This window comes from Glycomyces terrestris (assembly GCF_003933745.1).
GTDB classification, from domain to species: domain Bacteria; phylum Actinomycetota; class Actinomycetes; order Mycobacteriales; family Micromonosporaceae; genus Glycomyces; species Glycomyces terrestris.
In genome coordinates, this window is the sequence record NZ_RSEB01000003.1 from 850,341 (window position 1) to 896,242 (window position 45,902).

The following is a 45,902-nucleotide window of genomic DNA, read 5'->3' on the forward strand; positions in this document are numbered from 1 at the left end:
TACCGCGGCATCCACACTCGACGCCGGGCCCGCGCGCCTTCACGCGCCCCCGGGGGCCGCGACGCGCCGCAGCCAGTTGGCGAGGAGGGCGCTGCCGTCCTCGGTGAGGATCGACTCGGGGTGGAACTGGACGCCCTCGACGTCGACGCCGCGGTGCCGCAGCCCCATGACGGTCCCGTCGTCGCTGGTCGCGGTCACCCGCAGCGGGTCGCGGACGCTGTCGGGTTCGACGGCCAGCGAGTGGTACCTGGTGGCGGTGAACGGGTTCGCGAGCCCGGCGAAGACGCCCGCGCCGTCGTGGCGGATCGGGGAGGTCTCGCCGTGCCGCAGTTCGGCGGCCCGCGAGACGACCGCGCCCCAGTGCTCGGCGATCACCTGGTGCCCCAGGCACACCCCGAGGATCGGGACCTCGCCCGCGAACCGGTCGAGGAGGTCGTGGCCGAGCTTGGCCTCGTCAGGCCGGCCGGGCCCGGGCGAGAGCAGCAGCCCGGCGGGCCGGAGCCGCTCGGCCTCGGCCACGTCGGTGCGGTCGGAGCGGCGCACGTCGACGCGGGCCCCGAGGGCCCGCAGGTAGGAGACGATGGTGTGGACGAACGAGTCGCGGAAGTCCACCACCAGGACGCCCCCGGTCACGGCGCGGCCCCGCGGGTCACCCCTCGTCCTCCGCGGTCGGAGACTCGGCGGTCTCCCACTGGTCGGGGTCGAACTGGGTGTCGTGGCAGTCGACGCCGGGCGTGCACGTCGGCGAGGCGCCGTCGCCCTCGGGCTGCTCGACGTTCACGCCGCCGGCAGGGTCGACGTTGCTCCACGGCATGTGCGGGCGCACCGCCGGGAACAGCACGAACCACAGCAGCGCGAACGCGCCGGCGCCGAGCGCGAGCGAGCCGATGATCTTGCCGGGCAGGCCGAACGGGAGCTTGCTCCAGATCCACGAGTACACGTCAGGCCTCCGCGTCGATCGCCGCGGCCGGCAGGTCGCCGGCGGGGTCGCGTTCGATGGTCTCCACCAGCTGGCTGTACACGACGTACCGCTCGTAGTTGTCCCACAGGGGATGGCAGGTGAACAGCGTCAGCCAGTAGTCCTCGTCGCCGGGCTCGGCGCCGGGCTCGCCGGGGACGGGCGCGGTGATCTCGACCTGGGTCTCGTCGACGACGACGTGCTCCTGCACCTCGTACACGTAGAAGTAGTCCTTGGTCTCGATGACGACCTTGTCGCCGGGCTGGAGGTCGCGGATCTTCTGGAAGATCGCGGGCACGTTGTGGCCGGCGAGCGTGAAGTTGCCCTGCTCGCCCGGCATCGCGCCGTCCAGGTAGCGGCCGGGCGCGTACTCGATGTCGGCCGGCTCGGTGCCCTCGACGAGCGTCCACGACTCGGCCCGGATGTCCGGGGCCCACATGCGCGCGAACGCGTCGCCGAGCTCGGGGACCGGGTTGCCGTCGTCGCCCTCCTCCTCGGCCTCCCACATGGTGTCGAGGTCGGTGGAGAGGGTCTGCTGCTCGTTGTTGATCTCACCGGAGACGCCGAAGACCTCGTACCCCGCGTACAGGAGCACGACCGCGCCGAGCGTGATGAGCGCTTCCCCGAGGCCGCGCACGGTGGCGCGCACGCCGCCCTCGCCGCGGTGGCGCTTCACGGTGCGCTTCTTGCGGACCTCGCTCTCGGCGCCGGGCGGGGCCGGGACGTCGTCGGCGGGGATCACCGGGAGGATCGCGGTGCCGTCCGGCTCGGGCACGAGCGGGGCCTTGGCGAGCTTCGGGGGGCGCAGCGCGGTCGTGGCGTCGAAGTCGGGCTCGGCCGGCTCGGCGGGCGGCATGCCCGCGCCGTACGGGGCGGACCCGGGCACCTTCGCCGTGCCGTTCGGGACGCTCGCGCGGCCCGGACCCGGCGGGCGGGGCGGGCTCGGCTGCGTCGGCGGGCCGGCGGGGCCCTGCGGTGCGCGCGCCTGCGGGGGCGGTCCCGGGTGCGGCCGGCGGCCGGCGGCGGGAGCGCCCTGAGGACTGGAAGGCGGCCCCTGCGGCGGGTGCGGGCGAGCCGGCGGCTCGTCCGCAAAGGGGGACCAGTCCTGATCGCTCACCTGGAAATTCCCCTCGATCGTGCCCGTGTGCTGAACATGCGGGCGCTGTTGTAACCATAACGCGCGAGGCCATCCTAGGGTTGTCCCGCGAGGGCGAGTATCGCCCGAACGGGCAGCCCAGCGCCCCGGCCCGGAGCCCGGGCGGGACGGGGCCCGGAGCCGCGGCCCCGGATCGCCCGATACCCCTTACACGCCGTGGCGGCCCCGGATCATGCAGTCCGGCCCCGGTGTGTGAGCTACGCGATGCCGCGCGGACGGCGCGTCACCGGCGGACGGTACCCTGGGGGCCGGACATGTCCCTCAGTTGGAGAGTCGTCGATGCCGAAGTCACGCATGCGCAAGAAGAAGGTCTACTCGAGCTCGGGCACCGGGAAGAGCACGACCTCGGGCGAGGCCTACGAGCCGAGCCCCACATGGGTCCCCGTCACCGCCGTCGCCCTCATCGTGATCGGCATCGGATGGCTCACGCTGTTCTACCTCTCCGGCATGGCGTACCCGGTGGCGGCCTGGGGCTACTGGAACCTCGCGGTCGGCTTCTCCTGCATGGTCGCGGCCCTGCTCGTCCTCTCGAAGTGGCGCTGACCCGCCCCTGAGCGCCCGCACGCGCCGCCCCGCGCGGCCGGAGCACGAGTCGGACCCCCGGCGCGCACGCGCCGCCAGGGGTCCCTCAAGGCGGATGCACCGGGACCGCTGCCGATCCGCCGGTCGACCCGGCCTCCGGTCCGCGCTCCCGGCACTCCGGACCGCCTTACAGCAGTTCGAACACGGTCGCGTTCGCCATGCCGCCGCCCTCGCACATCACCTGGAGGCCGCGCCGCAGCCCGGCCTCCCGCATGTGGTGGAGCATCGTCGCGGCCAGCCGCGCGCCCGAGGCGCCCAGCGGGTGCCCGAGGGCGATCGCGCCGCCGTTCGGGTTGAGCCGCTCCTCGTCCGCGCCGGTCTCGGCGAGCCACGCGAGCGGGATCGCCGAGAACGCCTCGTTCACCTCGAACACGTCGATCTCGTCGAGGTCGAGTCCGGTGCGCCGCAGGATCTTCGCGGTCGCCGGGATCGGCCCGTCGAGCATGAGCACCGGGTCCGACCCGACCGCGCACGCCGCCGCGATCCGCGCGATCGGCCGCGCCCCGAGCCGCCGCGCGTGCTCGTCGGTGGTGATGACCAGCGCGGCCGCCCCGTCCGAGATCTGCGACGACGACCCGGCCGTCACCGACCCGTCCGCGACGAACACCGGCTTGAGCCCGGCGAGTCGCTCCAGGCTCGTGTCCCGCCGGATGCCCTCGTCGACCTCGACGAGGCCGTCCGGGGTCCGGACGGGGGCGATCTCGGCCGCGAACGCGCCCTTGTCGGTCGCCGCGGCCGCCTTCTCGTGGCTGGCGAGCGCGAACGCGTCCATGGCCTCGCGCCCGATCCCGTACTTCGCGGCGACCCGCTCGGCCGCCACGCCCTGGTCGAACGGCATCGCCGCGGTCGTGTCGACCTGCGCCGCATAGCGTTCGCGCACCACCGGCCCGTACGGGACGCCGGCGTCGGCGCCGAGGCTCGACCCCATCGGGACGCGGCTCATCGACTCCACGCCTCCGGCGACGACCACGTCGGCGTGCCCGGCGAGGACCGCCGCGGCCGCGAACGCGACCGCCTGCTGGCTCGAACCGCACTGCCGGTCGACGGTGGTCCCGGGGATCGCGTCGGGCCAGCCCGCGGCGAGCACCGCGTTCCGGGCGGCGTTCCAGGACTGCTCGCCGACCTGCGAGACGCAGCCGAGGACGACGTCGTCGACGGCGTCGGGCCCGAGCCCGGACCGCTCGAGGGCCGCGTTCATCGCGTGCGCGGCCAGGTCGACGGGGTGGACGCCGGCGAGCGCGCCGCGGCGCCGCCCGAGCGGCGTGCGGGCGGCGGCGAGGACGACGGCCTCAGGCATTGCGGTACACCGGGGCGATGACGGCGCGGGCGATCGCGTTGAACGTCAAGTGGAACGCCCCGATCGCCATCGACGACGCCGGGTCGACCGCGACCTGGTCCTTCAAGGCGTGCACGGCGAACAGGTACCGGTGCTCGGGGTCGCCGGGCGGCGGCGCGGCGCCGGCGTAGCCGACCCCGCCGGAGTCGTTGCGCAGCTGGATCGTGCCGAGCGGCGGCGCGGCGGACGCGCCCGTCGCCAGTTCCGTGACCGACGCGTCCAGGCCCAGCAGCATCCAGTGCCACCAGCCCGAACCGGTCGGCGCGTCCGGGTCGAAGCAGGTCACCGCGAACGCGGCGGTCTCCGCGGGGAACCCGGACCACGCCAGGTGCGGGGACACGTCCTGCCCGGCGACCTGCGCGGCCGGGAGGGTCTCGCCGTCGGCGACGTCGTCCGAGACGACCGTGAACGACGGGAGCGGGGGAAGGAAATCGTAGGGCCAGGGGGCCCGCTTGCGGTCGAGCGACGTCATTCGTCCTCCTCCTACCCCGGCCCGCGCGGGGAGCGGCGGGCCGCAGGTGCTGTGCTGTCTCAGCCTTCCCCTGCACCGTATCGCGCGCGGCGCGCCCGGCGGCGCGGACCGCGCCGCCGCCCGCCCCTGCCGCGCCCTGCCCGGCCCTGACCGGCACTCCCTCCCGGTGCCGCCGGGTGGGACGCGCCGCGACCGGGGCCAATGCCGCTCGACGTCCGCCCCGCGGGCCGCTTACGCTGGTGGCATGCCGAACACCGACGTCATCTCTTTCTCCCGGGGCGCCCCGTCGCTCGACATCGTCGACACCGAGGGCCTCAAGGCCGCGGCCGTGGCCGCCCTCGACGCCGACCCGGCCGGGACCACCGGCTACGGCACGTCCGTGGGCTACCCCGCGCTGCGCGAGTGGATCGCCGCGAAGCACGGCGTGAACCCCGAGAACGTGCTGGTCACCAACGGCTCGATGCAGGCCGACGCGTTCCTGTTCGACGCGCTCGTGCGGCCCGACTCGCCGGTGATCGTCGAACGGCCCACCTACGACCGGACGCTCCTGGGCCTGCGCGAGCGCCGCGGCCGGCTGCACCCGGTGCGCCTCCACGCCGACGGCATCGACGTCGACGAGCTCGAAGCCCTGCTCAAGGGCGGCGTGCGGCCCACGCTCGCGCACATCATCCCGAACTTCCAGAACCCCGCGGGCGTCACGCTCTCGGGCGAGAAGCGCACCCGCCTGCTCCAGCTCGCCGGCGAGTACGACTTCACGATCTTCGAGGACGACCCGTACCTCGACATCCGCTTCCGCGGCGAGCAGTTCCCGACCATGCTCGAGCAGGACACCGAGGGCCGCGTCGTGTACGCGTCCTCGTTCTCCAAGACCGTCTGCCCGGGCCTGCGCACCGGCTACCTGGTCGGCCCCGCCGACCTGATCGCCCGCATCGCGGCCGCGGCCACCAACACGTACATCGCGCCGAACATGTTCGCGCAGGCCACGATCTACCAGTTCGCGGCCTCGGGCGCGCTGGACCGCTCGATCGCGACCGTGAAGGCCGCCTTGGAGGAGCGCGTCGACCAGCTCGCCGCGTCCCTGCGCGCGCACCTGCCGAACGCCGAGTTCGTCGTCCCCGACGGCGGCTACTTCCTGTGGGTCGACCTCGGCGCGGGCGTCGACTGCGCGAAGGTCGCCGCCGCGGCCGCCGACGAGGGCGTCCAGGTCGTCAAGGGCACCGACTTCGTGCTCGAGGGCGGCGAGTCCTGCCTGCGCCTGGCGTACTCCGCGGTGAAGGCCGACCGGATCGACGAGGGCGTGCGCCGCCTCGCGAAGGCCGTGGAGTCCGCCCGCGCCTAGCCGCCGCACGTTCCGTGACGATCATCTGACGTTCCGTCGAGAGTGGATGGCGGTTATACGCCATGGCGCATAACCGCCACCGCACCGCTCTTCCCAGAACGCGAGGCGGGAGCCACAATCGGTTGCGTGGCCGCGGCCCTGCCGCGGCGGTAGCCGTTATCCCGCCCCCTGACGCCGGATCGGTGGACTCGCCCACTCCCCCCCGAGGGCGAGGCACCGGTCCGGCGTTGCCCTTTCCCAGGCGTCTTTCCCCTGGAACGGGTGCGGGGACCCGTGCCCGCACGGATCCCCGATCACCCGGCCGCCGGTCCCGCCCGGCGGCTGTGGCGCCACCGGCCGGCGTCCGGCCGGATTCTTCACTTGTGCTCCTTCGCCGGAGCGGCGTCCCCCCGGATCGCCGCGCTAGCGGCTGACGCTGTCGACCAGCTCCTCCTGGAGCGCGCGATCGTCGAGCTCGGTGTCGTCGAGCAGTTCGTCGGCGAGGAGCTGCTCGCCGATCGACTCACTGCGCTGCCGGTACCACAGGTAGGCGACGGCCCCGCCGATCGCCAGTCCCGCGCCGATCGCGCCCGCGACCCACGGCCACTTCGGGGCCGGGGGCTTGCGGAGCCCTACCTTCGCGAGGACGACGTTGACCCGCGGCGCCGCGGCCTCCTTCGTACCCCGCGCCGCCGCGACCCCCGCGTCCTTGAACGAGGTCACACCGTGCTTGAAATGGTCCACTGCCTCCCGGGCGGGAGTCGTGGAACGTCGGCTGAAGCCCATCGTGAATGCCTCCTCTAGGTGCCTGTACAACTCATCGTGCACCGGGCTGTGACACCCGTCGAGGGAAACGGGGGAGAAAGTTGGACGAACCTCGGCCGTCTGGCACCATGGACGCCATGACCAAGGCGACGCTGAAGACCAATGCCGGCGACATCATCATCGAGCTCCTCGACAACCACGCGCCCAAGACGGTGGCGAACTTCGTGGGCCTGGCCGAGGGCACCAAGGAGTACACCGACCCGGAGACCGGCCAGCCCGGCTCGGGACCGTACTACGACGGTGTGATCTTCCACCGGGTCATCGACGGCTTCATGATCCAGGGCGGCGACCCGACCGGCACCGGCCGCGGCGGCCCCGGCTACAAGTTCGCCGACGAGTTCCACCCCGACCTCCACTTCGGCGAGCCCTACCTCCTCGCGATGGCGAACGCCGGGCCCGGCACCAACGGCTCGCAGTTCTTCATCACGCTGGGCCCCACCCCGCACCTGAACTTCCGCCACACCATCTTCGGCAAGGTGACCGACGAGGACTCCAAGGCCGTCGTCGACCGGATCGGCAAGACCCCGACCGGCCCGATGGACCGCCCCGTGAACGAGGTCGTCATCAACTCCGTCGTCATCGAGAAGTAACACCGCCTCGATGAGCGAAGAGCAGTCTGCCCCGGTCTGCTATCGCCACCGGAACCGCCAGACGTACCTGCGCTGCGTGCGCTGCGACAAGCCGATCTGCGCCGACTGCCGGATCGACGCGCCCGTGGGCTTCCAATGCCCCGACTGCGTGGCCGAGGGCCGCCGGACGATGCGCAAGACGCGCTCATCGTTCGGCGGCGGCGCCCGCGCGGGCGCCGCGGGGACCGTCACGAAGGTCCTCATCGGCGCGAACGTCGCCGTGTTCGTACTGGCGATCGTCTCAGAGCTCGTCGCGGGCGGCACCATCCAGGCCGTCACGGGCTCCGCGATGACGCCGCTGCACTGGCTCGGCGCCGAGATCGGGTTCCTCCCCGGGTACTCCACCGAGGTCACCGTGTCGGTCTTCGGCGCGTCGATCACCGCGCCGGTCGTGGCCGCGGGCGGGTACTTCCGCATGATCACGGCCATGTTCCTGCACTTCGGCGCCATCCACCTGCTGTTCAACATGGTGGTGCTGTGGATGCTCGGCCGCATCCTGGAGCGCGACCTGGGCCCCGCGCGGTTCCTCGCGGCCTACTTCCTCTCCGGCCTCGCCGGGTCGGTCGCGGTGTACCTGTTCTCCTACGACTCGTTCACGGCCGGCGCCTCCGGCGCCGTCTACGGCCTGTTCGGGCTCCTCATCATGGTGAACCGCAAGCTCCGGCGCGACAACCAGGGTATCTACGTGCTGCTCGGCCTCAACCTGGTGCTCACGATCTTCATGGGCTTCAGCCTCGCCGGCCACGTCGGCGGCCTCGTGGGCGGCCTGATCTGCGGCGCGATCCTCACGTTCGCGCCGCGCGAGCGGCGCCAGCTCCACTGGATCGGCTTCGCGGTCTTCCTGATCGCGCTTGCCGCGATCACGTTCTTCCAGACCGGCGCCCTCGACAACCGCTTCGACGTCGTCTAGACCCCGGGCCGCCGCCAGGCGGCCTGGGGTACCGTCCGCCGGGCTTCCGGGCTTCCGGGCTTCCGGGCTTCCGGGCTTCCGGGCTTCCGGGCTTCCGGGCTTCCGGGCTTCCGGGCTTCCGGGCTTCCGGGCTTCCGGGCTTCCGGGCTTCCGGGCTTCCGGGCTTCCGGGCTTCCGGGCTTCCGGGCTTCCGGGCTTCCGGGCTTCCGGGCTTCCGGGCTTCCGGGCTTCCGGGCTTCCGGGCTTCCGGGCTTCCGGGCTTCCGGGCTTCCGGGCTTCCGGGCTTCCGGGCTTCCGGGCTTCCGGGCTTCCGGGCTTCCGGGCTTCCGGGCTTCCGGGCTTCCGGGCTTCCGGGCTTCCGGGCTTCCGGGCTTCCGGGCTTCCGGGCTTCCGGGCTTCCGGGCTTCCGGGCTTCCGGGCTTCCGGGCTTCCGGGCTTCCGGGCTTCCGGGCTTCCGGGCTTGCGGGCTTCCGGGCTTCCGGGCTCGGTTCTCAGTTCTCAGTTCGACCCCGTCCGGCTTCCCCGGTTTCGAGGTCGAGGTGTTCGGGCTTGACTCGCGTCTTCGAAGGGCCCCTCCCCCCCCACCCCCCAGCCCCACCCGCCCGAAGTCGAATTGCCTGCATGGTCGTGAGGGCCGCCGCTTTGGCGGTGGCCGGCGGTCGTCGTTGACCGCCCTGGTTGCAGCGGGCGCCACTCGGCGATCGCGCGACGCGCATCCCGGATAGGCCAGGCGTCGCGGTTCGTCAGGTGGGCGTCGGTGCCGCTATTTCAGCTCCGCGGCCCAGGTGCGGGCCTGGTCGAGGTCTTCCGGGGTGTCGCAGTCGAACCATGGGGGCGGACTCGCGTCCTCCCAGGTCACGGTCTCGACCTCGATCCCGGTGAACAGGAGCCGCGCGGGGGCTCCCGGTTCGACCTCGGCCGCGTTGCGGCGCAGCCGGTCCGTCGGCCAGACGCCGCACAGCCACTGCCGGCGGCCGGCGTTGTCGCAGAAGACCGCTCCGGCCTCGGGCCCCGCCGCGTCCGCGGTGTCGACGAGGAGGCGCAGCGCCTCCGGCGACAGGAACGGGAGGTCCCCGGCCAGGACCGCCACGCGGGTGCAGTCCTCCGGAACCAGTTCCAGACCGGTCCTCACCGACCGCGCCGGGCCCGAACCCGGCGGGTCCTCGAGGACCTGGACCGCCCCTTCGGGTAGGGGCGCGGCGTCGGCGGGCCTCGTGCCCACGACCACGCGGGCGGCCGCGCCCGCGCAGGCCGCCAGGGCCCGTTCGAGGATCGTGGTGCCCGCGACGGACAGTTCGCTCTTCGCGCATCCGGCGAATCGCCGGGCCTTGCCGCCGACCAGGAGGATCGCGGCGAAATCGCTCGGGAGTTCACCCATGCACCCAGCCTAGCGACCAGGTCCGGCGCGCGGTGGCCGGTGGCCGGAGCGGTTCGGGCGCGTCTTCGGCGCGTTCGTGCGGTCATTCGGTTCCCTTCTGTTGGGTCGGTTGCGGTTGCGGTTGCGGTTGCGGTTCGGGCTCGGCCTGAACTGCGGAACCGGGTTCAGCCGCAGTCGGGGTCTGGGAGCCCGGTTCGGCGGCTTGGGCCGTGTGATCGGGCTCGGTGGCGGGGGAGGCCGGGCGTCGGCGTGCGGTCCTATTCCTCTCGTTCGGCGGCCTCCAGGTCGGCGGTGCCGATGTTCGTGAGGGCGGCCGGCGGGTAGCCGGCCTGGAGGGCGGCCCGGAGCAGTTGGGCGAGCCGGTAGTTCGGGCTCGCCCTCAGGGCCGTGTCGAAGGCTTCGAGCGCGAGGACGCCGTTGCCGAAGCGGTAGGCCGCGAAGCCCGCGACCGTGGCCGCCGGGGCCAGGAGGTCGTCGGCCATGTGGCGGGCCACCCAGAGCCACAGGTCGATCCGGTTCGCCTCGAACCGGCCGGTGCTGATGCGGCGCAGGGCGTAGTCGCGGATGTCCAAGTCGCCCAAGGCGAGTCCGATCGCGGCGATGTCGTCCGGGCCGGGGAGCGCGGTCGTGCCGAGCCAGTGGTCGATCGCGTGGAGGTCCTGGGACCGCTGGGCCGCCCAGTCGAGGTCGGCCTCGGCGGCGAGCACCGCCGCGACCGCCCGTTCGACCGCGGCGCGGCGGCCCGGCGGGGCCGGGGCGAGCTGGTCGGCGACCGCCGCGCGGTCGGCCGCGGCGTGGCAGCCCGCGACCGCGACTTCGCAGGAGGCCGGGGAGGACTCCGGGACCGGCAGGCCCTCGGCCGGGCAGCAGGGCTTGTCGCAGGTGAGGCTGAACCAGCGGCCCTCGAAAACGCGGAGCTTGTCGAGCGGCTTCACTCCGGCGTTGAAGAAGCGGGAGGCCGCGCGTTCGATCGACGCCTCGGCGACCTCCTGCTCGCCGTAGCCGATGACCACGCACTCGTCGCAGCCGTTGAGGCTGAGCTGCCCGGTGAGGTCCGGGAGGTGCTCGAGATGGTCGGCGGAGCCGGGGAGGTCGACCCGGAAGGTGCACTGGAGGCGGCGGTCGACGAGGCCGACCACCACGAGGCTGTGCTCCGGATGGAAGCCCAGGAGCAGCGGGACGGTGGTGAGGAGGTCGTTGGGGCCGCTGATGCTGATTCTCGCCTGTGTCATGTTCATACGTCAACTGTCCGTGAAGACGTCGATACAGGCAACAATTCTTTTTCGGGCTGTGGATAACTCAAATGTGAAGAAAATTGTGGATGTGGATGGTTTGGTGGGTTGCGGAAACATGTGATAGCCGGACTTGGGGGCGGCGCCTTCGCGCCGCCCCCTTGCCGTCCGGTGTGGTCAGAGGTGCTTCACGCCCGCGGCCTCCAGGACCGTGAACAGCGCGACCAGTGCCGCGCCGCCCAGCAGGACGATGTAGCCCGCGACCGTCAGGTCCACGAGGCCCGTGAAAGGCAGGACCGCGAGGGCGATCGCGGCCAGGGCGTTGTTGACCACGACGGCGACGACCTGGCCGCGCACCAGGTCCGGGTGGCCGGCGACGAGCGCCAGGACGGCTGCGCAGCCGAGCAGGTACACGCCGAACGGCACCGCCCAGGCCGGGCCGAGGCCCAGGAGCGAGTCGACCAGGGCGAACCCGGCGGTCATGAGGAGGCCGAAGCCGGCGCAGGCGAGGGCGTCCTGGCGCAGGACCGAGCGCAGCCGGGTCCGGGCGGCGGTGGCGGTGGGGGCGGTCGTGCTCATGGGTTCCTCCACAAGGGGGTCCGGCGGGACTCGGGTCGTCCCGGTTCGACGCCAATGCTGGACCCGGCGGGTCCGGCCCGCAATGACCTCTGAGGTCATGGCCGGGCGCCGCGGGCGCGGCTACGGTTGCGCCGTGACCGTCCAGACCCTCCCCGCGTTCGGCGGGCTGCTGCGCCAGTGGCGCGAGCGCCGCCGCCTCAGCCAGTTCGACCTGTCGGTGCAGACCGGGGTGTCCGCGAGGCACCTCTCGCGCATCGAGACCGGCCGCGCCGAGCCCAGCCGCCAGATGGTGCTGCGCCTCGCCGAAGCGCTCGACGTGCCGCTGCGCGAACGGAACGCGCTCCTGGTCGCGGCCGGGTTCGCACCCGCGTGGGCCGAGACCGACTACTGGGACGAGCGGCTCGCGGTGGCGCGGGAGGCGGTCGGATGGATCCTGGAGCACCACGACCCGCTGCCGGCGGTGGTGGTCGACCGGTTCGGGACCCTCCTCGACTTCAACGGCGGGGCCGGCCTCCTCATGGAGGACGTCGACCCGGAGCTGCTGAGCGGCCGCGTGAACCTCGCGCGGGTCGCGCTGCACCCGCGGGGGCTCGCGCCGCGGCTGCGGAACTTCGGGGAGGTGCGGCAGTACTTCCTCGACCGGCTGCGGGCGCAGCTCGCCGTCGACGACCACCCGGCGGTGGCCGGGCTCATCGAAGAAGTGCTCGGATACGAGCCGGTCGCGCCCGACGACGGCGGCTGGGACGGGACCTCGCCGAGCCCGATCGCGCTGCCGCTGCGGGTGCGCAGTCGGCACGGGGACCTGTCGATGTTCACCACGATCGCGACGTTCGGCGCGCCGCGCGACGTGACCGTGTCCGAACTCGCCGTGGAGCTGTTCTTCCCGCTCGACAAGGCCACCAGGGCGGCCTTCGCCGCGGCCGCCGGGGCCTGAGCGACGGCCCCCGTCGGGGGTGGGACGGACCCCATCGGGGCCGCGGAGGCGGCGCGGCCGGGCCCGGAGGGAGGCTAGGCTAGAGGGTCTGGGGCGGGCCGTCCGCGGGGGCGCGCGGCCGGCGGCCACGAGGACAAAACCACAGGTCAAGCGGGAGCGAAGCGTGTCGAACCAGTACGTCCACCTGCACGTGCACAGCGAGTACTCGATGCTCGACGGGGCCGCGAAACTCAAACCCCTGTTCGCGGAGGCGGAGCGGCTCGGGCAGCCCGCGATCGCGCTCACCGACCACGGCAACATGTACGGCGGGTACGCGTTCTACCAGCAGGCGAAGAAGTCCGGGATCAAGCCGATCCTCGGCATCGAGGCGTACCTGGCCCCGCACGACCGGTTCCACAAGAAGCCCGTGTTCTGGGGCGAGCCGGGCCAGCGGCCCGACGACATCTCCGGCGGCGGCGCGTACACGCACATGACGATGCTCGCGAAGGACTCCGCGGGCCTGCGGAACCTGTTCCGCCTCTCCAGCCTCGCGTCGTTCGAGGGCTACTACTACAAACCGCGCATGGACCGGGAACTCATCGCGCAGCACGCGGCCGGGATCGTCGCCACCACCGGCTGCCCCTCCGGCGAGGTCCAGACCCGGCTGCGGCTCGGCCAGATCGACGAGGCGATGCAGGCCGCCGCCGACTACCGCGACATCTTCGGCGCCGAGAACTACTTCCTGGAGGTCATGGACCACGGGATCGGCATCGAGCAGCGCGTCAAGGACGAGCTGTACGACCTCGCGAAGCGCCTCAACCTGCCGCCGCTGGTCACGAACGACTCCCACATCGTCACCGCCGACCAGAAGGACACGCACGAGGCGCTCCTGTGCGTCCAGTCCGGCACCACCCTCGACGACCCGAAGCGGTTCAAGCTCGACGGCGACGGCTACTTCCTGCGCTCGGCCGACCAGATGTACGGGCTGCGCAGCGACGACCTGTGGCAGGAGGGCTGCGCGAACACGCTCCTCGTCGCCGACATGGTGTCGTCCTACGACGAGATCTTCGCCGTCCAGGACCGGATGCCGGTCATCCAGGTCCCCGAGGGCCACGACCAGGGGACGTGGCTGCGCGAGCAGGTCGCGGTCGGCCTCAAGGAGCGGTTCCCGGGCCAGGACGTGCCCGCGGAGTACCTGGAGCGGGCCGAGCTCGAGCTGAACGTCATCATCAACGCCGGCTACCCCTCGTACTTCCTCGTCGTCGCCGACCTCATCGCGCACGCCCGCTCCATCGGGATCTACGTCGGCCCCGGCCGCGGCTCGGCCGCCGGCTCGCTCGTCGCGTACGCCATGAAGATCACGAACATCGACCCGATCGAGCACGGCCTCCTGTTCGAGCGGTTCCTCAACCCCGAGCGCGTCTCGATGCCCGACATCGACATCGACTTCGACGACCGCCGCCGCGGCGAGATGATCACCTACGCCACCGAGAAGTACGGCAAGGAGTTCGTCGCCCAGGTCATCACGTTCGGCACCATCAAGACCAAGGCCGCGATCAAGGACGCCGCGCGCATCCACCACGGCCAGCCCGGCTTCTCGATCGCCGAGCGCATCACCAAGGCGCTCCCGCCGCCCGTCGCCGCCACCGACATCCCCCTCTCGGGGATCATGGACCCCGAGCACCCGCGGTACAAGGAGGCCGGCGAGGTCCGCAGCCTCATCGAGAACGACACCGAGGTCCGCACGATCTTCGACACGGCGCTCGGCCTGGAGGGCCTGATCCGCAATGCGGGCGTGCACGCCTGCGCGGTCATCCTCTCCTCGCAGCCCCTCGTCGACTGCATCCCCATGTGGGCCAGGCCCGACGGGTCGATCATCACCGGGTGGGACTACCCGTCCTGCGAGGACATCGGCCTGCTCAAGATGGACTTCCTGGGCCTGCGGAACCTCACCGTCATCGGCGACGCCATCGAGGCCATCAAGATCAACCGGGGCATCGACCTCGACCTCGACACGCTCGCCACCGACGACGCCAAGACGTACGAGCTCCTCTCCCGCGGCGACAGCCTCGGCGTGTTCCAGCTCGACGGCGGCGCCATGCGCGAGCTCCTCAAGCGCATGCAGCCCACCGAGTTCAACGACATCATCGCCGTCAACGCCCTCTACCGGCCCGGCCCGATGGCCGCGAACTCGCACAACAACTACGCCGACCGCAAGAACAAGCGCCAGGACGTCGTCCCGCTCCACCCCGAGCTCGCCGACGCCCTCGAGGAGATCCTCGCCGAGACGTACGGCCTCATCGTCTACCAGGAGCAGATCATGCGCATCGCGCAGAAGCTCGCCGGGTTCACGATGGGCCAGGCGGACATGCTCCGCAAGGCCATGGGCAAGAAGAAGCTCGACGTCCTGGAGAAGCAGTTCGCGGCGTTCGAGGCCGGCATGCAGTCGAACGGGTTCTCCAAGGAGTCCATCAAGACCCTGTGGGACATCATGCTCCCCTTCGCCGGCTACGCGTTCAACAAGTCGCACGCCGCCGGGTACGCCCTCGTCGGGTACTGGACCGCGTACCTGAAGGCGAACTACCCCGCCGAGTACATGGCCGCGCTCCTCACCTCCGTCGGCGACTCCAAGGACAAGGCCGCCGTGTACCTCTCCGAGTGCCGCCGCATGGGCATCACCGTCATGCCCCCGGACGTCAACGAGTCCCGGCACATGTTCCACCCGGTCGGCAAGGACATCAGGTACGGGCTCGGGGCCGTCCGCAACGTCGGCGCGAACGTCGTCGCCGGCATCATCGAGGCCCGCGAGGAGAAGGGCGCCTACGCCGACTTCAAGGACTTTCTCCAGAAGGTCCCCGCGGCCGTGTGCAACAAGCGGACCGTGGAGTCGCTCATCAAGGCCGGCGCGTTCGACTCCCTCGGGCACGCCCGCCGCGGTCTCGCCGAAGTCCACGAGAAGGCCATCGACGCCATGGTCTCCATCAAGAAGGAGGAGGCCCGCGGCCAGTTCGACCTGTTCGGCGGCATGATGGCCGAGACCACCGACACGCTCGGCGTCGACCTCACCATCGCCGACGACGAATGGGACCGGCGCGACAAGCTCGCGTTCGAGCGCGAGATGCTCGGCCTGTACGTCTCCGACCACCCGCTCAACGGGTTCGAGCGGCTCCTGTCCTCCAACGCCGACCGGCCCATCGCGGCCCTCCACGGCGAGGACGTCCCCGACGGCGCGAACGTGCGCGTCGCCGGCATCCTCCAGAACGTCGCCAAGCGCGTCACCAAGCAGGGCAAGCTGTGGGCCTCGGCCACCCTGGAGGACCTCGCCGGCTCGATCGAGGTGCGGTTCTTCCCGAACACGTACGAGCTCGTCTCCGAATCGCTCGCCGACGACCTCGTCTGCTGCGTCAAGGGCAAGCTCGACCGCCGCGACGGCACCGCCCAGCTCATCGCCCAGGACCTCGCCGTCCTCGACACCTCGACCGGGCCCGAGTCGAACTCGGCGCCGATCACGCTCGCGCTCCGGGCCGCCTCGGTCAACCCCGCGCTCATCGAGAAGCTCTCCGACACGTTCAAGACCCACCGCGGCGAGGCCCAGGTGCGGGTCCAGCTCGCCAACGGGCCCAAGACGACCCTGTACGCGCTCGGCGACGCCTGGCGGGTGCGGCCCTCGATCGAGCTCTCCGCCGACCTGAAGGCGCTCCTCGGCGCCGGCGCCCTCATCGGATAGCGGCGGGACCGGGCCGGGCCCCGCGGCCGGCCCGGTCCTGCCCCGCCGGTGCAGCGGCTGCTAGCGGTCGAAGTCCGTCGCCCGCGACACGTGCTCCCACGCGTCGAGCTCCGCCTCCTGCTCCTTCAGCGACTCCCGGATCCGGTCGACCGCGGTCCCGCCGAGCGCGAGCCGCAGCGGGACCTCCTCGGCCGCGAGCGCCTCCAGGATCGCCGCGGCCGCCTTCGCCGGGTCGCCCGGCTGGTTCCCGTCCGACGCCGCGAACGACGCCCGGAACGGGCCCACCGTCTCCTCGTAGCCCGCGACCGGCGCCGACTCTGAGTGCACGCCCCCCGCGAAGCTCGTGCGGAACGCGCTCGGCTCGACGATGAGCACGTCGACGCCGTGCGGCCGCACCTCGGCCGCGAGCGCGACGCTCAAGCCCTCCAGGGCGAACTTCGTCGCCGAGTACGCGCCCACCCCGGGGAACGAGGTGCGCCCGCCCATGCTGGAGAGCTGCACGATCGCGCCCGAGCGGCGGGCCCGCATGTGCGGGAGGGCCGCCCGGACCAGGTTCGCGGGCCCGAACACGTGCAGGTCCATGAGGGAGCGGAGCTCGGCGTCGGTGGTCTCCTCGACCGCGCCGAGGTGGCCGCGGCCGGCGTTGTTCACCAGGACGTCGATGCGGCCGTACCAGAGGAGGGCCTCGGCGACGACCGCTTGGACGCGGTCCGGGTCGGTCACGTCCAGCTGGACCGGGACGACCCGGCCGGGGTGGGCCGCGGCGAGGTCGTCGAGGGCCTCGGGGCGGCGGGCGGTCGCCACGACCGTGTCGCCGGCGGCGACCGCGGCCTCGGTGATCGCGCGGCCGAAGCCGGCGCTGCTGCCGGTGACGAGCCAGACGCGGCCTGCGGCGGTGCGGGTGGGCTGGGTGCTCATGGGTTTCCTTCCGTCGGTGCTCCCTCATTTATCCCCTTGGGGCCCTTGGGCGTCCAATACCGGTCTTCGACCGCCCCATAAACGCGGCTTATGATCGCGGGATGGAGCTGCGGCAGCTGCGGTACCTGGCGGCGATCGCCGAGCACCGCAACCTCGGTCGGGCGGCGCGGGCGCTGTACGTCAGCCAGCCCGCGCTCTCCTACGCGCTCAAGCGCCTCGAGACCGAACTCGGGGTGCGCCTGTTCGACCGCACGCCCGCCGGCGTCGAGCCGACCGCGGCCGGGGCGGACGTCCTGCGCGCCGCCGCTGAGGCCCTCGCCGCCGCCGACCGGGTGGCCGCGGCCGCGGAGCGCCACCGCGCCGGCGGCGTCCTCCGCGTCGGGTTCGAGGCCAGCGGCGCCGGGGAGCTCACCACCCGCGCCCGCGCCGAGTTCGCGCGCCTGCGGCCCGCGGTCCGGGTGGTGCCCAAGCGGTTCGACTGGGGCGGCGAGGCCGCGGCCCTGCGCGAGGGGGCCGTGGACGCCGCGTTCGTGTGGCTCCCGGCCGACCTCGACGGCTGCGAGTCCCTGCTCGTCCACACCGAGCCGCGCGTCGTCGGCATGCCCGCCGGGCACCGCCTCGCCGCGAAGGACCGCGTCACCCTCGCCGACACCGCCGCCGAGCCGCTCATGTGGACGGACGCGGCGCCGCGCGCGTGGGTCGACTGGTGGGCCGTGAACCCCCGCCCCGACGGGTCCGAACCGGTGTGGGGGCCCAAGAACGACAACGTCGAGGAGATGCTCGACCAGGTCGCCGCCGGCGCCGCGGTGTGCTTCGCGCCCGCGTCCACGGCCGCCTACTACGCCCGGCCCGGCCTCGCGTGGGTGCCGCTCGCCGACGCCGAGCCCCTGCGCGTCGTCCTCGCCTGGCGGCCCGGGCACCCGCTCGCGGAGGACTTCGCGGCCGTCGTCCGCACCCTCCTGTGACGCGCATCGCAGGCACTGTGGTCACATCGGCGGCCCGGCGTCCGTCAGAGGGGTGCAAGCGAACCACACCGAAGGAGCACCGCCATGGGCATCACGCCCCGCATCGAGAACCCCGCCCAGTACCTGCCCGTCGTCAACGAGATCGCGGCCGCCGTCAACAAGGTGAACGCGGAGGGCGTCCTCCCCGGCACCCTCGTCAGCCTCGTCCTGCTGCGCGTCGGGCAGCTCCTCGGCAGCGCCTACTTCACCAGCCGCCAGCTGGAGGCCGCCGAGGACACCCCCGAACGGCTCGGCGCGGTCGCCACCTGGCGCACCTCGCCGCTGTTCACCGACGCCGAGCGGGCGGCGCTCGCGCTGGCCGAGGCCGTGCACACGCCGAACCCGACCGGGGAGCGCGTCAGCGACGAACTCGTCGACGAGGCCCGCAAGCACCTCTCCGAAAAGGAGATCGTCGTCCTCATCGGGGTGCTCGGGCAGATCGGGTTCTTCACCCCGCTGGCCCTCATCGGCAGCCCGAAGGTCGGCGTCTCCTTCGCGGAGCAGTGGACCCGGTAGGCCCGAACTGAAGGGAGACCGGAAGGGCCCGCGCCTCGCGCGGGCCCTTTCCCTCTGCGCCCCTGTGTTGGTCGCGCCCTAGGCGAGGAGGCCGAGGGTGAGCGCGGCCGCGGCCGGGACCAGGTACATGAGCGGCGCGAACAGGGTCCCGTACGAGCGGGCGCGGAGCACGGTGGCGACCGCGCCGAGGAAGTACAGGACCAGGCCGATCCCGGCGGCGGTCCCGATCGCGGGGACGGCGAGGCCGGCGAGGAGGCCCGCGGCGCCGGCGGCCTTGGCGAGGCCGAGCGCGAACCACCAGCGCTCGGGGACGCCGTAGTGGCGCAGCGGGTCGACGACGTAGGGGGCCTCGGCCCAGATCGAGTACGCCGAGAACCCGGTCCAGAGGGCGGCGATGATCGTGACGGTGACGTAGGCGATGGTCATGGGTCTGCTCCGGTTCTCTCGAGTGCTGTCGTCCGGGTGAACCGGCGGCCCCTCCCGACGTGACCGATCGTGACCAGGGTCACGTATGCATGGTGCGGGGCCCGGAGCGCTCGGCTCCGGGCCCCGCGCGGGCGGCTAGTAGCCGAGGCCCGCCCAGAACTCGAGGCGGTGCACCTCGGCGAAGTCGGTGCGGCGCACGCCCGCGTCCGTGAAGGCGCGGGCCGAGCACTCGCCAGCGGTCCAGCGGCCGCGGCCGTCCGGGTCGCCGGTGCGCGCGAACGTCGTCCACGCCTTCGCCATCGCGTCGGCCACGGCCTCCTGCCGCGGCGTGCGGGGCTCGTAGAAGTCCGGCTCGAAGAGGTAGGCCACGTCGACCATGTGGTACGAGTCGACCGCCCACTCGGGGCGCGCGAAGGTCCCGAACCAGGGCGTGTCCGTCGCCGCGAGCTCGTACACGAACGCGTCGGTGTGCTCGCCGAGCGCCGCGGCCGTCGCGGAGAGCGCGGTCGCCCAGTGCGCGTCGGTCTGCACCGCGGCCAGGGCCTTCGCCGGGTTCTCGTACTCGGCGACCGGGTACTCGGCGGCGACCGCGGCCGCGTCACCGCCGAAGGCCTCCAGGGCCGTGAGGTAGTCCGCCTCGGTGATCCGCTCGCCGGTGAGGACCTCCTGGCCGCCGGTCATGAGCTGCTCCTCGTCGCGGTTGATCCCGATGAGGACCGGCACGTCGGCGACGTCCCCGGCCGCGATCGCGTCGGCCGTGGCGACCGGCATGACCGGGCCGCCCTCGACCGGCTGCACCTCGAACAGGCCGGCGACCGCGTCGTTCAAGGCCTCCGGTGCGAGGCCGCGCAGGCAGGACTCGACCGCGGCGAGGTCCTCCAGGCCCGGGCACAGCGTCTCGGCGACGGCGGTGTCCCGCGCCCGGCCCTCCTCGCGCGAGGGCGCCCAGTCGGAGGAGCACGGCGCGGACTGCACGATCGCCTTGTCGAACAGGCCCGCCGAGGTCGGGGAGGTCAGGTGGGCGCAGACGTCGTAGCCGCCGCCCGACTCGCCGAAGACCGTGACGTTCCCGTCGTCGCCGCCGAACGCCGCGGCGTTCGCGCGCACCCAGCGGAGCGCGGCCTGCTGGTCCTCCAGGCCGTAGTTCCCGGAGGTCGCCTCCCCGCCCTCGTCGAGCGCGGGGTTGGCCATGCTCCCGAACAGGCCCTGCCGGTAGTTGACGGTGACGACCACGGTGCGGCCCTCGGCGACCAGCTGCGACGGGTCGTACTGGCTCCCGGCGCCGTAGGAGTTCCCGCCGCCGTGGAACCAGACCATGACCGGCAGGTCGTCCGCGCCGGTGTCGGGCGCGTACACGTTCAGGTAGAGGCAGTCCTCCTCCTCACTCGGGGCGGCCGGCATGTTCGCGACGCCCTGCGAGCAGGCGGCGCCGAACTCGACGGCCTCGCGCACGCCGTCCCACGCGGCGGCGGGCTGCGGCGACGCCCAGCGGAGGTCGCCTTCGGGCGGGGCGGCGTAGGGGACGCCGAGCCAGGAGCGGACCGCGCCGTCCGTGGCGCCTTGCAGCGCACCGAGGTCGGTCTCGACGAGGGTGGGGGCGGGCGCGGCGCTCGCGGTGCCGGCGCCGAACGCGACGGCGGCGGCGGCGAGGCCGGCCGCGGCGACGCCCGCGGCGATCGCCCTGGCGGTCTTGGGAAGTGGCATGGGGTGCTCGCTTTCGGTCTCCTGCGGAACGGGGTTCGTCCGCCGGGAAACCGTACCAAGGATTTGGGCAAACGCGCAATGCGATCGCCTCAGAATTCTGCGCAAGGCGTTCGTTCAAGGCGTATGCCCAGGCCACTGCTACGATGGCCCGCATGGGGAACCGCGAATCACTCCTCGAGGGCGCCAAGCAGTGCCTGCTCGAGAAGGGCTACGACCGGACGACCGTGCGCGACATCGCCACCGCGGCCGGCGTCAGCATGGCCGCGATCGGCTACCACTACGGCTCGCGCGAGGCGCTCCTCCAGGAGGCGCTGTTCAAGGCCCTCGAGGACTGGGACGCCGGGCTCCAGGCCCAGCTCTCGCGCCTCGACGAACCCAAGGGCCCCAAGCGGTTCGCGGCCGTCTGGCGCCTGCTGCACGAGCACGTCGAGCAGAACCGCACCATGTGGATGGCGAGCTTCGAGCTGTTCATGCAGGCCCAGCGCTCGCCCGAGCTCGCCGCGCTCTACGCGCAGGGCCAGCCCGGCGCGACCGCGGCCATGGCCGCGCTCGCCACCGGCGAGATCGAGGAGACCATCGACGCCGAGACGATCCGCACCGTCGGTGCCGTCCAGCTCGCCCTCGTCTCGGGCGTGGTCATGCAGTGGATGTCCTACCCCGGGGACGCCCCCGGGCCCGACGAGATCGCGGCCGGCCTGCGCGGCCTGGTCGCCGTCCTCGACGCCTAGGACCAGTTCGCGCGGCGCGCGGCCCGGCGCAGGACCCGCAGCAGCAGCGGGCCGGTGAGCACGAGCAGGACCGCGGTGGTCGCCGCCCGGCCGACGTCCCAGCCCAGCGAGGTCGCGACCGAGTACGCGACCAGGCGCGGCAGGTTCTCGTCCAGGCCGCCGCCGGGCACGTACGCGAGGCCGCCCTGCGTGAGCGCGAACGGCCAGAACGACAGGTTCATCAAGAGCCCGTAGGCGAGCGACGCGACGACGCCGTACCCGGCGAGGAGCGCGACCTCCCCGGCCCGGCCCGCCCGCGTGTCCGGCGTGCGCGGCAGCAGGCCCGCGCCCAGGCCCACGAAGGCGGCCGCGAACATCTGGTACGGCATCCACGGCCCCACGCCGCCCGTGAGCAGCGCCGACGCGAACAGGCCCGTGCAGCCCAGCAGGAACCCGAAGCCCGCGCCGAACACCCTGCCCGCCAGCACGATCAGGAAGAACACCGTCTCCACGCCGGCCGCGCCCGCCCCGAACGGCCGCACCGCCGCCACCACCGCCGACAGGACGCCGAGCATCGCCACCGCCCGCGCGTCCAGGCCCCCGGCGCTCAACTGGACCACCACGGTGGCCGTCACCAGCGGCAGCAGCAGCGCGAACAGCCAAGGGCCCGAAGTGGTCTCGGTGAGCGCCCCGCCGGGGGCCGCGAGCAGCGGCCACGACATCGCGACCAGTCCGAACCCGGCGGCGAGGACGAGCGCGAGCGCCGCGCGGCGGCGCACGGCCGGGCGCGCCTCAGCCATCGCCGGACTCCAGCGCCGCCGCGACCTCGGCCACCGTCGACCAGCCCGGCAGGATCTTCTCGACCTGCGGCGCGAACATCGGCGAGGCGGCCGTGATCTGCCGCGCCGGGCCGTCCGCCACGACCTCCCCGTCCGACAGGACGATCACGCGCGAGGCGAACTCGGCGCAGAACTCGACGTCGTGCGTGGACACGACCACGCAGTGGCCCGCCCCGGCGAGCGCCTTCAGGCGGGCGGCGAGCGCGGCCTTGCCGGGGTAGTCGAGGCCGCGCGTCGGCTCGTCGAGCAGCAGCAGCGGCGGTGCGGCCGTGAGGGTCACGGCGAGCGCGAGGGCGAGCCGCTGCCCTTCGGAGAGGTCCCGCGGGTGGGCGCGCGGGTCGACGTCGTCCACGAGGTCGTCGAGGATCTTCGCGCAGGCGCCCTTCGGGGCGCGGCCGTCCTCGTCGGCGCCGGCGCACTCGGCGGCGACGGTCTCGGCGTACAGGAGGTCGCCGGCCTCGGCCGGGACGAGCCCGGCGAGGGTGCGCCGCTCCCCGGGGCGGCGCGCGGCCGGGTCGGCGCCGCCGACGGCGACCGCGCCGCCCGAGCGCCTCCCGGTGCCCTGGAGCGCCCACAGGAGGCTCGACTTCCCGGAGCCGTTGCGGCCCATGAGGGCGATGCGCTCGCCGCGGGCGGCGACGAGGTCGATCCCGGCGACGGCGCGCACACCGGGGTAGTCGACGGTGACGCCGCGCGCTTCGAGGAGCGGCGGCCCGGCCTGCGGCGGCCGCGGATTGTCGGTGCCCGGAGCTACGGTTTCGGCACGCTCGGCGAGGCGTTCGCGGAGCGGGGCCGCGTGGCGGCGGGCCTCGCGGATCGTCACGGGCGGGCCGGGCCAGCCGGCGAGCCGTCCGAGCCCCACCACCGGGGGCGCGACCGGCGATCGGGCGAGGATCTCGCCGAGTGGACCGGCGGTGACCTTGCCGTCGTTGAGAAGGAGGGCGGAATCTGCGTATTGGACGACGCGTTCGAGCCGGTGCTCCGCGAGGAGGACGGTGATCCCGAGGTCGTGCACGAGCCGGTGCAGGGCCGAGAGGACCTCGTCGGCCGCGGTCGGGTCGAGCGCCGAGGTCGGCTCGTCGAGGACGAGCGCGGTCGGCCCGGCGACGAGGGCCGCGCCGATCGCGACCCGCTGCCGCTGCCCTGAGGACAGCTGCGCGAGGGCCCGGCCGCGCACGTCGGCGAGGCCGAGGAGGTCCACGATCTCGGTGACGCGCTTGCGCATCGCCGCGGGAGCGACTCCGAGCTGCTCGGCGGTGTATGCGAGTTCGAGCTCGACCTCGTCGGTCACGAACCCGGCGAGCGGGTCCTGGCCGACGTAACCGACGACCTCGGCGAGGTCGGCGGGGGTCGCGCCGCGCACGTCGCGGCCGGCGACGGTGATGCGCCCGCGCATGTCGCCGCCGGTGAAGCGGGGCACGAGCCCGTTGACGGCCTTGAGGAGCGTCGACTTGCCCGCGCCCGTGGGGCCGACGAGGAGGCAGAACTCGCCTTCGGGGAGCGCGAAGGTCACGTCGTCGAGGACGGGTGCGCCCTCGTAGGCGAAGGTGACGTGCTCGAACGCGATGGCGTCGCTGATCATCGGGTGCCCTCCCTTGCCGTGGTGTCGCTGCTGGTCATCGAGGCCCCTCCGGCGGGGCGTCCCCGTGCGGCGCAGCGCGGCCGCCCCGGGGCGGCGCGGGATGCCGGGTCGGCGGGGCGGCGCCGTCCGCTCGCGGGGTGCTGCGCGATCGCGTCGTGCCGTGCTCCTGCGGTGGCGTCGGTTCCGGGTGCGCGGGCGGCGCGGTGCCGTTCCGGTCTGCGGTGCCGCCCGGCGCCGAGGGGACGAGGACCGCGGGCGCGGCGGCGGCGAGGACGCCGGCCGCGGCGGTCAGCGGGAGCGGCGGCGCGTGGAGCGGCGAGGTCGCGGGCCACAGCGCCGCGGGTTCGAGCGCGAGGGCGGCGGCGGTGCCGGCGACCGCGGCCGCGCCGGAGGCGACGACGGCCCAGTCCTTGGGCCCGAACCGGTCCGGCCGGTACCTGGTGTGCGGGACCCGCTTGGACGCGTAGGCGATGCCGAAGACCGCGGCGGCGGCGCCGGCCGCGAGCACCGCCCACGCGAGCGGCGCGGGCGTGGTGGTGCCGAGGAGCGCGTACGCGCCCGCGCAGAGGCCGAACAGGCCGATCAGGAGTGCGGTACCGGTGGCGCGGCGGTCCCGCGCCGGGACGCCCGCGGCACGCCCGTACCCGCGCGAGGCCATGGCGGCCGCGAGGTGCAGGGACCGGTCGAGCGCGTCGTGCAGGACGGGCGCGACGACGGTGCGCATGAGGTTCGCGGGGCTGCGGCTCGTGTTGCCGCGCAGCGCCCTCGCCCGCCGCACCCGGCCGACGCCCGCGACGAGCTGGGGCGCCACGGACAGGGCGACGACGACCGCGACGCTCACCTCGTACAGCGCGGCCGGCACGGAGCGCAGGAGCCGGCGCGGGCTCGCGAGCGCGTTCGCCGCGCCCACGCACACCAGGAGCGTCGCCAGCCGCATCCCGTCGTAGAGGGCCGCGAGGGCGCCTTCGGCGGTGACGTTCCCGCCGAGCCTGAACCCGGCGGCCCACTCCGGGAGTGTCACGGACGGGAGCGTGAACAGGACGGTGGGCCCGTCCGAGCCGCCGAAGACGACGTAGAACGCCATGCGAACCGCGACCGCGCTCAATCCGATGTAGAGGAACACCCGGTACGCGCCCGACCAGGGCTCGTCGCCGCGGCAGAACGCCACCACGAGCCCGGCGACGGCCGCGATGAGCAGCAGCAGCCACGGGTTCGCGGTCCGCCCGGCGGCGGTCGCGAGGAGCAGCGCCCAGCCCCACCACGCCACGGGGTGGGCGGTGCGGCGGCGCAGCGGGCGGACGACGGTCGCGGCCGGCACGGTCACGCGCGCCGGTCGCGTCGGAGCCGCCACGCCGCGAGCCCGCCGATGACGGCGAGCGCCGCGACGGCGACGATCCACGTGTACTCGAACCGGCCACCGGACTCCTCCTCGGGAGCGGCGGGCGCGACGGCGTCGATCGGCGCGACCGCGGGCGGCTCGGAGCCGTCCCCGAACACCCAGCCCTCGATGTCGCCCGGGTCGGGCGAGGCGTCGGCGCCGCCCACGATCGAGTAGGTCCACTCCTCGTCGCCGGCGTTCGCGTGCCAGTAGGACCAGTACGCGTCGGCGGGGGGCGAGGCGCCGCAGTCGGTCTCGGGCAGCTCGTCGATGCGGCACACCATGCCGCGGATCGACGCCACCTCCGTCACCGAGAACCCGGCCTGCACCAGGGCGTCGAGCCCGTCGGCCGGCCCGGCCGCACACCCGGTCTCCGGCTCGGTCCCGAGCGCTCCGAAGTCGACCACCACGGTCACCCCGGTGCACGGATTCTGCGCGGCCGCAGGCGAACCCGCGGCGAGAATCGCGCCAGCCACCCCGAGCGCCACGGCCACAACGCCGGCCAGCACCCGTTGAAGCGGGGTGCGTCCCCCGAGGGCGTGCGTGTCGCGTTCCCGGGCCCCCGATACCAAGGGTCCCTCCGGGGTGTGACGTTCTGGCCCGGTGTTGGCCCCCGAGGTCGGGTGTGTCCGATCGCGGCGCCCCCGGAACCAAGGGTGCCGCGAGGGTGCGACAGCGCGCAGGCAGCGCCCGCCGGTCCGGCGGGCGCTGCCTGCGCGCTGTTCGTTCTGGGGCACGGCCGGGACTACTTGTCCTTGCCTTTGTCGGCCTGCGGCTCGTCCGCAGTGGACTCGCCGCCCGCGGCCGGCGTCTCGGGCGCGTCGGCGACCGGGGCCGCCTCCGCGGAGCCGTTCGCGTCAGCGCCGCTGCGGCGGGCGCGGAGGGCGAACGCGAGGATCAGGGCGCCGATGACGACGACCGCGGCCACGATCGCCCACGGCAGCCACGAGGTCGAACCCGACCCGTCCTCACCGGCGGCGGTGGCGTCGTCGTCCGCGACGGCGGACTCGCACGGGTTCGCCGCCACCCCGGGCTCGGCGCCCGAGCCGTCGAGCGTCGCCAGGTCCTGGCCCGCGACCGGCACGATCGCCTGGGCGGTCGCCAGCAGGCGCGTCGCCTCGCCGAACTCCGGGTCCTCCGGGTCCGTGTACATGAACGCGCCCGGCGCCGCGCCCGCGCAGTCGAACTGGAGCGTCAGCAGGAACGCCACGGCCCGCTCGGCCGCCTCCGTGCGGTCCGCCGCGAGCAGGGCCTGCGCGGCCATCGCCGTCGAGTTCGCGTTCGCGCCGAAGCCGCCGTCGAACCCGCCGTCCTCGGTCTGCGCCGACTCCAGCCACGCCACCGCCGACTCCAGGGTCGCCGCGGCCGGCTCCCCGAGCGTCACCAGCGCCGAGACCGCGAGACCGGTCGTGTCCGGGTCGGAGACGCAGTCGTCGCCGCCGTCGACGTCCGCGTAGTTGAACCCGCCGTCGGGGCACTGCACCGCCGCGAACCCGGCCGCGGCCGTCTCGCCCGCGGGCGTGTCCGTGCGCGAGAGGCCGAGCACCGCCCACGCCGTGGACCCGGCGGTCCCGTCCCCGTAGGTGCCGTTCGCGGTCTGCGCCGCAGCGACCTCCTCGGCGAGGCGGATGCCGCCGAAGCCCGTCGGGTCGCCCCCGGCGGTCGCGACCGTGTACATGACCTTCCCGGCCGAGCCGGCGTTGAACCCGGCAGCGCCGTCGGCCGCGGTGTTCACGTACGGGTCGAGGACGGCCGGGTCGTTCAGCCAGCCCAGGGTCGTCTCGACCTGGTCGCCGCCGACGCCGGCGGCGAGGAGCGCGAGGACCGCGTCCAGGGACGTCGACGGGTCCTGGTTCCAGGCGGTCCCGTCGGACTGCGCGACCAGCCAGGAGGAGGCCGCCGCCGCGGGCTCGGCGAACGGCTCGGACGACTGGGCGTGGGCGGGCGAGGCCACGGTGAGCAGGGTGACGGGCAGGGCCGCTGCGGTGAGCAGGCGGCCGGCAAGGTGGCGCATTGCCTGACCTTTCCTTGAGCGAGTTGGGTCTTCGGGCAGGCGGCGGCGCCGCAAGCGCCTGTAGACCACGACAGGCGTTGACATTTCCGGGGCGCGGCGGGCATTCGGGCTCACGCGGGTGGACCGGGATCGATCGAGAAGGGTCCCCGGTTGTCGTCCAAGACGACCGCGACTACCGTTGCGGGTCAGCGCCGGCCTTTCACCGGACTTCCCCCGCCTGGCGCCTGTTCAGTTTGGGCCCCATTCTCGCCGGTGCCCGCGAGCAGTGTCAAGCCGAGCGGCTCCGCAGTGCGACCGTTCACTCGCGCCTCGTGAGTCAACTCCCGCCTTCCGGTTGTTGACCCGTAGCACCGGGTGTCGATACGGTGCCTAACGTGAGCAGAAATAAGAACGCCGATTTGGACAGAGTCCTTCGCGCTGCGACACGGGTGTTCCTGGACCGGGGGTTCTCCGCGACCTCCATGTCGGACCTCGTGGCCGCCACCGGCATGAACCGCGCCGGGCTCTACGCCGCGTTCGGCTCCAAGCACCAGCTGTACATCACCGCGCTCCAGCGATATAGGGACGACACCGAACCCGAGCTGCGCGCCATCACCCGCCGCGCCGTCGACCCCGGCACCGGCGACGAGCAGACCGCGACAGGCGCCCTCGACGCGATCGGGGACCTCCTCGACGTCGTCGTCCGCCACTCCAAGGAGGGCGGCTTCATCGTGCGCGCCGCCGTCGAGCTCGCCGACGACCCCGCCACCGTGCGCCGCGTCCAGGACGCCTGGGACGACCTCGAACACGACCTCGCCGCCGTCCTCGCCCGCGCCGTCGCCCAAGGGGAACTCGACCCCGCGGCCGACCCCGCCCGCCTCGCCCGCACCGCCCTCGTGTTCGTGCAGGGCGCGCTCGTCACCGGCCACGCCGACGAGAACGAGGCCCGCCTCGCCGACGCCGCCGCCGGCCTGGTCGACCTCCTGGCCTCCTACAGGCCCTCGGCCACCGCCGCGCCGATCCGCAGCCAGGCCGCGGACGAGGCCTTGCTCAACGAGTCGTAGCGGATCGGCTCGCCCGAGTCCAGCAGCTTCTCGTACGGCGCCAGCAGCACCGCCCGGGTCCGGGCCGCGAAGTGCCGCTGCACCGCCGGCAGGTCCACGTCCTTGCGGTGGGCCGGCATCGACACCACCGACACCGCGCCGCGCACCAGGTCCCGCCGCCCGGTCTGCTCCAGGTGGTCGAGCATCCTCGCCGCGGTCTCCGCCGAGTCGTTGCGCGCCGACATCGTCACCACCAGCTGGTCGGTCGCGTCGATCGCCGCCTGCCAGTTCGCGGCCCGCACGTTGTTCCCCGTGTCGACCACGATCAGCTTGTAGAACCGCGACACCGCCTCGCGCAGGTCGCCGAACGCCTGCGCCGTCAGCATCTCCCCGGCCGTCGCCGACTCGTCCGAGGCGAGCACGTCGAACATCGCCCCGCCCTGCGCGCGCACGTACTGCGACAGGTCCCCGATCCGGCCCGTCGGGCCCTTGAAGTGGTCGAGGTCGCGCAGCAGGTCCCGGACGGTGCGCACATGGAAGTCCTGCTGGGCGCGCATGCCCAGCGTCCCCTGCGTCTCGTTGTTGTCCCACGCGAGCACGTACCCGCCGCGGTGGCGGCCGAACGTCATCGCGAGCATGAGGACCGCGACGGTCTTGCCCGCCCCGCCCTTCGGGTTCACGACGGTGATCTGGCGCAGGCCCCCGAAGTTGCGGCGCACGGTCTCGACCGCGCGCTGGCGGGCGCGCTCGCGCGGGCCGGGCGGGAGGGCGACCATGCCGAACGAGAGCCGGTGCAGGGCCCCGCGCAGGCCGGTCTCGGCGACCGGCGGGCGCGGCGGCACGACCCGGCGGGACGCGAAGTCGTCGGCGGTGACCCCGAGGCGCTCCAGGGCGCCGGCGTGGTCGGGGAACGCGGGCACCGGCAGCGACCCGGTCGGGCCCTGCGCCGGCGGCGTCGGCCAGCCGCCCGCGGCCGGCGTCCCCGCGGCCTGCGGCCCGGCGGGCATCGGCGTCGCGGGAGGCGGGGGCGCGCTCGGCACGTGGTCGGAGGTGCGGGGGTTGTGGACGGTCTCGGGACCGGCCGCGAACTGCGCGTTCACTTCCGGGGGCGCGAACGGGGACCAGGCGGGAGCATCCGGCCGGTGCAGAGGAACGGTGTCCTCTTCGGTGTGCTCCATCGGGACTCCCAGCGTGAGACGGCGGTTACCCGCCTATTGTGTCCCATGCCTCCGTGTCCGCGCGGGAACTCCGCGTGGTCGGCCCCGCCGCTACAGCAGGCGCGGCTGCTCAGGGCCCGAGCGCACCTGCGGGACCATCCCGAATGGACTGAACAGGCCCTGGTCCACATCGGCCAGGAGCGGCGATCCGGCACCGGTGTGGGAGACGTAGGCGAGGTCGCGGGTGCGGCCGAGGGCGACGTACAGCTCGCGGCGGGCCGCGGCCGTGTTCGGCCACTCCTCGGCGGTCACGCCCGTGAGGCACACCACCCGGTACTCGCCGTCGGCGGCCTCGGCGACCGACATGCCGTCGGGGCCGATGACCGCGAGCTCGTCGGGGCCGACCCCGAGTTCGGCGAGCCGGTCGGTGAGGACCTCCACGAAGCGCTTCTCGTCGTCGGCGTCCACGGCGAAGTAGCGGCCGATGCCCGAGCCTTCGAGGGCCGGGCGCTCGGGCTGCACGAGGCGGCCCGGGACGCGGCTGATCGGCTCGATCACCTGCGAGGCGGCGACGAGGACGGCGGCGGGGCTGCGGTGGTTGCGCGACAGGCGCATCACGTGCGCCTGCGGGAACTGCTCCGCGAACGCCGCGAACGCGGCCGGGTCGCCGGCGCACAGCGCCGAGTCCGGGTCGCCGGTCGCGGTCACGTCCGCCTCCGGGCCGCGGTGCTCGACGAGCTGGCGGAACAGGCGCATCGGCATGCGCGGCAGGTCGTCGATGAACAGGTGCCCGAGCTCGGGCGGGGACGCGGCGGCGAAGTCGTCGAACTCGGCGACGGTGATCGCGGCGGCCTCGCGGCCCAGCAGCGTCCCCAGCTCGCGGCGGATGCGCGCGGCCCCCGCGGTGGACGCGGCCAGCACCAGGCACTGCCGCGCGGGCACGCCCAGCTCCTGCACCAGGTAGGCGGTGCGGCGGATGAGCAGGTGCGTCTTCCCGGTGCCGGGGGAGGCGTTGATGAGCAGCGGCCCGCGCCCGGCGGAGGCGGCGACGCGCTGCATCGCGTCGAGCGAGTCGAGCAGGCCCGCACCCACCTCGTCCATGCCGGTGAGCAGCGGCGCGGACTCCAGCCACGGGTCGGGCGTCCGCGTCGTCAACGCCGGCTCGGGCATGGGCACGGCTTCGCGGACGTATCGGGAGTGGGGCCGGTGCGAGCGGCGGCGCCGCTCGGCGGTGGTCCGCATGTCGGCCGAGAGCTCGAACAGCGGCGACGCCACCTGCGGCTGCTTTCGTTCATCCGGACGGCGCACACATGCATCCTCGCAGACAGGCGACGCGCCCGAGCCAGCGGCTCCCGACCCCGCCCCGCCACCGCCCGCCGGACACGACCCCGACTCGCAACAGCAGCCCGTGTCGCACCAGTGGCATACGGTCATGGAAAGGGGACTCGCCGCGGGACAAATCCGGAAAATCCGCTTTCACGTTCCGGCCGCGAACGCCACGCGCACCCGCCGCTCGCCCTGCGCTACCGCGGTGTTCGCCGGGGCTCCTCACCCGGGCCCGCCTCACCGCGCCGACCCGGCACTCCCGCTGAGCCGTCGCGCGCACCGCGCTTCCGCGCCCGATCCGGCCCGCGGCCCGACCGGACTCAGCCGCCCGCGAACGGCGGCAGCACCTCGACCGTGACCCCCGCGGGGAGCGCCGTCTCGGGGTCCTTCGCGGCCAGGCCGTCGACCAGCAGCGTCGAGGCCGACAGCACCTTCCCGAACGCCGGGCCGTGCCGCTGCGCCAGGACCGCCTTGAGCTCGCGCACGTCGGCGGCGCTCACCTGCTCCTCGCCGCGCCCCGCGGCCGCCTTCGCGCCCGCGAAGTACCGCACCGTGACCACCCTCAGCCTCCGATCGCCGACATCGGGCGGGCCGGCTGGAGGAACGACGGGTCGTCGATGCCGTGTCCGGGGAGCTTGCCCCACATCGCCTCCCGCCACCGCTCGGCGACCTCCGCGTCCGAGGCGCCCTCGCGCAGGAGCCCGCGCAGGTCGGTCTCGCCGCGCGCGAACAGGCAGTTGCGGACCTGCCCGTCCGCGGTGAGGCGGGTGCGGTCGCAGTCGCCGCAGAAGGGGCGCGTGACCGAGCCGATGACGCCCACCTTCGCCGGCCCGCCGTCGACCAGCCAGGTCTCGGCCGGGGCCGAGCCGCGGTGCGCGGGGTCGGGCTCGAGGTCGAACTCGGCGCGGAGCGCGTCGAGGATCTCGGCCGCGGTGACCATCTCGTCGCGGCGCCACACGCCGGCGGCGTCGAGCGGCATCTGCTCGATGAACCGCAGCTCGTAGCCGTGCTCGAGCGCGAAGCGCAGCAGCGCGGGCGCCTCGCCGTCGTTGACGCCGCGCATGAGCACGGTGTTGATCTTGACGGGGGCGAGTCCGGCGGCGGCCGCGCCCTCGATGCCCCGCAGCGTCGCCTCCAGGCGGTCGCGCTTGGCGAGCTCCTTGAACGTGTCGGCCCGGAGCGTGTCGAGGGAGACGTTGACGCGGTCGAGCCCGGCGTCCACGAGCGCCCCGGCGAGCCGGTCGAGGCCGATCGCGTTGGTGGTCAGGGAGATCTCGGGCCGCGGCGCGAGGGCCGCGGCGGCCCGCACGATGTCGACCAGGCCCGGGCGCAGGAGCGGCTCGCCGCCGGTGAAGCGCACTTCGCGCACGCCGAGGTCCTCGACGGCGATGCGGACCAGGCGCGCGACCTCCTCGTCGGTCAGGAGCGTGGGCTTGGGCAGCCACGGGAGCCCGGCCTCGGGCATGCAGTAGGTGCAGCGCAGGTTGCACCGGTCGGTGAGCGAGACGCGGAGGTCGGTGGCGACGCGCCCGTGCCGGTCCCGCAGGGCGCCTTGGGCGCGCGCCGCGGGGGCGCCGGGTGCGGGGTTCGGTGCAGGCATGGTTCGAGCGTAGTCCCCCACTATGACAGTTTCGTAAAGTGAGACACGAGTCCCATGAGTTGAGAGCGGTAGGCGGCGCCGAAGAGCGTCGTGTGGACCAGGAGCGGGAACACCTGGTGCAGCGGCACCCGCTCCTCCCAGCCGTCGGCGAGCGGCGCGGCCTCGTCGTACGCGGCGAGGATCGTCTCCAGCAGCGGCGTCCCGCCCCACAGGCGCAGGTTCGCCAGGTCGGTCTCGCGGTGCCCGCCGTGCGCGGCCGGGTCGATGAGCCAGGCCCGCTCGGCCCCCCACAGGACGTTCCCCCACCACAGGTCGCCGTGGACGCGCGCGGGCGGCTCCTCAGGCCCGGCGAGCCGGTCGAGGCGGGAGGCGAGGCGCTCGACCGCGGCGGCGTCCGCCGCGCTCAGGGCCCCGTTGTCGCGCGAGGGCTTCAGGTACGGCGCGATCCGGCGGGCCGCGTACCACTCGGCCCACGTCCCCCCGGCCGGGTCGTTGTCCATGAAGGTCTCGCCGATGTAGCCGCGCCAGGGCGCGCCGAACCGGTCGGCCCCGGCGGCGTGCATGAGGGCCAGCTCGCGCCCGAGCCCGGCCGCGTGCTCGCGGGTCGGCGCGGCCGGCTCGATCCACGGCTCGACGAGCATCGCGTCGTCGGCGTGCAGCAGCGGCACCGCGGCCGCGGTCGCCTCGCCGAGCCAGCGCAGCCCGTTCGCCTCGGCGGCGAGGTAGCCGGGGGCGCGGCCCTCGGCGAACTTCGCGAACAGGTGCGAGCCGTCGTCGAACGTGAGGCGCTGCGCGGACGCCGAGCCGGCGCTCGGGGTCTCGAGCGGCATCGAGAAGTCGTTGGCCTTGACCGGGGTCGTGCGCACCCGCTGGTGCTCGATGAGCTGCGGCAGCAGCCGGAGGTCGGGGGCTTCGCTCACGCTTTCAATGTAGCTGAACGCGAACCGCGCGCACGGCATGAAAAACTCCTCGTGTTCGCACCCCTTGAGGAGGACCCCATGCGCCGCACCGCTCACTGGCTCACCGCCGTCAACACGATGGGCGCCCCGCGCGTCCGCCGCCAGCGGAGGGGGGTCGACCGGGTCTTCGACGGCATGGTCCGCCGCGCCGAGCAGCAGGCGGGGAGCGACGCCTCGGCCGCCCCCGCGTTCATCGACTCCTACCGGTTCCTGATGCGCCAGATCGCCAGGCTCGACTCGCTGTCGCTCATCGGCTGGCAGGGCTTCGTCGACGACCTCACCCGCCGCATGACCAACCACCTCCGCGTCGAGCGGCTCATCGCCGAGCACCCGGAGATCGCGGCGTCCCCGGTCCGGCGGCCCATCGTCGTGGTGGGGCTGCCGCGCACCGCGACGACGCTCACCCACAAGGTCCTGATCCAGCCGGAGGGCAACCGGGCGCCGCTCATGTGGGAGCTCATGAACACGCAGCGGGGCGACATCGACCCGAAGCTGCGCGACAAGCTCATCAAGGACGCGCAGACGATGGCGTCCCTGGCGAGCAAGGCGTCCCCGGTGTGGGACCTCATCCACCCGATGAACGCGCTCCAGCCCGAGGAGTGCGTGTTCGCGCTGCCGCACGGCTACCAGTTCCTGACGCGCGCGACGATGCCGGCGTACCGCCGCTGGGTGGACGAGCGCGACTACACCGAGGACTACGAGCACCTGAAGCGGGTGCTCCAGGTGCTCCAGTGGAACCAGCCGGAGTGCCGGTGGGTGCTCAAGTCGCCGTTCCACCTGTTCAACCTGGACGTGCTGCTCAAGGTGTTCGGCGACGCCACGGTGGTGTGGATGCACCGCGACCCGTCGACGGTCATGGGCTCGTGGTGCTCCCTTGTGGAGACCGGGCGGGCCCTGCACCACCGCTCGTACGACCCCGCGGCGCTGGGTCCCGAATGGCTGGACATCTTCGGGAAGGGCGTCGCGAAGGCCCGCGCGGTGCGCTCGGGAGCGCGCCGGGAGCGGTTCGTGGACGTCCCGTACCACTCGCTGACGGCCGACCCGTACGGCTACATGCCGAAGCTGTTCGAGCGGCTCGATCTGGAGTGGACCGCGAAGGAGGAGGGGAACCTCGAGCAGGTGCTCGCCCGGCCCGGGATGCGCCGCAGCCACGAGTACCACCTGTCGCGCTACGGGATCGACATCGACGACGTCGAGGCGGCGTTCGGCGACTACGGCCGACTCGGCTTCTGACGCGCCGAGGGCCGGGCCGCGGTGCGGCCCGGCCCTGTCCGGTGCGCGGATTCATGCCTTCGCGGGACCGGCGGCCGTTCTTGTCGGTGGCCGCCGGTACGGTCGTGATCGGCCGGGCGGCACGGCATGCGGGTGCCGGACCGCCCGGCCGGCCGAAGCCTGCGGCAGCGCTAACCGAGCTTCGCCGCCACGTAGTCGATCGCCTCGGTGAGCTTGGCCGCGTCGGCCGGGTCCACCGCCGGGTAGGTGGCGATGCGCAGCTGGTTGCGGCCCAGCTTGCGGTACGGCTCGGTGTCGACGACGCCGTTGGCGCGCAGCACCTTCGCGATCGCCGCGGCGTCGACGCCCTCGAAGTCGACCGTGGCGACCACGTTCGAGCGAAGGGAGGGGTCGGTCACGAACGGAGTGGCGAACGCGCTCGCGTCGGCCCACGAGTAGATCGTCCCGGCCGATTCGGCGCAGCGCTTGGCGGCCGCGTCGAGACCGCCGGCGGCGTTGAGCGCGTCGACCTGCTCGGCGGCGAGCACCACGGTGGCCACGGCCGGCGTGTTGTACGTCTGCTCCTTGCGGGAGTTGTCGATCGCGGTCTTCAGGTCGAGGAACGCCGGGATGTACCGGCCGGAGGCGGCGATGCGCTCGGCGCGCTCGATCGCGGCGGGGCTGAGGATCGCGATCCACAGGCCGCCGTCCGAGGCGAGGCCCTTCTGCGGCGCGAAGTAGTAGCAGTCGGTCTCGGCGAGGTCGACCGGCAGGCCCGCGGCGGCGGAGGTCGCGTCGTGGAGCATGAGCGCGCCCTCGTGCACGACGCGCTTGACGTCGACGGCCACGCCGGTGGAGGTCTCGTTGTGCGGGGTCGCGTAGACGTCCACGCCCTCCTCGTACGACAGGTACGCGGCGGTCCCGGGCTCGGCGGTGACGATGGTCGGGTCGCCGAGGTGCGGGGCGATCTTGATCGCCTTCGCGAACTTGGAGCCGAACTCGCCGAAGCTCGCGGCCTGGGCGCGGTCGTCGACGAGGCCGAACACGGCGACCTCCCAGAACGCGGTCGCGCCGCCGACGCCGAGGACGACCTCGTACCCGTCGGGCAGCGAGAAGAACTCGGCGAGCCCGGCGCGCAGGCGCCCGACCTGCGACTTGACGGCCTTCTGGCGGTGGGAGGTGCCCATGACGGACCTGCCGAGACCGGACAGCGCGCTGATCGCCTCGGACGGCACCTTGGAGGGGCCGGATCCGAAGCGCCCGTCGGCGGGCAGCAGCTCTGCGGGGATGGTGATCTGGTCGGTCACGGTAAGGCTCCCATCTGGGTCGGTCCTGGGCCTCACTGTAAACCCGGGCCTGCGGGGCGTGATCGCGCGGGCCCGGCCCGGCCGCTGGCTGGGACGGGCGGACCGGCAGGTCAGGCCGCGGGCTCCCACCCGGGGGGCGGGGGCGCGCCCGGTCCGGCCTGCGCGGTGTGCAGCGCGCCGTCGGCGCCGACCGCCCACAGCCGGAGGGTCCCGTCGGCGTCGAACGCGGCGGCGGGCCGCTTGAGGACGGTGACGTCGCCGCGGGTCCACGGCCGCGACAGGAGCGCGTACGGCGCGCCGTGGTCGAGGTCGGCGAGGGGGAGGACGAGGACGGCGGGGGCGCCGGTGCCGTCGTCGCAGGCGACGGCGAGCGTGCCGTCCGGGCCGATGGCGAGCGCGGGGGCGAGGATGCCGCCTTCGAGGGGGACGAGCGTCCCGGTCCAGTCGCCGCCGCGTCCGTAGTGGAGGACGACGTCGCTGCCGCCGGCGGCGCGGGAGGCGATGACGGCGCGACCGTCGGGGGCCAGGGCGGCGGTGACGGCGCCGGCGGGGATGTGGACGGCGCCGCCGGGTCCGGGGAGGTCGAGGTCGCGGCGGGTCCAGGTGGTGCCGTCGCCTTCCCAGGCGGCGGTGTTGCCGGGGGTGGCGGCGACGACGGTGAAGGCGCCGTCGGCGCCGAACGCGGCGGGGGCCTCGTGGACGGCGGGGCCGTCGAGGTCGGTCCAGTCGCTCCAGGCGCCGCCGGCGCGGACCCGGACGGCGAGCCCCTGGGGGCGGCGGAGGCACACGATCGCGGTGGCGCCGTCGTCGGCGGCCGCGGGCTGCCCGGCGGTGCGGGCGGGCGCGCCGGTCCCGCCGGGGTTGCCGAGGTTCTCCCAGGCGCCGGTGGCGAGGTCGAGGCAGTGGAGGTCGCGCGCGTGCGCGCCGGGGTCGGCGGTGAAGGCGGGGCCGATGCCGTAGAGGCGGTCGCCGGCGCGGGTGAGCGAGGGGAGCAAGTGGGGGCCGCCGAGGTCTTCCCAGCCGGCGCCGCCGAGGGCCTGGGCGCGGCCGCCGCGGACGGTGACGGGCAGGTGCCGCCCGTCGCGGGGGACGGGGGCGATCGCCTGCGTGTAGCGGGGGTGGGTGGCGTGCCCGTAGGTGAGGCCGGCTCCGGGGCCGACGATGAGGCGGTCGCCGCAGCCGGCCGCGTGGTCGCAGCCGGCGCCGTCGGCCCACGCGTACGCGTCGAGGGCGGCGCCCTTGGCCTCGAGGTCGGCGGGGCCGAGGTTGCCGGGCCAGCGGCGGTTGTAGTAGCCGCGCCACGACTCGACGGCGGCCGCGCCGCCCCAGGCGGTGACGGCGTCCCAGGCGAAGAGGGCGGCGGCGGTGTGGTCGATGTGGTCGGAGTAGCCGTCCTGCTCGGCGCCGAGCCGTTCGCCGACGACGGGGTCCGGGTCGGGGTCGAGGGTGTTGACGGCGGCGGGCGCGTAGCGTTCGAGCAGCTCGACGAGGCTGGCCCGCACGGTCGCGCGGTCCACGGTGGACTCGGAGGTGAGGGGGGAGCCGGCGGGCGCGAGGACCGCGGAGGCGTCGAGGCGGCCCTCCCACAACGCGAGGAGGCGCGTGAAGTCGCCGGTGACGCGCCCGAGGTTCGTCCACAGCGAACAGAGCACGAGGTGCACTTCGGGGCGGTCGCGCAGGACGCACAGTTCGACGTCCTGCCCGGACTCGAGGGTCGCGCACGTGCGGTCCCAGGGGGCGTCGGGGTCGCCGAGGGCCATCTGCGCGTAGGCGCGGCGCAGGCCGTTGGCCCGCGCGGCGGCGTACCCGGCGTAGTCGACGGGTGCCGCGGTGTCCCAGGTGTTGCGCCCGTCGGCCTCGCCCGCGGTGAGGACGACGGTGCACAGGTTCGCGCCGTCAGCGAGGACGCGGGCGACGCGCGGGTTCACGAAGTAGAGGCAGTCGTCGGCGTGGGCGCCGATCTGGAGGTGGACGGGGCCGGTGCGGGGCGGCTCGGGGAAGGCCGCGCCGGCGGCGGCGTCCCAGACCGCGCGGGTGCTCTCGGCGGCCGCGGCGGTGACGGCCAGCCCGGCGAGGCCGCCGACCAGGAGGTCGCGGCGGCGCAGGTGGAGCGGCCGGGGGGAGGGCATGCGTCGTCTCGTTCAGGTGGGGCGGGTTCCGCGCCGATCCTATCCCGGGCGCGCCCGCCGGGCGGGGCCGCCGAGGGGCGGACGCGAAGCGGCCCGCGCCCTTCCGGGCGCGGGCCGCTGACGAGCGGTGGCTACTGCCAGCCCTCGACCTCGTCGAGGCCGCGGGGGCCGGGGCCGACGTAGGTCGCGGAGGGGCGCACGATCCGGCCGAGCTTCTTCTGCTCGAGGATGTGGGCGCTCCAGCCGGCCACGCGGGCGCAGGTGAAGATCGGCGTGAACAGCTCCGGCGGGACCTCGGCGAAGTCGAGGAGGACCGCGGACCAGAACTCGACGTTGGTGGCGAGGACGCGGTCGGGCTTGCGGGCGCGCAGCTCGGCCAGGGCCGCGGACTCCAGGGCCTCGGCGACCTCGTAGCGGGGGGCGCCCAGTTCCTTCGCGGCGGCGCGGAGCACGCGCGAGCGCGGGTCCTCGGCGCGGTAGACGCGGTGGCCGAAGCCCATGAGGCGCTCGCCGGAGTCGAGCAGGTTCTTGACGTAGCCGGCGGCGTCGCCGGACTTCTCGACGCCCTCGATCATGTGGAGCACGCGGGAGGGGGCGCCGCCGTGGAGCGGGCCGGAGAGCGCGCCGATGCCGGAGGAGATCGCGGCGGCGGCGTCGGCGCCGGTGGAGGCGACCACGCGGGAGGTGAAGGTGGAGGCGTTCATGCCGTGCTCGGCGGCCGACATCAGGTAGGTGTCGACGGCCTTGACGTGGGCCGGGTCGGGCTCGCCGCGCCAGCGGCGCATGAACCGCTCGGTGATGGTCTCGGCCTTGTCGATCTCCGACTGCGGCACGGCCGGGCGGCCGGAGCCGCGCGCGGACTGGGCGATGAACGACAGCGTGGTGACGGACACTCGGGCGAGATCGTCCCGGGCGGTCTCGTCGTCGATGTCCAGCAGCGGCTTGAGACCCCAGTAGGGGGCGAGCATGGCGACCGCGGCCTGGGCGTCGACGCGGGTGTCGCCGGAGGAGACCGGGACGGGCACGGGCTCGGCGGCGGGCAGGCCGCTCCCGAACTTCCCGTCGACGAGGAGGCCCCATACGTCGCCGTAGGTGCTCTGCGCTACCAGGTCCTGGATATCCACCCCGCGGTAGCGAAGCGAACCACCCTCCTTGTCAGGCTCGGCGATCTCGGTTTCGAAGGCGATGACGCCCTCGAGGCCGGGCTTGAACTCAGACATCGTTGTACTCCTGAGTGTGTTGTCCCTGTGGTTGCCGACCGGGGGCTTCCGGGAGGCGACGGTTCGTAGTTATCTGGAAATGGTGCCTCAAGGCCGTCCGCGACGGAAGTGCCCGCGGGGCGGGGGTGATCCTGAATGCCGGTACGGAAGTGGCGCAAAATATGAGACAACCATCGTGAGCTTAGTTATTTGTCCAAGTTTGCCGCTTTTGATGGGAGGGTTTCAATAATGGGTCTTGTTGGTTTCAACGGTTTCCTGCGATCTCGCCCACATCGACATGCGTGCCGCAGGTCATCCGACATGAGCTAACGTCAAAGCACATCCAGCCCATCGATAACGACATGGAGGTAACCCCTATGGCGCTGTCCGGCGAGCAATGGGTGATCGCCTACAACGACCACGAGGCCACCATCGTCGCTGTCGGCGGCGGCGTGCGCTCGTACACCTACCGCGGACGACCGGTGGTCATGACCTACGGCGACGAGGAACTCGCCCCCGGCTGGTCCGGCCACGTCCTGGCCCCCTGGCCCAACCGCATCCGCGACGGCAAGTACGCCTTCGGCGGCACCGACTACCAGCTCCCGGTCAACGAGATCGAGACGAACACCTCCCTCCACGGGTTCGTCGCGTGGGCCGAATGGTCCGCCGTCGAGGTCACCGACACCTCCGTCACCCTCGAATGCCGCCTCCCGGCGCGCCTCGGCTACCCCTGGACGCTCCAGCTGCGCACCCGCTGGTCCGTCGGGCCCGGCGGCCTCCGCGCCGCCCACACCGTCTCCAACCCCGGCACGAAGACCGCCCCCTTCGGCCTGGGCACCCACTCGTACCTCATCCCCGGCTCCCTCGAGCGGATCGACGAGGCCACCCTGCACGTCCCGGCCGGCAAGAAGCTCAAGCTCGACAAGCAGCGCATCCCCGTCGGCTCCGGCCCGGCCGACTTCGACGAGCCGACCGTCCTCAAGGACCTCGTCATCGACGACGCCTACGGCGACCTCAAGCGCGGCTCGGACGGCAAGGCCGAGGTCCGCCTCGCCGACCCCGTCTCCGGCCAGGCCGTCACCGTCTGGATGGACGAGTCCTTCGGCTGGGTGCACATCTACACCTCCGACGGCCTCGAAGGCGACCGCAAGCGCGCCTCCGTCGCCATCGAGCCGACCACCTGCCCGCCGAACGCCCTCGCCACCGGCGAGGACCTCATCGAGCTCTCGCCCAGCGAGGCCTGGTTCGGCGTCTGGGGCATCCGCCCCGAATAGGCGACGCGAACGCGCACGAGGGACCGTCCCGATGGGACGGTCCCTCGCCGCATCTCCGACGCGAACCGCCCTCGCGAAGTTTTCCACAGGCCCGCCACCAGCGCCTCCGCGAGTTATCCACAGGCCCCAGAACTTTTTCTCGACAACCCGCCCCCGCACCCCGCAAGGTTGCTCCAAGTCACGCGAACACCACGAAGCGTAGGAGCAATCATGGCCGCGACACTCGACCGCACCACCGCCACCGCCGCACCCGCGGCCGAATCCCTCCTCGTCACCGCCGACGACCGCCTCGCCGAGGACGTCACCCGGCTCGCCGCCGCGGCTGGACACCCCCTCCGCCGCGTCGACCACGCCCTCGACGCCGAACCCATATGGCAGACCGCCCCGCTCGTCCTCGTCGGACCCGACCTCGCCCCCGAATGCATCGCCCTCGACTTCCCCACCCGCGAACACCTCATCCTCTGCACCACCATGGCCTGGCTCGGCGCCGACTCCACCGACGCCTCCATGCTCTGGCCCCTCGCCATCCAGATGCGCGCCGGCAGCGTCATCGCCCTCCCCGGCGCCGACGACTGGCTCCTCGACCTCTTCACCCGCACCGCGCTCGACACCGAGCCCGCCCCCGTCCTCGCCACCGTCGCCGGGCACGGCGGCGCCGGCGCCTCCACCCTCGCGCTCGCCGCCGCCACCGGCGCCGCCCGCGCCGGCCGGCGCACCGTCCTCATCGACCTCGACCACACCGGCGGCGGCATCGACGCCGCCGCCGGCCTCGCCGCCCAGCCCGGCTGGCGCTGGCCCTCCCTCACCGGCGGCACCGGCCTCCTCGAACCCGAGCGGCTCCTCGACGGCCTGCCCCGCCGCGGCGGCCTCCACCTCGTCGGCCCCGACCCCCGCAACCCCGCCGACATCCCCGCCGACGCGTTCGACCAGGTCCTGCGCGCCGCCCGCCTGGCCGCCGACCTCGTGGTCGTCGACCTGCCCCGGGCCCGCACCGACGCGGGCGTCCGCGCCGCCACCGCCGCCCGCTCCATCGCCGTCGCGATCGGACCGGGCGACCGCTCCTGGGAGGCCGCCCGCAGCGTCACCGCCGCCTACGGCCTCTACAACCCGCACCTGGGCGTCGTCCTCCGCGGCGACGCCCGACCCCGCCCCGCCGGCGTCACCTGGGACGGCCCCCTCGAAGCCCATTGGACCGAACCGCCCGTCTGGGGCGCGCTCCCCACCGACCGGCGCCTCCCGGCCCTCCTCCGCCAGGGCCGCGTCCCGCGCGGCCGCCTCGCCCGCGGCATCCACGACCTCACCGCCGAACTCAGCCGCGAGCGCCCCCGCCGCGACCTCGCCCTCGCCGGCCGCACCGGAGCCGCCCGATGAGCCTCGAACTGCTCGACAAGGTCCGGCGCCAGCTCGCCGCCCAGTCCCGGCCCGGCCGCCGCGACGCCGCCACCGCCGACATCGTCCGGGCCCTGCGCGCCTCCGGCGCCGCCCCGCCCGACCAGACCTCGCTCTTGCGCCTCTCCGAGGCCCTGAGCGGCGACCTCATCGGCGCCGGCCCGCTCCAGCCGCTCCTGGACGACCCGACGGTCACCGACGTCGTCGTCAACGGCGCCAACGGCGTCTGGGCCGACCGCGGCGACGGCCTGCGCCCCACCGACGTCCGCCTCGGACGCGCCGACGCGGTCCGCTCCCTCGCCTGCCGCCTCGCCGCCGCGGCCGGGCGGCGGCTCGACGCCGGCAGCCCGTACGCCGACGTGCGCCTCCCGGACGGCACCAGGTTCCACGCCGTCCTCCCGCCGATCGCCACCGCCGGGCCCTACCTCTCCTTCCGCACCCACCGGTCCAAGGCGTTCACCCTCACGCAACTGGTCGAGGCCGACACGCTCACCGCCGACATGGCCGACCTCCTCCTGCGCGTCGTCACCGCGAAGATCCCGTTCCTGGTGACCGGCGGCACCGGCTCCGGCAAGACGACCCTGCTCGCGACGCTCCTCTCCCACGCGCCGAAGGAGGAACGCATCGTCGTGGTCGAGGACGCCGCCGAGCTCGCCCTCGACCACCCGCACGCGCTCACGCTCGAATCCCGCCCGGCGAACGTCGAAGGCGCCGGCGCGGTCGACCTCGCGGCCCTCGTCCGCCAGGCCCTGCGCATGCGCCCCGACCGCATCGTCGTCGGCGAGTGCCGCGGCGCCGAGGTCGTCGAGCTCCTGGGCGCGCTCAACACCGGCCACGAAGGCGGCGCCGGCACGCTCCACTGCAACGCCGCCGCCGACGTGCCCGCCCGCCTCGAAGCGCTCGCCCTCCCGCACGGCCTGCCCCGCGCCGGCCTCCACGCGCAACTGGTCGCGGCCCTCCGCGTCGTCGTCCACCTGAAACGCACGAGCTCGGGCCGCCAGGCGACCGAGATCGCCGTCATCGAAACCAGCCCCGGCCCCGCCGGGCTCACCGTCGCCGCCGCCTGGACCCGGCACGGTCCCGGACCGTCCGCCGGCATCCTCGAACGCCTACTGAGGGAGCGCACCGCATGACCGACATCGCCAACGCCCTGATCACCCACCGACCGAAGACCGCCGCCGCCTGCACCGCCCTCGCCGCCGCCCTGCTCGCGGCCTGGTTCGCCGGATACCGGCACCAAGGCGGCCTCGGCCCGCTCGCCGCCGCCACCGCCGCGGCGATCGCCGCCCTCTACACCGCGGCCGCAGTCACCGCCTGGCACCGGGCCCTGCGCCGCAAGCACCGCCGCGAGGCCGAACGCACCGCCGCCGACACCGTCGCCGCACTCGCCGCCGACCTCGCCGCGGGCACCGACCCGGTCCGCGCCGTCGCCACCGCCGAACCCGACTGGCCCGCCGAGGCCGCCGCCACCGCGGCCCGCCTCCGCGCCGCCCTCACCATCGCCGCCGACCTCGGCGCCCCCGCGGCCGAACTCTGCCGCCGCCTCGCCGAACACCTCCGCGAGACCGACCAGGCCGCCGCCCGGGCCCACGCCCAGACCGCGTCGATCCGCGCCTCCGCCGCGCTCCTCATCGCACTCCCCCTGGCCGGCATCGGCTTCGGCGAACTGCTCGGCGCCGACACGCTCGCGTTCCTCCTCGCGAACCCGCTCGGCATGGCCGCCGCCGCCACCGCAATGGGCCTCCAGGCCGCAGGAGCCGCCTGGACGGGCGCGCTCATCAACTCCGTCGGCATCGGAGGCGCGTGATGCTGCGACGACTCATCGGCCCGCTCGCGGGCACCGCCGCGGCCGTCATCGTCGGCGGTCCCACCGGCATCCTCGCGGGCTTCGCCACCTGGTGGCTCACCGCCCGGCTTCTGCACCCCGACCCCGACCGCAAGGAACGGGCCGCCGCCGACCGCCTCGCCCCGCACTGGCCCTGGACCCTCGACCTGATCGCCGCGGGACTGCGATCCGGCGCTCCGTTCCCGCAGGCCGCCTTCGCCGTCGCCGACACCGACGAGACCGACATCGGGGACCGTCTGAGCCGCTTCGCGAGCGCCATCCACCTCGGCGCCACCGCCGCCGAAGCCCTCCCCGAACTGGGACGGCTCCCCGGCGCCGACCGCCTCGCCCGCCAACTCGACCGCTCCGGCGACACCGGCGCCGCCATCGCGGGAGGACTCGAACAGCTCGCCGCCTCCCTCCGCGCCGAACAGCGCACCAGAACCGACGAACGCGCCGGCCGCGCCGCGGTCGCCCTCGTGGGCCCGCTGTGCCTGTGCTTCCTGCCCGCATTCGTCATCGCCGGCATCGGCCCCGTGGTCCTCGGCGTCGTCGCCGAGACCCTGGCCCCCGGCCTCTGAACCACACCGGAAACCGAACACACCGAAGAGAGGAACCGCAATGCGACCCGACACCGACACCACCATCGCCCTCCCGACCCGCCGCCGCCCCGCGCCCGGCCGCCCGGCCGACAACCGCGCCACCGGCCGAACCGAATCCACCCGCCGCCCGACCTGCCGCACCGCCACCTGCGGCGCCCCCAGATGCCGAGCGCCCCAACACGAACCGGAGCACCACGAGGAACCCACCGTCCGCCTCACCGCGACCGCGGCGAACGCCCCGGCCTGGTGCCCCGGCAGCAACCGCGCCCGCACGCCCATCACCGCCGAAGCACCGCAAGTCCCCGACGACCGCCCGGCCACCCGCTACCGGCGCCCCGGCCCCGGCGAACCCGACGAATGGCGCCCCGGCCGCATGCGCGCCACCGCGAAACCCGGCTGGGGCGGGAAGTTCGCCTCCAAGATGCGCGGCGAGAGCGGCATGAGCACCGCCGAGTACGCGCTCGGCACCCTGGCCGCGGTCGCCTTCGCCGGCGTCCTGATGGACGTCCTCACCTCCGGCGCGGTCCAGAGCGCACTCCAGTCCCTGATCGAACGGGCGCTGGTGTGAGCCCGCGACGCGGAGGAGTCCGCTGCCGCCGGAAACCCTCGACACGCGAACGGGGCCGCCCGCCCAACCTGCGGCACCGGGCGCGCGACGACCCGGGCCAGCGGGGGTTCGTGACGGCCGAGATGGCCGCGGCGCTCCCCGCGGTGGTCGCGGTCCTCGCGCTCGGCCTGTGGGCGGTGTCGGCGGTCGGGTTGAAGGTCAGGGCGATCGACGCGGCCAACACCGCCGCGATCGCCGCGGCCCGCGGCGAGGACGCGCAGGCGGTCGCGGACCCGTACCTCCCCGACGGCGCCTCGGTCGCCGTCTCGGAGGACGGCGACGTGGCCCGAGCCGTGGTCACGGCCCCGGCCCGCCCGCTCGGACACCTGACCCCGCCGCTGACCATCACCGCGACGGCGGTCGCCCCGCTCGAACCGGGACTGGACCGATGAGCCGCGCACGGAAGGCGAAGCGGAGACCGAGCGAACACGCCGAAGTCGCCGACCGCGGCTTCAGCGGGCACACAATCGCCGAAGCCGAAGCCGAAGCCGAAGCCGAAGCCGAAGCCGAAGCCGAAGCCGAAGCCGAAGCCGGAGTCGAGGCAGGCCGCGCCGGTACGGGCACCGGAGCTGGTGCCCGTGCCGAACGGGGCTCGGCGACGGTGCTCGCGGCGGGAGTGGCGGTGGCGCTGGTGGCGACCGCGCTGGCGTTCACGGCGGTCGGCCAGGCGAGCGCGGCCCGCCACCGGGCCCAAGGTGCGGCTGACGCCGCGGCGCTCGCCGGGGCGGCCCGGGTGCTCCTCGGCGAAGGCGAGGCGTGCGCCGCCGCGCAGGCGATGGTGGAACGCGCTGCGGCCGACTTCGTCCGCTGCGAGGTGGACGGCCTCGAGGTGACCGTCTACGTCAACGAGACCCCGACCGGCATCCCGCAGGCGCTCGGCCCGGCCCGAGCGGTCTCCCGAGCCGGCCCGGTCCTCACCGAATAACCGAGTCCGACAACGAACCAGGACCTCCCCCGGCGGCCAAGGCCAGGCCGCCGGGGGACGGAAGAACGACACAGAGCTTGACCAATGGTGTGCAGGTAGGCGGAGGGTGGGCACGGGGGAGGGGGAGGGGCCCCCGGAGGGGGTCCGCGCGAAATTTCTCCTCTCGCACTTGCCGATGGCCGCCCGGACCGGTTCGCTCATTCGGTGCGGGGTGCGGGGTGCGGGGTGCGGGGTGCGGGGTGCGGGGTGCGGGGTGCGGGGTGCGG

At 74.0% G+C, this 45,902-nt stretch carries 43 protein-coding genes, 1 pseudogene and 1 riboswitch; of the genes and pseudogenes, 19 read left to right on the forward strand and 25 right to left on the reverse strand.

Annotation, left to right across the window (positions count from 1 at the left end):
* Positions 1-39: 39 nt before the first annotated feature.
* The 3 genes from EIW28_RS13925 to EIW28_RS13935 are packed head-to-tail and all read right to left on the reverse strand — an operon-like array spanning position 40 to position 1,814.
* Entirely contained in the window at positions 40-633 is a 594-nt protein-coding gene (locus tag EIW28_RS13925) for an anthranilate synthase component II (protein WP_125248275.1), read from the reverse strand.
* Positions 634-649: 16 nt separating this feature from the next.
* The gene (locus EIW28_RS13930; RefSeq protein ID WP_125248276.1) at positions 650-940 is read right to left on the reverse strand and encodes a hypothetical protein; all 291 of its coding nucleotides are present in this window, start codon (positions 938-940) and stop codon (positions 650-652) included.
* Position 941: 1 nt separating this feature from the next.
* Positions 942-1,814: a class E sortase gene (locus tag EIW28_RS13935; protein ID WP_125248277.1), complete on the reverse strand. Its 873-nt coding sequence runs from the start codon at positions 1,812-1,814 to the stop codon at positions 942-944.
* Positions 1,815-2,393: 579 nt separating this feature from the next.
* On the opposite strand from EIW28_RS13935, the gene EIW28_RS13940 reads away from it, so the two are divergent.
* Entirely contained in the window at positions 2,394-2,657 is a 264-nt protein-coding gene (locus EIW28_RS13940; RefSeq protein WP_125248278.1) for a cell division protein CrgA, read from the forward strand.
* 166 nt (positions 2,658-2,823) lie between these two features.
* On the opposite strand, the gene EIW28_RS13945 is transcribed toward EIW28_RS13940, so the two are convergent.
* The gene (locus tag EIW28_RS13945; RefSeq protein ID WP_125248279.1) at positions 2,824-3,993 is read right to left on the reverse strand and encodes a thiolase family protein; all 1,170 of its coding nucleotides are present in this window, start codon (positions 3,991-3,993) and stop codon (positions 2,824-2,826) included.
* Positions 3,986-4,504: a YbhB/YbcL family Raf kinase inhibitor-like protein gene (locus tag EIW28_RS13950; RefSeq protein ID WP_125248280.1), complete on the reverse strand. Its 519-nt coding sequence runs from the start codon at positions 4,502-4,504 to the stop codon at positions 3,986-3,988. The genes EIW28_RS13945 and EIW28_RS13950 overlap by 8 nt, the downstream gene beginning before the upstream one ends.
* 244 nt (positions 4,505-4,748) lie before the next feature.
* On the opposite strand from EIW28_RS13950, the gene EIW28_RS13955 reads away from it, so the two are divergent.
* Complete coding sequence (locus EIW28_RS13955; protein WP_125248281.1) at positions 4,749-5,843, forward strand: aminotransferase-like domain-containing protein; 1,095 nt, start codon at positions 4,749-4,751, stop codon at positions 5,841-5,843.
* 402 nt (positions 5,844-6,245) lie between these two features.
* On the opposite strand, the gene EIW28_RS13960 is transcribed toward EIW28_RS13955, so the two are convergent.
* Entirely contained in the window at positions 6,246-6,545 is a 300-nt protein-coding gene (locus tag EIW28_RS13960) for a hypothetical protein (protein ID WP_125248282.1), read from the reverse strand.
* A 179-nt stretch (positions 6,546-6,724) separates the two neighbouring features.
* On the opposite strand from EIW28_RS13960, the gene EIW28_RS13965 reads away from it, so the two are divergent.
* Together EIW28_RS13965 and EIW28_RS13970 are read left to right on the forward strand one after the other, a co-directional pair.
* Complete coding sequence (locus EIW28_RS13965; RefSeq protein WP_125248283.1) at positions 6,725-7,237, forward strand: peptidylprolyl isomerase; 513 nt, start codon at positions 6,725-6,727, stop codon at positions 7,235-7,237.
* 10 nt (positions 7,238-7,247) lie between these two features.
* The gene (locus EIW28_RS13970; RefSeq protein WP_125248284.1) at positions 7,248-8,186 is read left to right on the forward strand and encodes a rhomboid family intramembrane serine protease; all 939 of its coding nucleotides are present in this window, start codon (positions 7,248-7,250) and stop codon (positions 8,184-8,186) included.
* Positions 8,187-8,949: 763 nt separating this feature from the next.
* Here the strand turns inward: EIW28_RS13970 and mobA are convergent.
* The 3 genes from mobA to EIW28_RS13985 all read right to left on the reverse strand — a co-directional run bounded on the left by mobA (position 8,950) and on the right by EIW28_RS13985 (position 11,375).
* A complete protein-coding gene (mobA, locus tag EIW28_RS13975) occupies positions 8,950-9,564 on the reverse strand; it encodes a molybdenum cofactor guanylyltransferase (RefSeq protein WP_125248285.1) in 615 nt (204 codons plus the stop codon).
* A gap of 257 nt (positions 9,565-9,821) precedes the next feature.
* A complete protein-coding gene (locus EIW28_RS13980) occupies positions 9,822-10,802 on the reverse strand; it encodes a DUF4192 domain-containing protein (RefSeq protein WP_125248286.1) in 981 nt (326 codons plus the stop codon).
* A gap of 171 nt (positions 10,803-10,973) precedes the next feature.
* Positions 10,974-11,375: a hypothetical protein gene (locus tag EIW28_RS13985; RefSeq protein WP_125248287.1), complete on the reverse strand. Its 402-nt coding sequence runs from the start codon at positions 11,373-11,375 to the stop codon at positions 10,974-10,976.
* Positions 11,376-11,508: 133 nt separating this feature from the next.
* Here EIW28_RS13985 and EIW28_RS13990 point away from each other — a divergent pair, with 133 nt between their 5' ends.
* Both EIW28_RS13990 and dnaE read left to right on the forward strand, forming a co-directional pair.
* Positions 11,509-12,309 carry a helix-turn-helix domain-containing protein gene (locus EIW28_RS13990; protein WP_232013979.1) on the forward strand — a complete coding sequence of 267 codons (801 nt, stop codon included), beginning with the start codon at positions 11,509-11,511 and terminating at the stop codon, positions 12,307-12,309.
* Positions 12,310-12,472: 163 nt separating this feature from the next.
* Entirely contained in the window at positions 12,473-16,015 is a 3,543-nt protein-coding gene (dnaE, locus tag EIW28_RS13995) for a DNA polymerase III subunit alpha (protein ID WP_125248289.1), read from the forward strand.
* A gap of 60 nt (positions 16,016-16,075) precedes the next feature.
* Here dnaE and EIW28_RS14000 read toward each other — a convergent pair whose 3' ends face one another.
* Positions 16,076-16,933, reverse strand: a complete 858-nt coding sequence (locus tag EIW28_RS14000) for an oxidoreductase (protein WP_125248290.1) — start codon at positions 16,931-16,933, stop codon at positions 16,076-16,078.
* A 101-nt stretch (positions 16,934-17,034) separates the two neighbouring features.
* On the opposite strand from EIW28_RS14000, the gene EIW28_RS14005 reads away from it, so the two are divergent.
* Both EIW28_RS14005 and EIW28_RS14010 read left to right on the forward strand, forming a co-directional pair.
* Positions 17,035-17,898, forward strand: coding sequence for a LysR family transcriptional regulator (locus tag EIW28_RS14005; RefSeq protein WP_125248291.1), 864 nt, complete (start codon positions 17,035-17,037; stop codon positions 17,896-17,898).
* A gap of 84 nt (positions 17,899-17,982) precedes the next feature.
* Positions 17,983-18,453, forward strand: coding sequence for a carboxymuconolactone decarboxylase family protein (locus EIW28_RS14010; RefSeq protein ID WP_125248292.1), 471 nt, complete (start codon positions 17,983-17,985; stop codon positions 18,451-18,453).
* 78 nt (positions 18,454-18,531) lie between these two features.
* Here the strand turns inward: EIW28_RS14010 and EIW28_RS14015 are convergent, their stop codons facing one another.
* Together EIW28_RS14015 and EIW28_RS14020 are read right to left on the reverse strand one after the other, a co-directional pair.
* Entirely contained in the window at positions 18,532-18,879 is a 348-nt protein-coding gene (locus EIW28_RS14015; RefSeq protein ID WP_125248293.1) for a DoxX family protein, read from the reverse strand.
* Positions 18,880-19,014: 135 nt separating this feature from the next.
* Positions 19,015-20,583, reverse strand: a complete 1,569-nt coding sequence (locus tag EIW28_RS14020) for a carboxylesterase/lipase family protein (RefSeq protein WP_125248294.1) — start codon at positions 20,581-20,583, stop codon at positions 19,015-19,017.
* A gap of 152 nt (positions 20,584-20,735) precedes the next feature.
* Here EIW28_RS14020 and EIW28_RS14025 point away from each other — a divergent pair, with 152 nt between their 5' ends.
* Positions 20,736-21,311, forward strand: a complete 576-nt coding sequence (locus tag EIW28_RS14025) for a TetR/AcrR family transcriptional regulator (RefSeq protein ID WP_125248295.1) — start codon at positions 20,736-20,738, stop codon at positions 21,309-21,311.
* Here the strand turns inward: EIW28_RS14025 and EIW28_RS14030 are convergent.
* The 5 genes from EIW28_RS14030 to EIW28_RS14050 all read right to left on the reverse strand — a co-directional run bounded on the left by EIW28_RS14030 (position 21,308) and on the right by EIW28_RS14050 (position 27,103).
* Positions 21,308-22,090 carry an ECF transporter S component family protein gene (locus EIW28_RS14030; RefSeq protein ID WP_125248296.1) on the reverse strand — a complete coding sequence of 261 codons (783 nt, stop codon included), beginning with the start codon at positions 22,088-22,090 and terminating at the stop codon, positions 21,308-21,310. The genes EIW28_RS14025 and EIW28_RS14030 overlap by 4 nt on opposite strands.
* On the reverse strand, positions 22,083-23,711 hold the full coding sequence (locus EIW28_RS14035) for an ABC transporter ATP-binding protein (protein ID WP_125248297.1): 1,629 nt from the start codon (positions 23,709-23,711) through the stop codon (positions 22,083-22,085). Before EIW28_RS14035 ends, EIW28_RS14030 begins: the two co-directional genes overlap by 8 nt.
* Before the next feature lie 34 nt (positions 23,712-23,745).
* Entirely contained in the window at positions 23,746-25,035 is a 1,290-nt protein-coding gene (locus EIW28_RS14040) for an energy-coupling factor transporter transmembrane component T (protein ID WP_232013980.1), read from the reverse strand.
* Positions 25,032-25,505: a hypothetical protein gene (locus tag EIW28_RS14045; protein WP_187350606.1), complete on the reverse strand. Its 474-nt coding sequence runs from the start codon at positions 25,503-25,505 to the stop codon at positions 25,032-25,034. The genes EIW28_RS14040 and EIW28_RS14045 overlap by 4 nt, the downstream gene beginning before the upstream one ends.
* A 329-nt stretch (positions 25,506-25,834) precedes the next feature.
* Positions 25,835-27,103, reverse strand: coding sequence for a prenyltransferase/squalene oxidase repeat-containing protein (locus EIW28_RS14050; protein WP_125248298.1), 1,269 nt, complete (start codon positions 27,101-27,103; stop codon positions 25,835-25,837).
* A gap of 120 nt (positions 27,104-27,223) precedes the next feature.
* A riboswitch (cobalamin riboswitch) is annotated at positions 27,224-27,367 on the reverse strand.
* A gap of 110 nt (positions 27,368-27,477) precedes the next feature.
* On the opposite strand from EIW28_RS14050, the gene EIW28_RS14055 reads away from it, so the two are divergent.
* Positions 27,478-28,146 (forward strand): TetR/AcrR family transcriptional regulator, encoded by a 669-nt coding sequence (locus tag EIW28_RS14055; protein WP_125248299.1) that lies wholly within the window; start codon positions 27,478-27,480, stop codon positions 28,144-28,146.
* Here the strand turns inward: EIW28_RS14055 and EIW28_RS14060 are convergent.
* The 5 genes and pseudogenes from EIW28_RS14060 to EIW28_RS14080 all read right to left on the reverse strand — a co-directional run.
* Positions 28,074-29,291, reverse strand: a pseudogene (locus EIW28_RS14060) (MinD/ParA family ATP-binding protein); the annotation flags it as partial. The gene EIW28_RS14055 and the pseudogene EIW28_RS14060 overlap by 73 nt on opposite strands.
* A gap of 102 nt (positions 29,292-29,393) precedes the next feature.
* Positions 29,394-30,557, reverse strand: coding sequence for a UvrD-helicase domain-containing protein (locus EIW28_RS24680; RefSeq protein WP_197717243.1), 1,164 nt, complete (start codon positions 30,555-30,557; stop codon positions 29,394-29,396).
* A 371-nt stretch (positions 30,558-30,928) separates the two neighbouring features.
* Complete coding sequence (locus EIW28_RS14070) at positions 30,929-31,168, reverse strand: MoaD/ThiS family protein (protein WP_125248301.1); 240 nt, start codon at positions 31,166-31,168, stop codon at positions 30,929-30,931.
* Between the two features lie 2 nt (positions 31,169-31,170).
* A complete protein-coding gene (moaA, locus tag EIW28_RS14075) occupies positions 31,171-32,208 on the reverse strand; it encodes a GTP 3',8-cyclase MoaA (RefSeq protein ID WP_125248302.1) in 1,038 nt (345 codons plus the stop codon).
* A gap of 20 nt (positions 32,209-32,228) precedes the next feature.
* Positions 32,229-33,128: a fructosamine kinase family protein gene (locus EIW28_RS14080; RefSeq protein ID WP_197717244.1), complete on the reverse strand. Its 900-nt coding sequence runs from the start codon at positions 33,126-33,128 to the stop codon at positions 32,229-32,231.
* 78 nt (positions 33,129-33,206) lie between these two features.
* Between EIW28_RS14080 and EIW28_RS14085 the strand changes: the two genes are divergently transcribed.
* On the forward strand, positions 33,207-34,400 hold the full coding sequence (locus EIW28_RS14085; protein ID WP_125248304.1) for a sulfotransferase family protein: 1,194 nt from the start codon (positions 33,207-33,209) through the stop codon (positions 34,398-34,400).
* Between the two features lie 170 nt (positions 34,401-34,570).
* Here EIW28_RS14085 and serC read toward each other — a convergent pair whose 3' ends face one another.
* The 3 genes from serC to EIW28_RS14100 form a co-directional block, all read right to left on the reverse strand.
* On the reverse strand, positions 34,571-35,686 hold the full coding sequence (gene serC / locus EIW28_RS14090) for a phosphoserine transaminase (protein WP_197717245.1): 1,116 nt from the start codon (positions 35,684-35,686) through the stop codon (positions 34,571-34,573).
* Between the two features lie 110 nt (positions 35,687-35,796).
* Positions 35,797-37,815, reverse strand: coding sequence for a PIG-L family deacetylase (locus tag EIW28_RS14095; protein ID WP_125248305.1), 2,019 nt, complete (start codon positions 37,813-37,815; stop codon positions 35,797-35,799).
* A 131-nt stretch (positions 37,816-37,946) separates the two neighbouring features.
* Positions 37,947-39,035: a citrate synthase 2 gene (locus tag EIW28_RS14100; protein ID WP_125248306.1), complete on the reverse strand. Its 1,089-nt coding sequence runs from the start codon at positions 39,033-39,035 to the stop codon at positions 37,947-37,949.
* 341 nt (positions 39,036-39,376) lie between these two features.
* Between EIW28_RS14100 and EIW28_RS14105 the strand changes: the two genes are divergently transcribed.
* The 8 genes from EIW28_RS14105 to EIW28_RS14140 all read left to right on the forward strand — a co-directional run bounded on the left by EIW28_RS14105 (position 39,377) and on the right by EIW28_RS14140 (position 45,636).
* The gene (locus EIW28_RS14105) at positions 39,377-40,288 is read left to right on the forward strand and encodes an aldose 1-epimerase family protein (protein ID WP_232013982.1); all 912 of its coding nucleotides are present in this window, start codon (positions 39,377-39,379) and stop codon (positions 40,286-40,288) included.
* Positions 40,289-40,498: 210 nt separating this feature from the next.
* A complete protein-coding gene (ssd, locus tag EIW28_RS14110) occupies positions 40,499-41,659 on the forward strand; it encodes a septum site-determining protein Ssd (RefSeq protein ID WP_125248307.1) in 1,161 nt (386 codons plus the stop codon).
* On the forward strand, positions 41,656-42,810 hold the full coding sequence (locus EIW28_RS14115; RefSeq protein ID WP_125248308.1) for a TadA family conjugal transfer-associated ATPase: 1,155 nt from the start codon (positions 41,656-41,658) through the stop codon (positions 42,808-42,810). Before ssd ends, EIW28_RS14115 begins: the two co-directional genes overlap by 4 nt.
* The gene (locus EIW28_RS25410) at positions 42,807-43,484 is read left to right on the forward strand and encodes a type II secretion system F family protein (RefSeq protein ID WP_125248309.1); all 678 of its coding nucleotides are present in this window, start codon (positions 42,807-42,809) and stop codon (positions 43,482-43,484) included. Before EIW28_RS14115 ends, EIW28_RS25410 begins: the two co-directional genes overlap by 4 nt.
* A complete protein-coding gene (locus EIW28_RS14125) occupies positions 43,484-44,083 on the forward strand; it encodes a type II secretion system F family protein (RefSeq protein WP_125248310.1) in 600 nt (199 codons plus the stop codon). The genes EIW28_RS25410 and EIW28_RS14125 overlap by 1 nt, the downstream gene beginning before the upstream one ends.
* Positions 44,084-44,123: 40 nt before the next feature.
* Positions 44,124-44,672: a DUF4244 domain-containing protein gene (locus tag EIW28_RS25005; protein WP_232013983.1), complete on the forward strand. Its 549-nt coding sequence runs from the start codon at positions 44,124-44,126 to the stop codon at positions 44,670-44,672.
* A gap of 110 nt (positions 44,673-44,782) precedes the next feature.
* The gene (locus EIW28_RS14135) at positions 44,783-45,103 is read left to right on the forward strand and encodes a TadE family type IV pilus minor pilin (RefSeq protein WP_197717246.1); all 321 of its coding nucleotides are present in this window, start codon (positions 44,783-44,785) and stop codon (positions 45,101-45,103) included.
* Positions 45,100-45,636 (forward strand): Rv3654c family TadE-like protein, encoded by a 537-nt coding sequence (locus EIW28_RS14140; RefSeq protein ID WP_125248311.1) that lies wholly within the window; start codon positions 45,100-45,102, stop codon positions 45,634-45,636. The genes EIW28_RS14135 and EIW28_RS14140 overlap by 4 nt, the downstream gene beginning before the upstream one ends.
* The last annotated feature ends 266 nt before the right edge of the window (positions 45,637-45,902 follow it).

Coding starts and splice junctions, on each gene's coding strand:
- EIW28_RS13980 (WP_125248286.1), bottom strand. CDS start 10,802: ATGAACATGACACAGGCGAGAATCAGCATCAGCGGCCCCAACGACCTC.
- EIW28_RS13955 (WP_125248281.1), top strand. CDS start 4,749: ATGCCGAACACCGACGTCATCTCTTTCTCCCGGGGCGCCCCGTCGCTC.
- EIW28_RS13945 (WP_125248279.1), bottom strand. CDS start 3,993: ATGCCTGAGGCCGTCGTCCTCGCCGCCGCCCGCACGCCGCTCGGGCGG.
- ssd (WP_125248307.1), top strand. CDS start 40,499: ATGGCCGCGACACTCGACCGCACCACCGCCACCGCCGCACCCGCGGCC.
- EIW28_RS25005 (WP_232013983.1), top strand. CDS start 44,124: ATGCGACCCGACACCGACACCACCATCGCCCTCCCGACCCGCCGCCGC.
- EIW28_RS13935 (WP_125248277.1), bottom strand. CDS start 1,814: ATGCCGCCCGCCGAGCCGGCCGAGCCCGACTTCGACGCCACGACCGCG.
- EIW28_RS13950 (WP_125248280.1), bottom strand. CDS start 4,504: ATGACGTCGCTCGACCGCAAGCGGGCCCCCTGGCCCTACGATTTCCTT.
- EIW28_RS14015 (WP_125248293.1), bottom strand. CDS start 18,879: ATGACCATCGCCTACGTCACCGTCACGATCATCGCCGCCCTCTGGACC.
- EIW28_RS14025 (WP_125248295.1), top strand. CDS start 20,736: ATGGGGAACCGCGAATCACTCCTCGAGGGCGCCAAGCAGTGCCTGCTC.
- EIW28_RS14085 (WP_125248304.1), top strand. CDS start 33,207: ATGCGCCGCACCGCTCACTGGCTCACCGCCGTCAACACGATGGGCGCC.
- EIW28_RS14050 (WP_125248298.1), bottom strand. CDS start 27,103: ATGCGCCACCTTGCCGGCCGCCTGCTCACCGCAGCGGCCCTGCCCGTC.
- EIW28_RS14000 (WP_125248290.1), bottom strand. CDS start 16,933: ATGAGCACCCAGCCCACCCGCACCGCCGCAGGCCGCGTCTGGCTCGTC.
- EIW28_RS14095 (WP_125248305.1), bottom strand. CDS start 37,815: ATGCCCTCCCCCCGGCCGCTCCACCTGCGCCGCCGCGACCTCCTGGTC.
- EIW28_RS14020 (WP_125248294.1), bottom strand. CDS start 20,583: ATGCCACTTCCCAAGACCGCCAGGGCGATCGCCGCGGGCGTCGCCGCG.
- EIW28_RS13970 (WP_125248284.1), top strand. CDS start 7,248: ATGAGCGAAGAGCAGTCTGCCCCGGTCTGCTATCGCCACCGGAACCGC.
- EIW28_RS14030 (WP_125248296.1), bottom strand. CDS start 22,090: ATGGCTGAGGCGCGCCCGGCCGTGCGCCGCCGCGCGGCGCTCGCGCTC.
- moaA (WP_125248302.1), bottom strand. CDS start 32,208: ATGCCTGCACCGAACCCCGCACCCGGCGCCCCCGCGGCGCGCGCCCAA.
- EIW28_RS13965 (WP_125248283.1), top strand. CDS start 6,725: ATGACCAAGGCGACGCTGAAGACCAATGCCGGCGACATCATCATCGAG.
- EIW28_RS14115 (WP_125248308.1), top strand. CDS start 41,656: ATGAGCCTCGAACTGCTCGACAAGGTCCGGCGCCAGCTCGCCGCCCAG.
- EIW28_RS14105 (WP_232013982.1), top strand. CDS start 39,377: ATGGAGGTAACCCCTATGGCGCTGTCCGGCGAGCAATGGGTGATCGCC.
- EIW28_RS14010 (WP_125248292.1), top strand. CDS start 17,983: ATGGGCATCACGCCCCGCATCGAGAACCCCGCCCAGTACCTGCCCGTC.
- EIW28_RS14100 (WP_125248306.1), bottom strand. CDS start 39,035: ATGTCTGAGTTCAAGCCCGGCCTCGAGGGCGTCATCGCCTTCGAAACC.
- EIW28_RS14005 (WP_125248291.1), top strand. CDS start 17,035: ATGGAGCTGCGGCAGCTGCGGTACCTGGCGGCGATCGCCGAGCACCGC.
- EIW28_RS14140 (WP_125248311.1), top strand. CDS start 45,100: ATGAGCCGCGCACGGAAGGCGAAGCGGAGACCGAGCGAACACGCCGAA.
- mobA (WP_125248285.1), bottom strand. CDS start 9,564: ATGGGTGAACTCCCGAGCGATTTCGCCGCGATCCTCCTGGTCGGCGGC.
- EIW28_RS13940 (WP_125248278.1), top strand. CDS start 2,394: ATGCCGAAGTCACGCATGCGCAAGAAGAAGGTCTACTCGAGCTCGGGC.
- EIW28_RS25410 (WP_125248309.1), top strand. CDS start 42,807: ATGACCGACATCGCCAACGCCCTGATCACCCACCGACCGAAGACCGCC.
- EIW28_RS13985 (WP_125248287.1), bottom strand. CDS start 11,375: ATGAGCACGACCGCCCCCACCGCCACCGCCGCCCGGACCCGGCTGCGC.
- EIW28_RS14125 (WP_125248310.1), top strand. CDS start 43,484: ATGCTGCGACGACTCATCGGCCCGCTCGCGGGCACCGCCGCGGCCGTC.
- EIW28_RS14035 (WP_125248297.1), bottom strand. CDS start 23,711: ATGATCAGCGACGCCATCGCGTTCGAGCACGTCACCTTCGCCTACGAG.